This window comes from Streptomyces sp. CNH189 (genome assembly GCF_000527195.1).
Genome location: NZ_AZUS01000035.1, coordinates 1 through 44,475, shown reverse-complemented (window position 1 = coordinate 44,475; position 44,475 = coordinate 1). Strand labels below are relative to the sequence as shown.

Annotated in this window: 38 protein-coding genes and 2 pseudogenes; 24 read left to right on the top strand and 16 right to left on the bottom strand. The window is 72.5% G+C overall.

What is annotated here, in order from left to right:
* The 4 genes and pseudogenes from B100_RS34635 to B100_RS0132480 all read left to right on the top strand — a co-directional run.
* Positions 1-345: pseudogene (locus tag B100_RS34635) on the top strand (flavodoxin-dependent (E)-4-hydroxy-3-methylbut-2-enyl-diphosphate synthase); the annotation flags it as partial.
* Between the two features lie 100 nt (positions 346-445).
* On the top strand, positions 446-1,294 hold the full coding sequence (locus B100_RS0132490; RefSeq protein ID WP_024888517.1) for a GNAT family N-acetyltransferase: 849 nt from the start codon (positions 446-448) through the stop codon (positions 1,292-1,294).
* 27 nt (positions 1,295-1,321) lie between these two features.
* Positions 1,322-1,888 carry a GNAT family N-acetyltransferase gene (locus B100_RS0132485; RefSeq protein WP_024888516.1) on the top strand — a complete coding sequence of 189 codons (567 nt, stop codon included), beginning with the start codon at positions 1,322-1,324 and terminating at the stop codon, positions 1,886-1,888.
* A gap of 73 nt (positions 1,889-1,961) precedes the next feature.
* A complete protein-coding gene (locus B100_RS0132480; RefSeq protein ID WP_024888515.1) occupies positions 1,962-3,668 on the top strand; it encodes a proline--tRNA ligase in 1,707 nt (568 codons plus the stop codon).
* Positions 3,669-3,731: 63 nt separating this feature from the next.
* Here the strand turns inward: B100_RS0132480 and B100_RS0132475 are convergent, their stop codons facing one another.
* Together B100_RS0132475 and B100_RS0132470 are read right to left on the bottom strand one after the other, a co-directional pair.
* Complete coding sequence (locus tag B100_RS0132475; RefSeq protein WP_024888514.1) at positions 3,732-3,977, bottom strand: hypothetical protein; 246 nt, start codon at positions 3,975-3,977, stop codon at positions 3,732-3,734.
* 144 nt (positions 3,978-4,121) lie between these two features.
* A complete protein-coding gene (locus B100_RS0132470) occupies positions 4,122-4,547 on the bottom strand; it encodes a helix-turn-helix domain-containing protein (RefSeq protein WP_024888513.1) in 426 nt (141 codons plus the stop codon).
* Between the two features lie 459 nt (positions 4,548-5,006).
* Here B100_RS0132470 and B100_RS0132465 point away from each other — a divergent pair, with 459 nt between their 5' ends.
* Genes B100_RS0132465 through B100_RS34630 form a run of 3 tightly spaced genes read left to right on the top strand, consistent with a single transcriptional unit; the run spans position 5,007 to position 7,602 of the window.
* Entirely contained in the window at positions 5,007-5,597 is a 591-nt protein-coding gene (locus B100_RS0132465; RefSeq protein WP_024888512.1) for a sigma-70 family RNA polymerase sigma factor, read from the top strand.
* Positions 5,594-7,045 carry a BN159_2729 family protein gene (locus tag B100_RS37400; RefSeq protein WP_199785313.1) on the top strand — a complete coding sequence of 484 codons (1,452 nt, stop codon included), beginning with the start codon at positions 5,594-5,596 and terminating at the stop codon, positions 7,043-7,045. Before B100_RS0132465 ends, B100_RS37400 begins: the two co-directional genes overlap by 4 nt.
* Positions 7,042-7,602, top strand: coding sequence for a hypothetical protein (locus B100_RS34630; protein ID WP_024888510.1), 561 nt, complete (start codon positions 7,042-7,044; stop codon positions 7,600-7,602). The genes B100_RS37400 and B100_RS34630 overlap by 4 nt, the downstream gene beginning before the upstream one ends.
* A gap of 148 nt (positions 7,603-7,750) precedes the next feature.
* Here the strand turns inward: B100_RS34630 and B100_RS0132450 are convergent, their stop codons facing one another.
* From B100_RS0132450 to B100_RS0132440, 3 genes are read right to left on the bottom strand one after another with little or no spacing between them, the layout of a single operon-like run.
* Positions 7,751-8,656, bottom strand: a complete 906-nt coding sequence (locus B100_RS0132450; protein WP_024888509.1) for an aminoglycoside phosphotransferase family protein — start codon at positions 8,654-8,656, stop codon at positions 7,751-7,753.
* Positions 8,657-8,706: 50 nt separating this feature from the next.
* Complete coding sequence (locus B100_RS0132445; RefSeq protein ID WP_024888508.1) at positions 8,707-9,171, bottom strand: ferritin-like domain-containing protein; 465 nt, start codon at positions 9,169-9,171, stop codon at positions 8,707-8,709.
* A complete protein-coding gene (locus tag B100_RS0132440; RefSeq protein ID WP_024888507.1) occupies positions 9,168-9,722 on the bottom strand; it encodes a hypothetical protein in 555 nt (184 codons plus the stop codon). The genes B100_RS0132445 and B100_RS0132440 overlap by 4 nt, the downstream gene beginning before the upstream one ends.
* A 207-nt stretch (positions 9,723-9,929) precedes the next feature.
* Here B100_RS0132440 and rimP point away from each other — a divergent pair, with 207 nt between their 5' ends.
* The 9 genes from rimP (at position 9,930) to B100_RS0132400 (ending at position 22,272) form a co-directional block, all read left to right on the top strand.
* Positions 9,930-10,448 carry a ribosome maturation factor RimP gene (rimP, locus tag B100_RS0132435; protein ID WP_024888506.1) on the top strand — a complete coding sequence of 173 codons (519 nt, stop codon included), beginning with the start codon at positions 9,930-9,932 and terminating at the stop codon, positions 10,446-10,448.
* Between the two features lie 2 nt (positions 10,449-10,450).
* Positions 10,451-11,437 (top strand): transcription termination factor NusA, encoded by a 987-nt coding sequence (gene nusA / locus B100_RS0132430; protein ID WP_024888505.1) that lies wholly within the window; start codon positions 10,451-10,453, stop codon positions 11,435-11,437.
* Positions 11,438-11,538: 101 nt separating this feature from the next.
* Positions 11,539-11,820 carry a YlxR family protein gene (locus B100_RS36170; protein WP_078541316.1) on the top strand — a complete coding sequence of 94 codons (282 nt, stop codon included), beginning with the start codon at positions 11,539-11,541 and terminating at the stop codon, positions 11,818-11,820.
* Positions 11,821-12,004: 184 nt separating this feature from the next.
* The gene (gene infB, locus B100_RS36165) at positions 12,005-15,046 is read left to right on the top strand and encodes a translation initiation factor IF-2 (protein WP_078541315.1); all 3,042 of its coding nucleotides are present in this window, start codon (positions 12,005-12,007) and stop codon (positions 15,044-15,046) included.
* A 178-nt stretch (positions 15,047-15,224) separates the two neighbouring features.
* Positions 15,225-15,518 carry a DUF503 domain-containing protein gene (locus tag B100_RS0132420; RefSeq protein ID WP_024888503.1) on the top strand — a complete coding sequence of 98 codons (294 nt, stop codon included), beginning with the start codon at positions 15,225-15,227 and terminating at the stop codon, positions 15,516-15,518.
* Positions 15,519-15,551: 33 nt separating this feature from the next.
* Positions 15,552-16,001 carry a 30S ribosome-binding factor RbfA gene (rbfA, locus tag B100_RS0132415; RefSeq protein WP_024888502.1) on the top strand — a complete coding sequence of 150 codons (450 nt, stop codon included), beginning with the start codon at positions 15,552-15,554 and terminating at the stop codon, positions 15,999-16,001.
* The gene (gene truB / locus B100_RS0132410; protein WP_024888501.1) at positions 15,998-16,906 is read left to right on the top strand and encodes a tRNA pseudouridine(55) synthase TruB; all 909 of its coding nucleotides are present in this window, start codon (positions 15,998-16,000) and stop codon (positions 16,904-16,906) included. The genes rbfA and truB overlap by 4 nt, the downstream gene beginning before the upstream one ends.
* Positions 16,907-17,349: 443 nt before the next feature.
* Positions 17,350-21,177: a serine protease gene (locus B100_RS0132405; protein WP_024888500.1), complete on the top strand. Its 3,828-nt coding sequence runs from the start codon at positions 17,350-17,352 to the stop codon at positions 21,175-21,177.
* A gap of 141 nt (positions 21,178-21,318) precedes the next feature.
* Positions 21,319-22,272, top strand: coding sequence for a bifunctional riboflavin kinase/FAD synthetase (locus B100_RS0132400; RefSeq protein ID WP_024888499.1), 954 nt, complete (start codon positions 21,319-21,321; stop codon positions 22,270-22,272).
* A 45-nt stretch (positions 22,273-22,317) separates the two neighbouring features.
* Here the strand turns inward: B100_RS0132400 and B100_RS0132395 are convergent, their stop codons facing one another.
* The 9 genes and pseudogenes from B100_RS0132395 to B100_RS0132360 all read right to left on the bottom strand — a co-directional run bounded on the left by B100_RS0132395 (position 22,318) and on the right by B100_RS0132360 (position 33,372).
* Positions 22,318-22,791: a hypothetical protein gene (locus B100_RS0132395; protein WP_024888498.1), complete on the bottom strand. Its 474-nt coding sequence runs from the start codon at positions 22,789-22,791 to the stop codon at positions 22,318-22,320.
* An 87-nt stretch (positions 22,792-22,878) separates the two neighbouring features.
* Positions 22,879-23,880 carry an ABC transporter ATP-binding protein gene (locus B100_RS0132390; protein WP_024888497.1) on the bottom strand — a complete coding sequence of 334 codons (1,002 nt, stop codon included), beginning with the start codon at positions 23,878-23,880 and terminating at the stop codon, positions 22,879-22,881.
* Positions 23,877-24,887: an ABC transporter ATP-binding protein gene (locus tag B100_RS0132385; RefSeq protein ID WP_024888496.1), complete on the bottom strand. Its 1,011-nt coding sequence runs from the start codon at positions 24,885-24,887 to the stop codon at positions 23,877-23,879. Before B100_RS0132385 ends, B100_RS0132390 begins: the two co-directional genes overlap by 4 nt.
* Complete coding sequence (locus B100_RS0132380) at positions 24,884-25,807, bottom strand: ABC transporter permease (RefSeq protein WP_024888495.1); 924 nt, start codon at positions 25,805-25,807, stop codon at positions 24,884-24,886. The genes B100_RS0132385 and B100_RS0132380 overlap by 4 nt, the downstream gene beginning before the upstream one ends.
* Positions 25,804-26,889 carry an ABC transporter permease gene (locus B100_RS0132375; protein ID WP_024888494.1) on the bottom strand — a complete coding sequence of 362 codons (1,086 nt, stop codon included), beginning with the start codon at positions 26,887-26,889 and terminating at the stop codon, positions 25,804-25,806. The genes B100_RS0132380 and B100_RS0132375 overlap by 4 nt, the downstream gene beginning before the upstream one ends.
* 16 nt (positions 26,890-26,905) lie before the next feature.
* Positions 26,906-28,768, bottom strand: coding sequence for an ABC transporter substrate-binding protein (locus tag B100_RS0132370; RefSeq protein ID WP_024888493.1), 1,863 nt, complete (start codon positions 28,766-28,768; stop codon positions 26,906-26,908).
* Between the two features lie 277 nt (positions 28,769-29,045).
* Positions 29,046-32,132: a MinD/ParA family ATP-binding protein gene (locus B100_RS0132365; RefSeq protein ID WP_486585755.1), complete on the bottom strand. Its 3,087-nt coding sequence runs from the start codon at positions 32,130-32,132 to the stop codon at positions 29,046-29,048.
* Positions 32,133-32,645: 513 nt separating this feature from the next.
* A pseudogene (locus tag B100_RS37915) lies at positions 32,646-32,774 on the bottom strand (SCO5717 family growth-regulating ATPase); the annotation flags it as partial.
* Positions 32,775-33,072: 298 nt separating this feature from the next.
* Positions 33,073-33,372: a DUF397 domain-containing protein gene (locus B100_RS0132360; protein WP_024888491.1), complete on the bottom strand. Its 300-nt coding sequence runs from the start codon at positions 33,370-33,372 to the stop codon at positions 33,073-33,075.
* 269 nt (positions 33,373-33,641) lie between these two features.
* Here B100_RS0132360 and rpsO point away from each other — a divergent pair, with 269 nt between their 5' ends.
* From rpsO to B100_RS0132335, 5 genes are all read left to right on the top strand, one after another.
* Positions 33,642-33,929: a 30S ribosomal protein S15 gene (rpsO, locus tag B100_RS0132355; RefSeq protein WP_006130415.1), complete on the top strand. Its 288-nt coding sequence runs from the start codon at positions 33,642-33,644 to the stop codon at positions 33,927-33,929.
* Positions 33,930-34,286: 357 nt separating this feature from the next.
* A complete protein-coding gene (locus tag B100_RS0132350; RefSeq protein WP_024888490.1) occupies positions 34,287-36,506 on the top strand; it encodes a polyribonucleotide nucleotidyltransferase in 2,220 nt (739 codons plus the stop codon).
* Complete coding sequence (locus tag B100_RS0132345; RefSeq protein ID WP_024888489.1) at positions 36,503-37,882, top strand: M16 family metallopeptidase; 1,380 nt, start codon at positions 36,503-36,505, stop codon at positions 37,880-37,882. Before B100_RS0132350 ends, B100_RS0132345 begins: the two co-directional genes overlap by 4 nt.
* A gap of 35 nt (positions 37,883-37,917) precedes the next feature.
* Positions 37,918-38,670 (top strand): 4-hydroxy-tetrahydrodipicolinate reductase, encoded by a 753-nt coding sequence (gene dapB, locus B100_RS0132340; RefSeq protein WP_024888488.1) that lies wholly within the window; start codon positions 37,918-37,920, stop codon positions 38,668-38,670.
* 14 nt (positions 38,671-38,684) lie between these two features.
* A complete protein-coding gene (locus B100_RS0132335; protein WP_024888487.1) occupies positions 38,685-39,128 on the top strand; it encodes a hypothetical protein in 444 nt (147 codons plus the stop codon).
* Positions 39,129-39,150: 22 nt separating this feature from the next.
* Here B100_RS0132335 and B100_RS0132330 read toward each other — a convergent pair whose 3' ends face one another.
* Positions 39,151-39,708, bottom strand: a complete 558-nt coding sequence (locus B100_RS0132330) for a hypothetical protein (RefSeq protein ID WP_024888486.1) — start codon at positions 39,706-39,708, stop codon at positions 39,151-39,153.
* A 113-nt stretch (positions 39,709-39,821) separates the two neighbouring features.
* Entirely contained in the window at positions 39,822-40,061 is a 240-nt protein-coding gene (locus B100_RS0132325) for a hypothetical protein (RefSeq protein ID WP_024888485.1), read from the bottom strand.
* 211 nt (positions 40,062-40,272) lie between these two features.
* Between B100_RS0132325 and thyX the strand changes: the two genes are divergently transcribed.
* The 3 genes from thyX (at position 40,273) to B100_RS0132310 (ending at position 43,976) form a co-directional block, all read left to right on the top strand.
* On the top strand, positions 40,273-41,013 hold the full coding sequence (gene thyX, locus B100_RS0132320; RefSeq protein WP_024888484.1) for an FAD-dependent thymidylate synthase: 741 nt from the start codon (positions 40,273-40,275) through the stop codon (positions 41,011-41,013).
* Positions 41,014-41,233: 220 nt separating this feature from the next.
* Positions 41,234-42,136, top strand: coding sequence for a 4-hydroxy-tetrahydrodipicolinate synthase (gene dapA / locus B100_RS0132315; protein WP_024888483.1), 903 nt, complete (start codon positions 41,234-41,236; stop codon positions 42,134-42,136).
* 154 nt (positions 42,137-42,290) lie between these two features.
* Entirely contained in the window at positions 42,291-43,976 is a 1,686-nt protein-coding gene (locus tag B100_RS0132310; protein WP_024888482.1) for a ribonuclease J, read from the top strand.
* Positions 43,977-44,475: the final 499 nt, after the last annotated feature.

Sequence of the window (44,475 nt, the reverse complement as noted above, 5' to 3'; positions counted from 1 at the left end):
CGGCGGGGTCTGGAGATCGTCTCCTGCCCGTCGTGCGGGCGCGCGCAGGTGGACGTGTACAAGCTGGCAGAGGAGGTCACCGCGGGTCTGACCGGCATGGAGGTGCCGCTGCGGGTCGCGGTGATGGGCTGCGTGGTGAACGGTCCGGGTGAGGCGCGTGAGGCGGACCTGGGTGTGGCGTCGGGCAACGGCAAGGGGCAGATCTTCGTGAAGGGCGAGGTCATCAAGACCGTGCCGGAGTCGAAGATCGTGGAGACGCTGATCGAGGAGGCGATGAAGATCGCCGAGCAGATGGAGAAGGACGGTGTGGCCTCCGGCGAGCCGCAGATCGCGGTGGCCGGCTGACGCCGTCCGTCCAGGACCGCGGGATCCGGGGGCGGCGGCCCCCGGCATCCGCGGGTACAGTGCGGAAATCAGGCAGACCCCTTTGTGTGAGGCCCCGCACGTGTTGACGCAGACCACTTCCCGGGTCCTCGAGCCGAGCGACCTGGACGCCGCACTCGCCGTACTCGACCGCGACCCGGTGGCGAACGCCTTCGTGACCGCCCGCGTGCAGATCGCGGGCCTCGACCCGTGGCGGCTCGGCGGCGAGATGTGGGGCTGGTACGAGGACGGCATCCTGACCTCCCTGTGCTACGCCGGTGCCAACCTCGTCCCCATCTGCGCCACCCCCCGTGCCGTCCGGGCCTTCGCCGACCGCGCCCGTCGCGCCGGCCGCCGCTGCTCCTCCGTCGTCGGCCCGGCCGAGGCCACCGCGGAACTCTGGCGGCTGCTCGAACCCCAGTGGGGCCCGGCCCGCGACGTCCGCGCCCACCAGCCGCTGCTGGTCACCGACCGCATGCCCGAGGCGATAGCCCCCGACCCGTACGTCCGCCGCGTCCGCAAGGACGAACTGGAGACGATCATGCCGGCGTGCGTGGCGATGTTCACCGAGGAGGTCGGCGTCTCCCCGCTCGCCGGCGACGGCGGACTGCTCTACCAGGCCCGGGTCGCCGAACTGGTCGGCTCGGGCCGCTCCTTCGCCCGCTTCGACGCCGACGGCAACGTCGTCTTCAAGGCCGAGATCGGCGCCGCCACCGACCGCGCCTGCCAGATCCAGGGCGTCTGGGTGGCCCCCGAGCACCGCGGCCGGGGCGTCGCCGCCCCCGGCATGGCCGCCGTCCTGCGCTACGCCCTCGCCGACGTCGCCCCCCTGGTGAGCCTCTACGTCAACGACTTCAACACCGCCGCCCGCCGGACGTACGACAGGGTGGGCTTCCGCCAGGTCGGTGCCTTCATGAGCGTGCTGTTCTGACCGGCCCGCCCCTGTAGTCTCGCCGGCATGCTGCGCTTTCCCGGTCACGGCCGCCCCGAGCCCGACGACATCGTGATCGGCCCCCTCGACCTGCCCGGCAACGTCGACGAGGCGCTGGCGGTGCAGGCGGTGGCCTTCGGACTCGGCCCCGACGAGGTCGCCGTCCGCCGGCAGATCGTGCTGCGCCACATGACGTTCCCCGGGGCCCGGGCCTTCGGCGCGACCGTCCGGGGCCGGCTGGCCGGCTTCGTCTACGGCATGCCGAACGACCGCGCGCACTGGTGGTCCACCGTCGTCGAGCCGTACCTGCGCGCCCAGGGCCACGAGGACTGGCTCGACGACTCCTTCGTCATCACCGAGCTGCACGTCCACCCGCGCCACCAGAAGCACGGCATCGGCCGCGCCCTGATCACCACCATCACCGCCGGCGCGGCCCAGCCCCGGTCGATCCTCTCCGCCCTCGACATCGAGAGCCCCGCCCGCCGCCTCTACCGCTCGCTGGGCTACCAGGACCTCGCCCGCCAGGTCCACTTCCCGAGCGCGTCCACCCCGTACGCCGTGATGGGCGCCCCTCTGCCACTCCGGCGCGCATAACCGATTTCCGCCGCCCCGTGCCGCCCGGCTAACCTCGCCTTCATCACCTAGACGCAGCAGGAGTACGAGAACCATGGCGAACGCACCGGTCCAGCGCATGTCCCAGTTGATGGCGAAGACGCTGCGCGACGACCCGGCGGACGCCGAGGTCCTCAGCCACAAGCTGCTGGTCCGCGCGGGCTACGTCCGCCGCACCGCGGCCGGTATCTGGACGTGGCTGCCCCTCGGCAAGAAGGTGCTCGCCAACGTGGAGCGGATCGTCCGCGAGGAGATGGACGCCATCGGCGCCCAGGAGGTGCTGCTCCCCGCCCTGCTGCCGCGCGAGCCCTACGAGGCCACCGGCCGCTGGGACGAGTACGGTGCCGAGCTCTTCCGCCTCCAGGACCGCAAGGGCGGCGACTACCTCCTCGGGCCCACCCACGAGGAGATCTTCACGCTGATGGTGAAGGACCAGGCGTCCTCCTACAAGGACCTGCCGGTGATCCTCTACCAGATCCAGACCAAGTTCCGGGACGAGGCCCGCCCCCGCGCCGGCATCCTGCGCGGCCGCGAGTTCCTGATGAAGGACTCCTACTCCTTCGACCTGGAGGACGAGGGCCTGGCCCGGTCGTACGCCCTGCACCGTGCCGCCTACCAGAAGATCTTCGAGCGCCTGGGCCTCGACTACCGCATCTGCGCGGCCACCGCCGGTGCCATGGGCGGCTCGAAGTCCGAGGAGTTCCTCGCGCCCGCCGAGGCCGGCGAGGACACCTTCGCCGACTGCCCCAACTGCGACTTCGCCGCCAACACCGAGGCCGTCGCGTACGAGCTGAAGCCCGTGGACGGCTCCGCCGTCCTGGCCGCCGAGGAGATCCCCACCCCCGACACCCCCACCATCGAGACGCTCGCCGCCCAGCTCGGTGTCCCGGCCTCGGCCACGCTGAAGAACCTGCTGGTCAAGGTGGACGGCGAGATCGTCGCCGTGGGCGTGCCCGGTGACCGCGAGGTCGACATGGACAAGGTCGAGGCGCACTTCGCCCCGGCCGCGGTCGAGATGGTCACCGAGGCCGACTTCATCGCCCGCCCCGACCTGGTGCGCGGCTACGTCGGCCCGCAGGGCCTGGACAAGGTGACGTACATCGCCGACCCGCGCGTCGCGCCCGGCACCGCCTGGATCACCGGCGCCAACAAGGCCGACACCCACGCGAAGGACGTCGTCGCCGGACGTGACTTCGAGGTCGACGCGTACGTGGACGTCGTGGTCGTGGAGGAGGGCGACCCCTGCCCCCGCTGCGGCACCGGCCTCAAGCTCGACCGCGCCATCGAGATCGGTCACATCTTCCAGCTGGGCCGCAAGTACGCCGACGCGCTCAAGCTCGACGTCCTCGGCCAGAACGGCAAGCCGGTCCGCGTCACCATGGGCTCCTACGGCGTCGGCGTCTCCCGCGCGGTGGCGGCCCTCGCCGAGCAGACCGCCGACGACAAGGGTCTGTGCTGGCCCGCCGAGGTGGCCCCGGCCGACGTGCACGTGGTCGCCGCCGGCAAGGCGCTCCAGACCGAGCTGGCCCTCGACGTCTCCGAGAAGCTGTCCGCCGCGGGCGTCCGCGTCCTGGTCGACGACCGGGCCGGTGTCTCCCCGGGCGTGAAGTTCACCGACTCCGAGCTGATCGGTGTGCCGCAGATCCTGGTGGCCGGCCGCCGCGCCGCCGACGGCGTCGTGGAGCTGAAGGACCGCCGGACCGGCGAGCGCGAGGAGCTGACCGTCGACGAGGCGGTCGCCCGGCTCACCGGCCGTCGGTAACGGCAGTCCCGGGGCCGCCCGGCCGCGAACGGAAACCGTTCGCGGCCGGGCGGCCCTGTGCCGTCAGCAGGCCTCCGCCGCGAGCGCGCGGCCGAGCAGACCGGCGGGCAGGTCAAGCCGTTCGCCGCAGAAGCACAGGAGGACGGTGCCGGGCCCCTCCGGCGCGCCCAGGTCGACGATCAGGAGCGCCCGCAGTTCCCGGACCACGTCGAACAGGTGGGCGCCGCGTGCCACCAGCACGCTCACCTCGTCCGGATCCCAGACCACGATGTCCGGCAGATCGTCCGCCGTGTGAACGCGAATGCACATGACTGCCTCCCCAGGGATGCACAAGGGCACGGTGTTCCGCTTCGGGAGGCCAGCGGCTTCCGATCGTAGCGATGCCGATGAGCACCTGTGGGGCTTTCGGGGTATTCGTGGGCCGACGGGACGATCCGGCCGGCCGGGGACGGATCAGGTGATCCGGCTGACCTGGAGCATCGCCTCCGCGTCCTTGATCAGCGCGCGCTGCCTGGCCTCCGGCAGCTGCCGGTACAGCTTCAGCAGCCTGGCCTCGCGTTCGTCGCGGCTGGGCCCCGGGACGGGACGTCCGACCGCCTCGAAGAACTCCTTGGGCGTCGTCCGTACGCCCCAGCGGCGGAACACCTCGACCATCGCCCGCAGCTTCTCCGGAGCGATCCGGGACGTGCCCCGGGTGCGGTTCATCCAGGCGTTGAGCGTCGGGTAGGAGATGCCCGCCTCCGTGGCGAGGTCCTTCTGGGTGCCGCTCTGGGGCAGTGCAAGGAGGCGCTCGAGAAGCGCCGCCAGATCCTCACCCGGGGACTGCGGACCGCTGTCGGCGGTCCGCGGCGGAGAAAGCGGTGTCTGTCGGCTCGTCACACGTCAGAGGATCGGACATGGCCATCTACAAGCGCAAGTAGATTGCAGATCGGGGCCGGACCGCGGGGTGTACGCCGGAGCGTACGGGTGCATGCGCGCTACCCTGCCCCGCCCCCAACTCCGCCTCCCTGCGCCTTCCCTGCTTCTTCACGCCGTCTGTGCTCCGTCTTCACTCTTCGGCCGGAATATGCCTTGTCTGCCTTGACCCGATCTTCATCTACATGAAGACTGTAGACGCTTTCGGGAGCCGGAATCCCTGGCGTCGGCGGTCGGCTGCGCCGGTCCCACCCGCTCCGGCGTGCGCACACCCCTGGCCGTCGGCCCTTGTCGGCCGTCCGCGCGAAATCTACATCTACATGAAGATCGAAGACGTCGCTCCGTCGTGGGGCCCCGTCCGGCGGCAGCACCGGCCGGTCAGCCGGGCCGGCCTTCACACCCACCCCTCCAAGGAGTACGAACGTGTCCTTACCGTCCACCGCGAGAACCACCCCGAACGCCTCGGAACCGGCGTGGCTCACCCGGGCCCGTACCGGCGACCGGGAGGCGTTCGCCTTTCTCTACCGCGAGTACCACGGCCTGGTGTTCGGCTATCTGCTGGCCCGCACCCGCGACCGGCACCTGGCCGAGGACCTGACCCAGGAGGTCTTCGCCCGCGCCCTGCGGAACATCTCCGGCTTCGCCTGGCGGGGTACGGATCCGGCCGCCTGGCTCACCACGATCGCCCGGAACATCCACCTCGACGAGCTGGGCCGCAGCCGCCACCGGCGCGAGACCCTGGTCGCCGACTTCGGCGACCCGCGCCAGCCCGGCCCCGGAACCGAATCCCTCGTCCTGCGTGACCTGGACGCCGTCGTCGCCCGTGAGACCGTGCACCGCGCGCTGAGCGCCCTCGGCCCGTCCCAACGGGCCTGTGTGGAGCTGCGGTTCATCGGCGGGCTGTCGATCGAGCAGACGGCGCACACCATGGGGCGCACCGTCGGCGCGGTCAAGGCGCTGACGCACCGTGCCATGTGCAGGCTGCGCTGGGCGGCGGGGGCGGTGCCCGCGTGAACGAATACCCGTCGGACGCCGTCCCCGTCGTCCGTGTCACCGTGGCGGTGCCCCGCCACGACTTCTTCCTCACCGCCGCCCCGCCGACCGAGGTGTACGCCGTCCCGTACGTCCCCGTGCCCCACCCCGGCGCCCTGGCCCCGCACGGAACCGCGGACGGCGGCCACCCGTCCGCCTCGCCCGCGCCGACCGAACTGGAACAGCAGGCGCTCGCCTGGGACGCCGCCCGGGAACGCGCCAGGACGGTGGCCCGGACCATCGAGCGGGAGGTGGGCGGCCACCCGGACGTACGGACCGTGTGGGCGGACGGGGACACGGTGCACGTGCTGCTCCGTCTCGAGCCCCCGTTCACGCGCTGGCCCGGGTGGTGCGCGTACTTCGGCATCACCGCGTCCGCGGAGTGCACGGCGCCGCACATCCTGGCCGGCGAGGGCAGCCGGGACGGCGTACGCGTCACCGCCGCCGTCCAGCCCGCCGGTCCGGCCGCGGGGCGCCAGCCGGCGGACGCCGGGGGACCGCGTCCCGGGGCGGAGGGGGCCCTGGGAGCCGCGCACCCCGTGGTGGCAGGAGACGCGGGACCGCCGGACCCCGGTGCGCCTGGAAGCTTCGGGGGGTACGAACACCGCTCCGCGGGGCCGGGGGGCCTCGGTGTCCACGAACACGTCGCCGGGCGGGGCGGGCCCGGCGGACACGAGCACCCGGCTGAGCGTGAGGAGTTCGGCGGACACGAGCACCCGGCCGGCCGGGGAGAGTATGGAGATCACCAACGCCTCGCCGGGCGGGAGGACTTCGGTGGACGCGAGCATCCAGCCCCGCAGGGGGGTCACGGCGGGAGCGAGGACCCCGACGACAGCGGAACCGGGCCGGGCGCACAGGGAGATCCCGACGACCCGGAAGTGCGGGGGCGGGAGCACCCGGACGCGGACGACCCGGGACTCAGGGACCAGGAACACCTGGACGGAACCGCGCACGCCGACGAGGCGGACCCGGACGGAACCGGTGCCGGGGGGCGGCCGGAGCGGGGCGGGACCGGAATCGGCCTGTGGACGGAACTGGCCGCATCCGGTGTCCTGCCGCTGGCGCACCTGGCCGGAACCGGCCACGACGAGCCGGACGACACCGGCGCCGGGACCTGGCCGGACCTCGGCCCCTGGGCCGGCCCGGAGGGACAGGCGCGCCCCGACGGCCCCGCATCACCCCGGCCGGCCGGGGTGATGCGGCCCTTCCTGCTCGGCGGCACGGCGTACGACCTGGCGCTGCCGTACCGCGACGTGCACGGCGAGACCTGGTACTTCCAGGGTCAGCGGTCCTTCGACGGGATGCCCCTGATGTCGCTCGACGGCCGCCCGGAGCGCTGCTCCCTCGCGCATGTGGCCGAGTACGCGGGCCCGCTCACCCCCGTGTCCGAGCCCGCGCCCGAGCCGGCCCCGGACGAAGGGGACCGATGACCGTGACGGAACCGCAGACCGGCACCGGCACGTCCGGGCGCGACCGGGAGGGGCTGCTGCGCCGGCTGGTTTGGCCCCGCCGCTCCGGACCGGCGGGCCGGCCGGCCGAGCCTGTCGACCGGCTGCGCCTGGAGCACGAACTGGCGGTGAGCCGGCTGAGGCTGGCGCGCTGGCAGCAGCACGCCGACGCCTACGAACGCCGGCTCGGCGACGCCGAGCGGGAGCGGGCCCACCTGCTGGCCTGGCTCGCCGCCCTGCACCCGGCCAGCGCGGTCCTCACCCCGCTCACCGGACCGGACCAGGAGGGAGCCCACGCCCTCTGCCTGGTGGCCGGCGGCTGGCACCTGTCGTGGCGCATACCGCCCGGCGACCTCGCCCTCTTCGCCCACGTCCCCTTCCGCGCGGAGTCCGCCGCCGCGCACCCCGTGCCCGACCTCCACGACCAGGGTGCGCTGATCCGCCGTCACGTCCGGCTGCTGGCGATGGAGGGGGTCGTGCAGGCCGGACCCGCCGGGACGGCAGGGGGGTCACCGCCGGCGCCTCCGGGCGGCCCCTGACCCCGGCCCGGTGACGGCCCCGAGAGACTCCGGTCAGCAAGCTCGGGAGGCTACGCCGACCGGACCCCGAGCGCCCCCCTGCCCGTGCAGGGGGGCGCGCCCCTTGCGACCTCGGGGCCGTCGTGCCCCACAGGAGGGCAGACGTGCCCTACAGCCAGCTGGCGAACTCCAGCAGCAGCTCCGCGTCCTGCTCGCGCCCCACGCGCCGGGCCCGTACGCCCGACTCCACCGCGCGGAACAGCGTCCAGCCGTGCAGCCGCTCCCGGTCGACCTCCAGCGACTCCGCGAGCCGCCGTACCCGCCGGCGCGTCGTCGTCGCGCCCGACGGCTGCGCGATCAGGTCCTCCACGCGGTCGCGCACCAGCCGTGCCAGATCGAACGCGTGCTCCCCGACCACCGGGTCGGGGCCCACCGCGAGCCACGGCATCCGGTCCCCCGAGAGCACCTTGCTCTGCCGGAACGTGCCGTGCAGCAGTCGGTGTTCCGGCGGTGCGGCCAGCAGCTCCTCGCGCGCCGTGAGCGCCGCGTCCACCAGCGGGGCCACCTCCGGAGCGGAGTCCGCGGTCGCCCGCATCGCCCGTGCCTGCCGCCCGGTGCGCTCGGCCACCGTCTCGAAGCCGTGGTCCTCCGGCGGGTCGACCCACAGCCTGCGCAGGGTCCCCGCCGCCTCGAGCAGCGCCTTCGCCTCAGGGAGCGTACGCACCGAGACCTCCGGGTGCAGCCGCTCCAGCAGCAGCTCGCCCTCCGCGCCGGCGGCCGGGGACTCCAGCAGCTGGACCGCGCCCAGGCCGCCCCAGTGGGCCAGCGCGGCCCGCTCGCTCTCCGGACGCGCCCGGCGCGGCGCCAGCTTCAGCACCGAGGGCGTGCCGTCGGGCGTGCGCACGAGCACCACCAGACTGCTGCGCCCGCCCGGCAACTGCACCCGCTCCACCGTCAACTCGCGCCGCTCCACGGCCTCGCGTGCCAGGTCGGGCAGCTTCTCCAGCCAGTCGTCGCCCTCGGGCGCCGTCTCACCGAGCGCTCTCACCAGACGCTTCGGCGGTGCGAAAACCATGCGCGAGTCGTTCCTTCCTGCTGTACGCGGTGCCGGCCGCCCCCGTCATGTCACGGCGTCGGCGCCGGGTCCCCCGACGCCGTACCGCCCCGCTCGGCGAGCCCAGGGAAGGCTACGCTCTCACCGCTCCAGCGGACCGACCGCACCGCCGCCTCGCGCATCGCCTCGGCGGCCGACCTGCGGAGTTCACCGGTGGTCGCGCGCACCAGGTCCGCGTAGACGCCGGCCACCCGGTTCTCCAGCTCGGCCGCCAGCCGCGCCGCGGCGGCCGCGTTCGGCACCGGGAACGGCAGCGCGTAGCCCGCCGCGGCGGCGACGGGAGCACCACCGGCGCCCTTCACCGCGCGCACCAGCGTGTCCCTGCGCGCCCGGTGCGCGTCGTACGCGGTGCGTGCCTCGGTGCGCCGCTTCTCGCCGATCCGCCCGCCGACCACCCCGTAGCCGTACACCGCCGCGTGTTCGGCGGCCAGCGCCGCCTGCAGCGCCCGCAGTTCCTCGTCCCGTGCCTCGCTCACCGTCCGGCCTCCGTCAGCAGGTACACGTGGGCCGCACCGGCCGCGGACACCGAGGCCAGCAGCCGGGCCAGCTCGGCCGGCGCGGTCAGCAGCTCCTCGGCCCGCAGGTCGGCGATCCGCCGTTCCTCGGCGACCAGTTGGGCGACGGCGTCCTTCTTCCTCACGGGCACCGCGGCCGACGGCGAGGACGACGGCGCCGTCACCGCGGACGCCGAGGCCGACGGGCTGGGGGAGGCCGACGGCGAGGGCGAGCGGGTCGCGCGCGCCTCGAACGCCTCCGCGTGCCGCACCACGTCCGCCCGCAGCGGACGCAGTTGGGCCGCGAGCTGCGGATGCGCGGCGAGGACCGCGTCGTACCACTCGGCCAGCGCCCGGCTGTCCCGGGCGGCACGCGCGCGTGCCCGGTCCTCGGCCGAGGGACGCGGGGCGGCGGTGCCGGGGCCGTCGGACCCGGCGGAACAGCCCGCCACCAGCAGGGCCGCCGGGGCGGCGGCGAGCAGACTCCTTCTGCGCGGCCCCGAACGGGCGCGCGGAGACAGGGGGAACGACACGGCAGGCGTCCTCGGGGGGCTCGTGACGAACGGGGCTGGACGGAAGATCGGGCGGGGCCCGCGATCACCGTACCCGGGAGCTTGCCCGGCGGCGCCCAGTGGCACCTCGCCGACCGGGTGGACGGCAACACCCCCTGCGACCGGATACCCTTTGTGCAGACACGCGCACCGACCCACAACAGCACACGCGGCCGAGGAGTCACCCGGATGAGCACCACCCAGAGCGAGAGGCTTCGAGAACTTCTGGAACCGCTCGTCAGCTCCCAGGGCCTGGATCTCGAAGAGATCGCCGTGGACGCGGTCGGCCGCAAGCGGGTGCTGCGCGTCGTCGTCGACTCCGACACCGGCGCCGACCTCGACCGGATCGCCGATGTGAGCCGCGCGCTCTCGGCGAAGCTCGACGAGACCGACGCGATGGGCAGCGCGGAGTACACCCTCGAGGTCGGCACCCCCGGCGCGGAGCGCCTGCTGACCGAGCGCCGCCACTACGTGCGCGCCACCGGCCGCCTGGTGCGGTTCCAGCTCGCCGAGGGCGGCGAACTGGTCGCCAGGATCCTCGCGGCCGACGAGGAGGGCCTCGACCTCGAGGTCCCCGGGGTCAAGGGCCGCAAGCCCACCGCGCGTCGGCTCGCCGTCGACGACATCACCCGGGCGCGCGTCCAGGTCGAGTTCAACCGCAAGGACGACGCGTCCGACAAGAACGACAAGAAGGAAGAGGAGGCGTAGCCGTGGACATCGACATGAGCGCCCTGCGGGGCTTGGTACGGGAGAAGGAGATCTCCTTCGACCTGCTGGTCGAGGCGATCGAGTCGGCCCTCCTCATCGCCTACCACCGCACCGAGGGAAGCCGCCGGCACGCGCGCGTGGAGCTCAACCGGGAGACCGGACATGTGACCGTGTGGGCGAAGGAGGACCCCGACGACCTCGAGGACGGCCAGGAGCCCCGCGAGTTCGACGACACCCCGTCCGATTTCGGCCGCATCGCCGCGACCACGGCCAAGCAGGTCATCCTGCAGCGCCTGCGCGACGCCGAGGACGACGCGACGCTCGGCGAGTACGCCGGGCGTGAGGGCGACATCGTCACCGGAGTGGTGCAGCAGGGCCGCGACCCGAAGAACGTCCTGGTCGACATCGGCAAGCTGGAGGCCATCCTGCCCGTGCAGGAGCAGGTCCCCGGCGAGACCTACACCCACGGCCTGCGCCTGCGGTCGTACGTCGTCCGGGTGGCCAAGGGCGTCCGCGGCCCGTCCGTCACCCTTTCGCGCACGCACCCCCACCTGGTGAAGAAGCTGTTCGCCCTGGAGGTGCCGGAGATCGCCGACGGCTCGGTGGAGATCGCCGCGATCGCCCGCGAGGCCGGACACCGCACCAAGATCGCCGTCCGCTCCACCCGCTCGGGCCTGAACGCCAAGGGCGCCTGCATCGGCCCCATGGGCGGCCGGGTGCGCAACGTCATGGGCGAGCTCAACGGTGAGAAGATCGACATCGTCGACTGGTCCGACGACCCGGCCGAGATGGTGGCGAACGCCTTGTCGCCGGCCCGGGTCTCCAAGGTGGAGGTCGTCGACCTCGCCGCCCGGTCCGCCCGGGTCACCGTGCCGGACTACCAGCTGTCCCTGGCCATCGGCAAGGAGGGGCAGAACGCCCGTCTGGCCGCCCGGCTGACCGGCTGGAGGATCGACATCCGGCCGGACACCGAACAGACCGGGGAATAGATCCAGGCCGCGGTTGGCTGAGATCACGACAGCTTTGCTCGTTGCGGTGTTCGATTCTTGCCCCGGAGGGGTGAGGTCGGTCCGGGGAGGTAGACTGAGGAGTGTCTGGCCGGACACAGGCTGGCGTGTGCCCCGAACGCACTTGCGTGGGGTGCCGCGAGCGAGCGGTCAAGGGCGAGCTGCTGCGGATCGTGGTGATCGAGGACGCGTGCGTCCCGGATCCACGCGGTACGCTGCCCGGCCGGGGTGCGTACGTACACCCCGTACCGGTCTGTCTCGACCAGGCGGTGCGCCGAAGGGCGTTCCCGCGGGCGTTCCGCGTCCCGGGACCGCTCGACGTAAAGGCGTTGCGCCACTACGTCGAGCAGGCACAAGGTTGCTGAGCAGTGGCTCCGTGCCGACTGACAGGCAACACGTAAGAACTTGCCGTACGGAAACCCCCGTACGGCCTGGTACCTCGCGAGTCGAAAGCAGGTCGAGATTGCGATGAGCACTCGATGAGTACGCGATGAGTACGCCCATGAACTAGCGACGGTCCGGACGCAACCCGGACCTCAAAGGAGCGAAGTGGCTAAGGTCCGGGTCTACGAACTCGCCAAGGAGTTCGGTGTAGAGAGCAAGGTCGTCATGGCCAAGCTCCAGGAACTCGGTGAGTTCGTCCGTTCGGCGTCTTCGACGATCGAAGCGCCCGTAGTACGCAAGCTGACTGACGCCTTCCAGCAGGGCGGGGGCAACGGCAAGTCCGCCGCGAAGCCCGGCGCGCCCAAGAAGGCTGCCCCCAGGCCCGCGGCGCCCTCTCCGGCGCAGGCGGCCCGTCCGGCTGCTCCCAAGCCGCCGGCCGCACCCAAGCCCGCCGCGGCCCAGCCGCCGGCGGCTCCGTCGGCGCCCGCGCCGGCCCCCGCGGGTCAGCGTCCGACGCCGGGCCCGCGCCCCGCGCCGCGTCCGGCCCCGGCCGCTCCGGAGTTCCAGGCCCCGCCCGCCGCGGCCCAGGCTCCGTCCGGCCCGAAGCCCGGCGGCGCCCGTCCCGGTGCGCCCAAGCCCGGGGGTCGTCCCGCCGGTCAGGGCCAGGGTCAGGGTCAGGGCGGCCAGGGCCGTCCGGCAGGCCAGGGTCAGCGTCCCGGTGGCGGCGCTCCGCGTCCGGGTGCCCGCCCGGCCGGTCCGCGTCCCGGTAACAACCCGTTCACGTCCGGTGGCTCCACCGGCATGGCCCGTCCGCAGGCCCCGCGCCCGCAGGGCCAGCGTCCCGGCGGTCCTGGTGCCCCCGGCGCCGGTCCCCGTCCCCAGGCCCCCGGCCAGGGCGGCGGTCCCCGTCCGCAGGCTCCGGGCGGTGCGCGTCCCACTCCGGGCGGCATGCCCCGTCCGCAGGGCGGTCCCCGTCCCGGCGGCGGCCCCGGCGGTCCGCGTCCCAACCCCGGCATGATGCCGCAGCGTCCCGCTGCCGGCCCGCGTCCCGGCGGTGGCCCCGGCGGCCGCGGTCCGGGCGGTGCGGGTCGTCCCGGCGGTGGCGGCGGTCGTCCCGGTGGCGGCGGCGGCTTCGCCGGCCGTCCGGGTGGCGGTGGCGGCGGCGGCTTCGCCGGTCGTCCCGGTGGCGGCGGCGGTGCCGGTCGTCCTGGTGGTGGCGGCGGCTTCGCCGGCCGTCCCGGCTTCGGTGGCCGTCCCGGCGGTCCCGGTGGCCGCGGTGGCACGCAGGGCGCCTTCGGCCGTCCCGGCGGTCCCGCGCGTCGCGGTCGCAAGTCGAAGCGGCAGAGGCGCCAGGAGTACGAGGCCATGCAGGCCCCGTCGGTCGGCGGCGTGATGCTGCCTCGCGGCAACGGCGAGACCATTCGCCTGTCGCGCGGTGCGTCGCTCACCGACTTCGCGGAGAAGATCAACGCCAACCCGGCGTCGCTCGTCGCGGTCATGATGAACCTCGGCGAGATGGTCACCGCGACCCAGTCCGTCTCCGACGAGACGCTCCAGCTCCTCGCGGACGAGATGAACTACACGGTTCAGGTCGTCAGCCCGGAGGAGGAGGACCGCGAGCTGCTCGAGTCCTTCGACCTGGAGTTCGGCGAGGACGAGGGCGACGAGGAGGACCTGGTGGTCCGTCCGCCGGTCGTCACCGTCATGGGTCACGTCGACCACGGCAAGACCCGCCTCCTCGACGCCATCCGCAAGACGAACGTCATCGCGGGCGAGGCCGGCGGCATCACCCAGCACATCGGTGCCTATCAGGTCACGACCGAGGTCAACGAAGAGGATCGCAAGATCACCTTCATCGACACCCCGGGTCACGAGGCGTTCACCGCCATGCGTGCCCGCGGTGCCAAGTCGACCGACATCGCGATCCTGGTCGTCGCGGCCAACGACGGCGTCATGCCGCAGACGGTCGAGGCGCTCAACCACGCCAAGGCGGCCGAGGTCCCGATCGTCGTCGCGGTCAACAAGATCGACGTCGAGGGCGCCGACCCGACCAAGGTGCGCGGTCAGCTGACCGAGTACGGCCTCGTGGCCGAGGAGTACGGCGGCGACACCATGTTCGTCGACATCTCCGCCAAGCAGGGTCTGCACATCGACAGCCTTCTCGAGGCCGTCATCCTCACCGCGGACGCCTCGCTCGACCTGCGTGCCAACCCCACGCAGGACGCGCAGGGCATCTCGATCGAGTCCCGGCTCGACCGCGGCCGCGGTGCCGTGGCGACCGTCCTCGTCCAGCGAGGCACCCTGCGGGTCGGCGACACGATGGTGGTGGGCGACGCCTACGGCCGCGTGCGCGCCATGCTCGACGACAACGGCAACAACGTCGCCGAGGCCGGACCCTCGACGCCGGTCCAGGTCCTCGGCCTGACCAACGTCCCGGGTGCGGGCGACAACTTCATCGTCGTGGACGAGGACCGTACGGCCCGTCAGATCGCCGAGAAGCGCGCCGCCCGTGAGCGCAACGCCGCGTTCGCCAAGCGCACGCGCCGCGTGTCGCTGGAGGACCTGGACAAGGTGCTCAAGGCCGGCGAGATCCAGCAGCTGAACCTGATCATCAAGGGTGACGCCTCCGGTTCGGTCGAGGCCCTCGAGTCCTCGCTGCTCCAGCTGGACGTCGGCGAAGAGGTCGACATCCGCGTCCTGCACCGCGGCGTCGGTGCGGTCACGGAGTCCGACATCGACCTGGCGATGGGCTCCGACGCCATCGTGATCGGCTTCAACGTGCGCGCCGCCGGGCGTGCGCAGCAGATGGCCGAGCGCGAGGGTGTGGACGTCCGGTACTACTCGGTCATCTACCAGGCGATCGAGGAGATCGAGGCGGCCCTCAAGGGCATGCTCAAGCCGGAGTACGAGGAGGTCGAGCTCGGTACGGCGGAGATCCGCGAGGTCTTCAAGTCGTCCAAGCTGGGCAACATCGCGGGTGTTCTCATCCGCTCCGGCGAGGTCAAGCGGAACACCAAGGCGCGTCTCGTCCGAGACGGCAAGGTCATCGCGGAGAACCTCAACATCGAGGGTCTGCGTCGCTTCAAGGACGACGTCACCGAGATCCGCGAAGGCTTCGAGGGCGGTATCAACCTCGGAAACTTCAACGACATCAAGGTCGACGACGTCATCGCGACGTACGAGATGCGCGAGAAGCCGCGCGTCTGACCGCAGCAGCACGCGATCGGGGCCGGTCGGCGGAAGCGAATTTCCGTCGATCGGCCCCGGCCGTTGCGTGTACGGTTCCCGTATCGGTGCCGCAGCGGCGGTGCCCTTCCCCACGGGGCGGCTCCGCCCGGACCGGGGAGATGCCTATCCCGAGCCGGCGGGACATCCGGATGCACACATGTATGTGGGGACTCTGTCCTTCGACCTGCTCCTCGGCGACGTCCACTCGCTCAAGGAGAAGCGCTCCGTCGTCCGTCCGATCGTCGCCGAACTGCAGCGGAAGTACGCGGTCAGCGTGGCGGAGACCGGGAACCAGAACCTGCACCGCAGGGCCGAGATCGGCCTGGCGGTGGTCTCCGGGGAATGGGACCACCTCACCGACGTCTTGGACCGCTGCGAGCGGCTGGTCGCCGGGCGGCCCGAGGTGGAACTGCTCTCGGTTCGACGCAGGCTCCACAGCGACGAAGACTGAAGCAAGACGTTAAGCACTTAAGGAGACGGACCAGTGGCCGACAACGCGCGCGCCAAGAGGCTGGCGGACCTCATCCGAGAGGTGGTGGCCCAGAAGCTGCAGCGCGGGATCAAGGACCCGCGGCTCGGCTCGCACGTCACCATCACGGACACCCGGGTCACCGGTGACCTCAGGGAGGCGACCGTCTTCTACACGGTGTACGGGGACGACGAGGAGCGGCAGGCGGCCGCGGCCGGCCTGGAGAGCGCCAAGGGTGTCCTGCGCTCCGAGGTGGGCCGGGCGGCGGGCGTGAAGTTCACGCCGACCCTCACCTTCGTCATGGACGCCCTGCCGGACACGGCCCGCGCCATCGAGGACCTCCTCGACAAGGCGCGCCAGTCCGACGCCGCGGTGCGCGAGGCGTCCGCGGGCGCCGCGTACGCCGGCGGGGCCGACCCGTACCGCAAGCCGGAAGACGACGAGACGGACGACACCGCCGAATGACCCAGAAGCCCACCACGCCCGACGGCCTTGTCATCGTGGACAAGCCGTCGGGCTTCACTTCGCACGACGTGGTCGCCAAGATGCGCGGCATCGCCCGCACCCGGCGGGTCGGCCACGCCGGCACCCTCGACCCGATGGCGACGGGCGTTCTCGTCCTCGGCGTCGAGCGGGCGACCAAGCTCCTCGGCCACCTGGCGCTGACCGAGAAGGAGTACCTCGGCACGATCCGGCTCGGCCAGAGCACGGTCACCGACGACGCCGAGGGTGAGATCACCGCCTCCACCGACGCCTCCGGGGTGACCCGCGAGGCCGTCGGCGCCGGGATCGCCGAGCTGACCGGCGACATCATGCAGGTGCCGTCCAAGGTCAGCGCCATCAAGATCGACGGCGTGCGCTCCTACAAGCGCGCCCGGGAGGGCGAGGAGTTCGACATCCCCGCCCGGCCGGTCACCGTGTCGTCCTTCTCCGTTTACGACGTGCGGGAGGCCGTCGCCGCGGACGGCACGCCGGTGCTCGACCTCGTGGTCTCCGTCGTCTGCTCCTCCGGCACCTACATCCGCGCCCTCGCCCGTGACCTGGGCGCCGGCCTGGGTGTGGGCGGCCATCTGACCGCGCTGCGCCGGACCCGCGTCGGCCCGTACCGGCTGGACGCGGCGAAGACGCTGGACGAGCTCCAGGAGAAGCTGACGGTCATGCCGATCGCCGAGGCCGCCGCGGCCGCGTTCCCGCGCTGGGACGTGGAGGAGCGCCGGGCGAAGCTGCTGACGAACGGCGTCCGCCTGGAGATGCCGGAGGAGTACGCGGGACGGGGCGCCGTGGCGGTCTTCGGACCGGGGGAGCGGTTCCTGGCGCTGGTGGAGGAGCACCGGGGGAAGGCCAAGAGCCTGGCGGTCTTCGCGACGTGAGCCCCTTCCCGGGGCTCCGCCGCTGATCACAGCCCGTCCGGCGTTTGAGGACGAGGCCCGCCAGGGCCGACAAGGGGGGCCGGGGGGCGCAGCCCCCAGGGTCGGGACGGGAAGGGGCGGCGGGGGCGACTCCTCGTCTGAGGCGCGCCACGGGCCGCCGCAGCCGCGAAGGGCCAGGGACCCTGCGTTCGCGAAGGCGCGCGGATTCCGCCCGTGGAGCGGCGTCACGGGGATGGACATGCCGCCGCTCCACGGTCCCCCTCGGTTCCCCCACCCCTAGGGTCTGTCCACCGACCCCCCTCCGTTCACCCGCATGCACGGGCGCTCGGAGTGAAGCGGGGGAGCGCAAGGGGGCGCGTTCGCCGACCGATCTGTGCCGCTGATCAACTGGCGCCTAATGTCGCGGGCAAGGCACCAGGTACGGCACGGCAGGAGGCTCCAGGATGCCGTCGCTCGACCGCTTCCGAGGGGAGCCGGCACTCCAGGGCGGGCACGCCCTCGAGCGGGTCCGGGACGCGGACCCCGGCCTTGTCGCGCTCCACGACCTGGCCGGCCGCCCGCGCGGCACCGGCTTCGTGGCCGACCGCCGCGGCACGGTGATCACCAGCCACGAGACCGTCGACGGGCTGCCCCGGCTCGTCCTGCACGGCGCGGACGGCCGCCACAGCATCGTGACCGCCGACGCCGTGACGCCGCTGCCCGACCTCGGTCTGGCCCTGGTGCGCGGTGGGGACCTCGGCATCGCCCCCCTGCCGGTCACCTCCCGGGGTGCCGTCCGCACCGGCGCCTACGTACGGATCCCGGCAGGCGGCTGGCGCGAGGCACGGGTACTGGGCACGGCCTCGGTGACGTACACCGCCACCGACCGCACCCACCGTGTCCACGGCGCCCTGGAGCTGGCGGTCGGCACCGCCGGACGGGACGCGCTGCGGCTCGGCGGGGGAGCCGCGGGCGGCCCGGTGCTCGACCCCGCCACCGGCACCGTCGTCGGCGTCCTCGGCACCGCTCTGCGCACCGCCGTCTCCGACGTCGGCTTCGCCGTCCCCCTGCGCCCCACGGCGCCGGCCCTGGCCGCGCTGCTCGTGGCGAACGCGGCCACCGTCCCCGCCTACGGCACCGACCTCAACCTCGCCGGACTGGTCGGGCTGACCGCCGCCTCGGTGGCACTCCACGCGCCGTCCACGCCCGTCGAGCCGGTCGAACGGCACGCCGTACGCGCGCGGTTGCACGCCGTCGAGCGGGGTACGGCCGCCGTCGTGGGCCTCGTCGGGCCGCCCGGCAGCGGCCGCAGCACCGAACTCGCCGCTCTCGCCGACCGACGCCACCGCGAGGGGCTGCCGACGCTCTGGCTGCGCGGAGCCGACCTGCGCGCGGACGACACCTCGGTCGCCGACGCCGCCCGGCGCGCCCTGGAGCGGGCCGCCGCCGAGGTCGTCGCCCGGATGCCGTTCCCCCCGCAGGACGTCGGCGACCTCGCGCCGGAGCGCCTCGCCGGGCTCGCGCACAGCGCCGGGCGCCCCCTGTTGCTGCTCCTCGACGACGCCGAGCACATGCCGTCCGGCCTGTTCCGGCGGCGCGCCGCGTGGACCGAGGGCACCATGCGCTGGCTGTCGGAGACGGGCGCCCGCCTGCTGGTGTCCTGCGGCGCCGAGTACGCGGAGGAGGCGGGCCTGCCGGCCGTCCCGCCGCACCACGGCGGAGCGGGCCCCGAGGGACTCCCGCCGCGCGTGCACCTCGGCGAGCTCACGGCGGACGAGGCGCGCGAGGCACGCGCCCGGCTCGGTATCCCGGAGGGCGCCCTGACCGACGCCGACGCGGCCCACCCGCTGACCCTGCGCATGCTCGCCGAGGTACGGTCCGACCTCGCCGGAGCGGCGCCCGAGGGGCCCGTCGACCGCGACGGCGTCCTCACCGCGCACCTTGACCTGACGTGCCTGCGCATCGCCCGGCGCCTCGCCGGTGGCACCGGTGCCCGGGGCACCGCGGTGCGCCGCCTGGCCGCCCGGGCCGCCGGGAAGGCGCACGAGGCGGCTCGCCACTGCCTCGGCACGGAGGACGGCGCGCTGGACCGGGAGACGTTCGAGGCACTGTTCCCGGAGCCCGGGTACGCCGCTGGCCCCGGCACCGGCCCGGACCGGCACGGTGAGCCGGCCGGATGGGCTGACGCCGGCTCGCCACGCCGGCCCGACACCGGCCAGCACCGGCACCCCGGTCGCAGCGAACCGGCGGGGCGGGCCGCGGTCGGGTACGCCGCCGGGTCCGGAACTGGCCCGCACCGGCACGGTGAGCCGGCTGGAGGGGCCGGCGCCGGGTACGCCGACGGTCCCGGCGGCGACCCGCACCGGCACGGCGAGCTGGTGGGGTGGTCCGAGGCCGTCCTCGCCGCGGGTTCCGGAACTGGCCCGGACCGGCGCGGTGATCAGGCCGGAGGGGCCGGTGCCCGGTACGCCGCCGGCACCGGTACGGACCGGTATGGCGAGTGGGCCGGAGGGGCCGAGGCCGTCCTCGCCGCCGGGTCCGGCACCGGAACGGACCGGGACGGCGAGCCGGTCGGATGGGCCGAGGCCGTCCTCGTCGAGGGGCTCCTCGTCCCCGCCGGGGACGGCTACCGCTTCGCCCACCAGGAGCTCGCCGACTGGCTCCAGGGGGGCCACCTCGACCTGGACGGCGCCCTGCACACCCTCGTGCACGCCCCCGACGCCGACACCGGCCCCGTGCCCCGCCACCGCATCGGTCCCGTCGTCCAGGCCCTGCTGTCCCTCGCCCGCCGGCACGGCGGGCCCAGGCTCGCCTCCCGGCTGGCGGACCTGACGCACGCCCTGGACGCCGACCCCGGCTCCTGGTGGGCCGCCCGCCTGCTCACCGGCACCCTCGCCCGCGTACCCGACGCCGGCCCGTACACGGACGTACTGCGACTGCTCGCCGACCGCGTCGTGGCCTGGCGGGAGCAGCGGCGCACGGTCCCGGACGAACTGGGGCCCGCCTTCTGGACCGCGCTGCGGCTGCCGGTGGAGACGCGGTGCGCCTTGCTGCGCCGCCTGGTCCTGGCCGACGGACCCCCGTGCGAGAGCGGCCCCCGTTTCCTGGACGCCGCCGCCGCCCTCCTCACCGCCGACCCCGTGACCGTACTGCCGTACCTGGTCCGCTGGTTCGACGACGAGCGGCCGCTGCCCGCCACCCCGCACGCCACCGTGGCGACCGCCGCGCAGGCGCTGCTGCACACCCACCGCCACGCCGCCACGGACGCGCTGACCGAGGCGCTCGTCGACAGTACGCACCGGCGGGCCGACGAACTGCTCACCGTGCTGGCCGAGGAGGAGCCCGGCGCGATGTGCCGGGCCGTGGACCGCTGGGCGGAGGACCCGCGCCCCGCCCGCCGGGCCGCGGCCGTCACCCACGGCCTGCGGGTCGCGCCGTACGCCCGCGACCTGGGCGACCGCACCCTGCTGCGGTACGCCGCGCTCGCGGTCCTCGTCCGCACCGCCGACCGCGCGCTGCACGGCGGTGCCCTGGCCCTCCTGGTCCGCGACCCCAACAGCAGGGACCGGCACCTCGCGCGCGCCCTGGACCGCTTCGCGGCCGGCGACCCGCACTTCCCGCCGAGCGCCCTCACCGACGCCCTGACGACCCACCCGGAGCCCGTGCTCGACGCGTTCCGCACCAGGCTGGCGCAGGGGGCGGACGCGGACGAGACCGTCCGCGCCCTCGGCGACGCCGCCACCCCCGCCCTGGCCCGGCCGGTCGCGGCCGTCGTCCGGGAAGCGGTCGTACGGCGGCCCGAGCTGACCGGCTGTGTGGCCGGGTACGCCGACCGGCGCCTCGACCTCGGGCCCGCCGCGCGCGCGGTGCTCCGGCTGCTGCTCACCGAGCTGCTCGACGACGGCCCCCAGCCGCTGCGGCTGGCCCTCGCCGACGTTCTCGCCGCGCCCGGCACCTCCGCCTCCCGCCCGCTGCGCCGAGCCTTGCTCGACACGCTGCTCGCCCAGGAGACCGACGCCGGTGTCCTGGACGCGGTCCTGCGCGCCGCCGCCCGGAACACCGGCCCCGAGCTGCGGGTGCTCGTCCACCGCACGGCACTGCTCCTGGTCCGCACGCCCGAGGGCGCCGCCCGCTTCGACCTGGCCCTCGCCGACCTGGCCCGGCACGTGCCGGGACTCGCGGCGGCCGTGGCCGGCTGGCTGACCGACGCCCCCCACGTGTGGGGACCGCTGGTCGGGGCCGGCACCCGGGAGGTGATCGACGAGCTCACCGGCGTGGTCGTGCCCGTCTGACGCCACCCGGCGCGTGCGCGTCGTCACACAGCACCCATGCCGATGCGAGCCGACGGCACCCGGCATGGCACCCTTAGAGCTGCGCAGAGAAGTCCACGGACTCGGGTTCGTCCGACAAGGTTTCGACAAGGAGCAGTCACAGTGCAGCGCTGGCGTGGCTTGGAGGACATCCCCCAGGACTGGGGGCGCAGCGTCGTCACCATCGGCTCCTACGACGGAGTGCACCGCGGTCACCAGCTGATCATCCGGCACGCCGTGGAGCGGGCCCGCGCCCTGGGCGTCCCCGCGGTCGTCGTCACCTTCGACCCGCACCCCAGCGAGGTCGTCCGACCCGGCAGCCACCCCCCGCTGCTCGCCCCGCACCACCGGCGCGCCGAGCTGATGGCCGACCTCGGCGTGGACGCCGTCCTGGTCCTGCCCTTCACCACCGAGTTCTCGAAACTGTCCCCGGCCGACTTCGTGGTCAAGGTGCTGGTGGACAAGCTGCACGCCAAGGCCGTCGTCGAGGGCCCCAACTTCCGCTTCGGCCACAAGGCCGCGGGCACCGTGCGGTTCCTCGCCGAGCAGGGCAAGGTGTACGACTTCGAGGTCGAGGTCGTCGACCTGTACGTGAGCGGCGAGGCGGGCGGCGGCGAGCCGTTCTCCTCCACCCTCACCCGCCGGCTGGTCACCGAGGGCCAGGTCGAGGGCGCCGCCGAGATCCTGGGCCGCCCGCACCGGGTCGAGGGCGTCGTCGTCCGGGGCGCCCAGCGCGGCCGTGACCTCGGCTTCCCCACCGCCAACGTCGAGACGCTCCCGCACACCGCGATCCCCGCCGACGGGGTGTACGCCGGCTGGCTCCACGCGCAGGGCGAGGCCATGCCGGCCGCGATCTCCGTGGGCACCAACCCCCAGTTCGACGGCACCGAGCGGACCGTCGAGGCGTACGCCATCGACCGCGTCGGCCTCGACCTGTACGGCCTGCACGTCGCGGTCGACTTCCTCGCCTTCGTACGCGGCCAGGCGAAGTTCGACACCCTCGACGCGCTCCTCGAGCAGATGGCCGAGGACGTCGCCCGCTGCAAGACCCTCGTGGCGGCGGCCGAGAAGGCCTGAGCGAACGCCCCCGCCTCCGCACCCCGGGAGCGGGTCCAAGCCGTCCTAGCGCACCGGCCCGCACTCGTCGACGACCACGGTCGGTTCCGACAGGAAGACGTCGCGGTCGGCGGGACCGTAGGCGACGTTGAACGTGTCCAGCCAGTACGACCAGCCGCGGACGCCCGCGGCGCTGGAGAACCGGTAGTTCAACTGCCAGCGCACCCACTGCCCGGGAAGCAGCCGGACCGCCGGCGGTCTGCGCGGCCGGGGCGGCAGCCCGAAGAGCGGTTCCACACGGGCGTGCACGCGCAGCCGGTCACCTTCGTTCCGCAGGCTGACCCCGACCTCGCGAAGGCGTACGTGGCTCGATCGGGGCTCGAAGCCGTCGTCCTCGACCATCCGAACGGTGTGGGCGAAGTCGGAAGGCACCCGCACCAGCGGGAACCCGGCCGGTGCCGCGTTCCTGCGGGCAGCGGCGTCCCCGCCCCGTGACTGCTTCGTCCAGGACGTCTTGACCCACTGCACCGTGATGTCCACCGCACCTGCCCTCCCGCCGAGAACTTAGGGCATCGTGCGCCCGACGTCACCTCAGTCACCGCGCGAGGCGGACCACGCAGCCGCACGTCACCCCTGCCGGACCCCTTCGCCCTCCGTCGCGTGGGCCCAATGGCAGGCCACCTGGGGTGTGTCGGTGCCGTCGAGGACGCCTGGGTCCGTGGAGCGGCAGGCGTGGGCCACGCCCGCCCGTTCCGCCTCGCCGCTCGCCAGCACCTGGCAGCGCGCGTGGAAGCGGCAGCCGGAGGGGATCCGGGCCGGGTCGGGCGGCTCGCCGGTGAGCACCACCGGCTCCCCGGGGGCTTCGGGAAGCACGGACAGCAGCGCCCGCGTGTACGGGTGCCGGGGCGCCGTGAGCACCTGCTCCACCGCGCCGGTCTCCACGATCCGCCCCAGGTACATCACCGCCACCCGGTCGGCGATGTTCCAGGCCAGTCCCAGGTCGTGCGTGACCACCAGGGCGGACAGGCCGAGTTCGTCGCGCAGCCGCAGCAGCAGCGCCAGGATCTCCCCGCGCACCGACGCGTCCAGCGAGGCCACCGGCTCGTCGGCGACGAGGAGTTCAGGCTCCAGCACCAGCGCGCCCGCGATCACCACGCGCTGCCGCTGACCGCCGGACAGTTCGTGCGGATAGCGCAGGAAGAACCGCTCCGGAGGCCGCAGTCCGGCCCGGGACAGGGCGTCCGCGACCACGGCCCGCTCGTCCCCCCGGTGGCCGTGGATGCGCAGGCCCTCGGCCACCGCGTCGTACACGGTGTGGCGCGGGTTGAGCGAGCCGCTCGGGTCCTGCAGCACCAGCTGGACCCGCCGCCGGTACGCCTTCAGGGAGCGGCCGGAGTACTCCAGCGGCCGCCCGTCGAAGGTCACCCGGCCCGCCGTGGGCTCGACCAGCCCCAGCAGGGCGCGGGCCAGCGTGGTCTTGCCGCAGCCGGACTCGCCGACCAGGGCGACGATCTCACCGGGACGGATGTCCAGGTCGACACCGTCCACGGCGCGGGCGTCCGGGGCGCCGTGCCGGCCCGGGAAGGTGATGTGCACGTCCCGGGTGCTGAGCAGGGGGGAGCCGGTCATGGGGTGCTGGGCCTCGCTTCCTCCAGGGGGTCCGGGCCGCCGGCCGTGCCGTCGTCCCGGTCGGTCACCCGCACGCACGCGGCCCGCCGGCCCGCACCCGCGTCCCGCAGCGGCTGGTCGTCGGTCGCGCAGGAGTCCAGCGCCACCGGGCACCGCGGGTGGAAGGCGCAGCCGGACGGCCGTGCCGTCGGGTCCGGCGGGTCACCCGGCAGACCGCGCGGTGCGAAGCGCGACGCCGGGTCACCGATGCGCGGGAACGCCGCCGACAGCGCCTGGGCGTAGGGGTGGCGGGCGGCCTCGTACACCTGGCCCGCCGGGCCCTCCTCGATCACCCGGCCCGCGTACATCACCGCCAGCCGGTCGCAGGTGCCGGCGAGGACCGCCAGATCGTGGCTGATCATGATCAGGCCGACGTCCTGGTCCGCGACCAGCTGCTCGATCAGCCGCAGGATCTGCGCCTGGATCATCACGTCCAGCGCGGTCGTCGGCTCGTCGGCGATGATCAGCCGCGGGTCGCAGGCCAGCGCCATCGCGATCATCACGCGCTGCCGCTGACCGCCGGACAGTTCGTGCGGGTACGCCGACGCGCGGGCGGCCGGCAGACCGACGTGTTCGAGAAGCTCCCCGGTCCGCTTCCGGGCCCCGGCCGCTGTGGCCCTGCGGTGCAGCAGGATCGGCTCGGCGATCTGGTCGCCGATGCGGCGCACCGGGTTCAGGCTGTGCATCGCGCCCTGGAACACGATGGACGCCCCGGCCCAGCGGACCGCCCTGACCCGGCCCCACTTCATGGCCAGTACGTCCTCGCCGTCCAGCAGGATCTCGCCGCCGACCCGGGTCCCCGCGGGCAGCAGGCGCAGCAGCGCCAGCGCGAGGGTGGACTTGCCGCAGCCCGACTCCCCGGCGATGCCCAGCTTGCGGCCCGCCTCCAGGCGCAGGTCCACCCCGCGCACCGCGGCCGCGCCGCCCGGGTAGGTGACCGTCAGCCCCCTGACGTCCAGCAGACTCAACGGGCCACCCCCAGCCTGGGGTTGAGGACGGACTCCACGGCCCGCCCGCAGAGCGTGAACGCCAGCGCCACCACGGCGATGGCGATGCCCGGCGGCACCAGGTACCACCAGTGCCCGGCACTGATCGCCCCCGCCTCCCGGGCGTCCTGGAGCAGCCCGCCCCATGACACCACCGTCGGATCGCCGAGCCCCAGGAACGCCAGGGTCGCCTCCGCCAGGATGGCCGAGGAGATGATCAGCGTCGTCTGCGCGAGCACCAGCGGCATCACGTTGGGCAGCACGTGCCGGCTCATGACGTGCCAGTGTCCGCCGCCGAGCGCCCGCGCCCGCTCGATGTACGGCCGTGTCTCCACGGCCAGCGTCTGCGCCCGCACCAGGCGGGCCGTCGTCGGCCAGGTCGTCACCCCGATCGCCACGACGATCGTCAGCAGCGAGCGGGACATCACGGTGGCCAGGGCGATCGCCAGCACCAGGGTCGGCATGACCAGGAACCAGTCGGTGATCCGCATGATCACCGTGGCGAACCATCCCCCGAAGTGCCCCGACGTCACCCCGATCACCGTGCCGATCAGTACCGACAGCACCGCCGCGAGCAGCCCCACCAGCAGCGACACCCGTGCGCCCCAGATCACCAGGCCGAACAGATCCCGCCCGAACCGGTCCGCCCCGAGGGGCAGTTCGGCGCTCGGGTCCTCCAGCGGGGCGCCCGGTGCGTCGGTCACGTCGGCGACGTCCGAACCGACCAGCAACGGCGCGGTCAGCGCCAGCAGCACGAACAGCGTGAGGACGCCCAGGCCGAACAGCCCGGCCCGGTGCGTGCGGTACTGCCGCCAGAACCGCGCGGCCGAGGCCCGGCGCCGCTGCCACGCCATGGCCCGCGGCCCCGCGCCCCGCACAGGCGGGGTCTTCTCCGTCGTCATCGGCCCACCCGGGGATCGAACAGCGGATAGATCAGGTCGGCCAGCGTGTTCATCACGATCACCGCGGCGGCGAACACGAAGAACAGCCCCTGCACCAGCGGCAGATCGGGCACGCTGAGCGCCTGGTAGAACAGCCCGCCCAGCCCCGGCCAGGAGAACACCGTCTCCACGAGGATGACACCGGCCACCGTCCGGCCGAGGTTGATGAAGATCAGGGTGACGGTCGGCAGCAGCGCGTTGGGCACCGCGTGACGTCGCCGCACGAGGTCGTCGCGCAGGCCCTTGGCCCGTGCCGTGGTCAGGTAGTCGCTGCCCATCTCGTCCAGCAGCGCCGACCGCGTCACCAGCAGCGTCTGCCCGTACTCCACGGCCACCAGCGTCAGCACCGGCAGCACCAGGTGGTGCGCCACGTCGAGTACGTACGCGAAGCCCTCCTCGCCGCCCGACTCCATGCCCCCGGTCGGGAACAGACCGGGCACCGGTCCGATCCCCACCGACAGCGTGATGATCAGCAGCAGCCCCAGCCAGAACGAGGGCAGCGAGTACAAAGTCAGCGCCAGGCCGGTGTTCACCCGGTCGCCGAGCCGCCCGTGCCGCCACGCCGAGCGGGTACCGAGGACGATGCCGAGCACCGTGTAGATCACGAAGGCGGTGCCGGTGAGCAGCAGGGTGTTGGGCAGCGCCTCCGTGATCTTGTCCAGCACGGGCGCGTTGAACTGGTACGAGGTGCCCAGGTCACCGGTGAGCGCCTTGCCGCAGTAGTCGGTGAACTGCTGCCACAACGGCAGGTCCAGCCCGAACTGCTCCCGGTAGGCGGCCAGTTGCTCGGCCGAGACCTGACGGCCACCGGTCATGAACTTCACCGGGTCGCCGGGGATCAGCCGGAACAGGAAGAAGCTGGTGACGAGGACGGCGAACAGGGACACGGCCGCCCCGGTCAGCTTGCCCGCGAGGTACCGCGGATAGGCGCCGGTGAGACCGCCCCGGCGGGGCCCACGGGAGGCGGCCGGCCCGTCCTTCACCGGACCGGCGGCCGCTCCCGTGGTCCCGCCGACGGATGCGGAGGGTGCGTCGGAGGTCATGGGTGCCGTTCGCCGCCTACTCGCGGTCCTCGGCCGTGGCCCGTCGCCGCAACGCGACGAACACGCCCAGTCCGGCGAGCACCACGACCCCCGCGACGATGCCGATCACCACGCCGGTCGACGACGAGTCGCCGCCGCCGTCGGCGGAGTCCGCGGGCACCGCGGACCACCAGCTCCAGTAGCCGTCCTGGCCGTAGATGTTGCCGGCCGCCGCGGGCATCGTGGTGATCGACTCGATCTGGTCCGTGCGGTACGCCTCGACGGCGTTCGGGTACGCCATGACGTTCATGTACCCGAGGTCGTACAGCCGCGACTGCATCTGCTGGACGAGGGCGGCCCGCTTGTCCGGGTCGTACTCGGCGAGCTGCCGGTCGTACAGCTCGTCGTAGGTCCTGTCGCAGATGAAGTTGTCGGTCGCGCCGGTCTCCTCCGGTGTCGCGGGCAGCGCCGCGCAGGTGTGGATGGAGAGCACGAAATCGGGGTCGGGGTTGACCGACCAGCCGTCGAAGGCAAGGTCGTACTCACCGGCGAGCCAGGGATCGGTCACGTTGTCCAGGCAGTTGAGCGTGACTCCGATGCCGAGGTCACCCCACCACTCCTGGAGGTACTGCCCGATCGCCTTGTCGTTCGGGTCGGTCGCGTGGCACAGCACCCGGTAGACGATCGGTTTGCCGTCCTTGCCGACGCGCTTGCCCGCGCTGTTGAGCTTCAGACCGGCCTGGTCGAGCAGCCGCGCCGCCTCCTTCGGGTCGTACGCCAGCTCCTGCCCGGCCTCCGGCTCCCAGAAGTACTGCGCGTAGCGCGGCGGGATGTAGCCGGCGCCCTCCACGGCGTGCCCCTGGAACACCTTGTCGATGACGGTCTTGCGGTCCACCGCCCGGAACAGCGCGTTGCGCACCCGCTGGTCGAGCAGCGAGGGGTGACCGTCACCCATCTTCTCGCCGCTCCTCGTCCGCGCGCCCGGGTTGGTGGCCAGCGCGTAGAAGCGGCGTCCCGGCGCGTCGTTGACCTTGATGTTCTTCTCGCCCTTGAGCGAGTCCGCCTGGGCGGGCGTGAGGGAGGGCGAGCCCGCGACGAACGACACCTCGCCCTTGCGCAGCGCCGACACGGCCGCGTCCTGGTCCTTGTAGTAGCGGAAGACCAACTCGTCGAACTTGGGCGACCCGCGCCAGAAGTCCTTGTTCGCCTTCAGGCGCACATAGCTGTCCGGCTTGTAGTCGGTGAGCACGAACGGCCCGTTGCCGACCAGTGGGAAGTCCTTGTCGTTGTTGAACTTCGAGAAGTCGTCGACCTTCTCCCACACGTGCTTGGGCAGGATCGGCACGTCCAGCGCCGTCATGGTGGCCTGCGGCTTCTTCAGCTTGATGACCAGCTGGGTGGGGCTGGGCGCGGTCACCTTCTCGAAGTTGGCCACGAAGCTGCCGTTCGCGGTGGCCGCGCCGGAGTCCGTCATCATCGTGTTGAACGTCCAGGCCGCGTCCTCGGCGGTGGCCTTCTTCCCGTCCGACCATGTGGAGTTGGGACGGATGGTGTACGTCCAGGTCAGCTTGTCGGGCGACGACTCCCACTTGGTGGCCAGACCCGGGATGACGTGGTTGTCCTTCGGGTCGTAGTTGGTGAGGTACTCGTAGGTGAGCCGGTGGATGCTCGTGCTGAGCAGCCGCACCGCGAGGAAAGGGCTGAGCGAATCGACGCTCTGCGCCACCGCCACGGTCAGCGTGCTGCCGCCGTCGTCGGCCGCGCGGGCCTGCTGCGGGGCGGGGTTGAGCGGAGTGGCGAGCCCGGCGCTGAGCGCCAGCGCCGCGGCACCGGCCGCCACGACGAGCCGGGCCCGGCCGGCTGTGCGGTGGTGACCGCCGTACTGATCGTTCGTGTCCATGGGTCGCAGACCTCGCGTCATCACTCGCACGGGAAGGACGGGGTTGATCAGATGAGTGATGAGTGTGTCTATCAGCGGCACCTGTGGGCGTCAACGGCGCGGGCACCCCATGTGGCCTGCGGAAACGACGAGTTGACGCAATGTTTGCACCCATTGGTCGAGACCACTGACGCGTTGCTGGCCAGCGGCTGACGGCGTTTTTCGGCCGCGCATGCGAAAGCGGCCCCTCGAAGGGGGCCGCTGTCACGTGCGGGCGCGGTCGTCCGGGGCGCCGGCCCTACTGCTGCGGACCGGAATGCCCAGGGTGCCCCGGCTGCGGGGGATACGGCTGACCAGGCGCCTGCGGGTAGGGCTGCGCCGGCTGAGCCTGGGGGTGTCCCTGCGGGGCGGGTGGCTGCCCGGGCTGGGCCGGGGGCTGTCCGGGCTGGGCGGGGGGCTGACCCGGGTTACCCGGCTGTCCAGGGTGACCCTGCTGTCCGGGGTGGGCGTACGGCTGGCCCTGGTACGGCTGCTGGGGCTGCTGCGGGTACGGCCCCGGGGCGGACCGGCCGGGGACGGCCTGATCCGGCACGTACGGGCCCGGGGCGCCCTGGCCGGGGATCGGCTGCCCGGGGACCGCCTGGCCCGGCAGGGGCGGCGCGGCGACCGGCGGCGGGTTGCCGTCGGACGTCCACAGGCCGTGCGACTGCTGGTGCCGCACGAAGTCCTCCGCCACCAGCGCCGCGAGGTTGAAGTACGCCTCCCGCACCTTGGGCCGCATCATGTCGAGGTCCACCTCGGCACCGGCGGCAAGGTGCTCGTCGAACGGGACGACGAGCACACCCCGGCAGCGCGTCTCGAAGTGCGCCACGATGTCGTCGACTTTGATCATCTTGCCGGTCTCGCGCACGCCGGAGATGACGGTGAGGGACCGGGACACGAGGTCCGCGTACCCGTGCGCCGACAGCCAGTCCAGCGTGGTGCTGGCGCTGCTCGCACCGTCCACGGACGGCGTGGAGATGATGATCAGCTGGTCGGCCAGGTCCAGCACCCCGCGCATGGCGGAGTACAGCAGACCGGTGCCGGAGTCGGTGAGGATGATCGGGTACTGCTTGCCGAGCACGTCGATCGCGCGCCGGTAGTCCTCGTCGTTGAACGTCGTGGACACGGCCGGGTCGACGTCGTTGGCGATGATCTCCAGACCGGAGGGCGCCTGCGACGTGAACCGCCGGATGTCCATGTACGAGTTGAGGTACGGGATCGCCTGCACCAGGTCACGGATGGTGGCCCCGGTCTCGCGCCGGACGCGGCGGCCGAGCGTGCCGGCGTCCGGGTTGGCGTCGATCGCGAGGATCTTGTCCTGCCGCTCGGTGGCGAGCGTGGAGCCGAGAGCGGTGGTGGTGGTCGTCTTGCCGACGCCGCCCTTGAGGCTGATGACCGCGATGCGGTAGCAGGACAGCACCGGCGTGCGGATCAGCTCCAGCTTCCGCTGCCGCTCGGCCTCCTCCTTCTTGCCGCCCAGCTTGAACCGCGACCCGCCGGACGCGGGACGGCTGCTTTTCGCCTTCTGCTTCTTGCTGTTGAGCAGCCGGTCCGACGACAGTTCGACGGCGGCCGTGTAACCGAGCGGCGCGGCACCGGGGTTGGTGGGCTGCCGCTGGTCGTGCTGGACGGGCTGCGGCCACGCCGTCCCGGTCCGCGGATCGACGGGCTGCTGCGGGGGCTGCGCCTGAGGCGGCTGCGCCTGCGGCGGGACACCGGGGTGCGGCTGCTGAGACGCCTGTGGCTGTCCGGGCGCGGCGGGCTGCTGGTACTGCGGCTGCTGGGGGAAGCCGTAACCGCTCGGCTGCGCCGGGGGAGTGGGGGCCCCTGGAGCGGCCGCCGCCCCACCGTGCGGGAAGCCGTAACCGGCGGGCGGAGCGGGCGGGTTCGGTGCCTGCGGCTGCTCCGGAGCGGCCGGGGTCTGTGGCTGCGGCTGCTCAGACGCGGGCGCGGAGGGAGTGGACGGCTGGACCTGCTGCGGCCCAGGGCCTGCGGGCGGGAACCCGTACCCGGCCTGGGGTGCGGGCGCACCCGGCTGCGGCTGCGGCTGTGCGGGGGGCTGGGCTGCGGGGGCGCCCGGCTGGGGGAAGCCGTAACCGGCCTGAGGCGCGGGCTGCTGGGCGGGCGGGAAGCCGTAACCGGCGGGCGGCGCGGGCGGGTTGGGTGCCTGCGGCTGGTCCAGGGCGGGTGTGGAGGGAGTGGCGGGCCCGCCCTGCTGCGGTTCCGGAGCGGCGGGCGGGAACCCGTATCCGGCCTGGGCAGCGGGCACGCCCGGCTGCGGCTGCGCCGAGGGCTGGACCGGCGCGCCCGGCGGCGGGAACCCGTACCCGGCCTGGGGTGCGGGCGCATCCGGCTGAGGCTGCGGCTGTGCGGGGGGCTGGGCCGTGGGGGCGCCCGGCTGGGGGAACCCGTACCCGGCCGGCGGTGCGGGTGGAGTCGGCTGGGCCGGGGGGACCGGCGGGGGGTTCCAGGCGGCGGGCGCGGGCTGCGGCGCCTGCGGCTGGAACGGAGGCTGCTGTGCGGGCACGCCGCCCTGCGGTGCCGGCTGCTGCGGCGGCTGCACGGACCAGTCACCGGCCGACGGCGGGGCGGCGGGGTACGCGGGCGGGGCCGAGGGCATCTGCGGCACGGCGGCGGGCCCGGCGGGCGGAACCGCGTCGACCGGCCCCGGAACGGCGTCCTCGGGTTCGTCGGCCTGGTCGTCCGCCCCGGCGGGAGCCTCGTCCTCCGGCTCGGTGTCGACCTGCGCCTCGTCGTCCTGCTCCGCCTCGGCGCTCACCGGTGCGGCGTCGGCGGGCTCGTCCGCCGCCGCTGCCTGGTCCGCCGCCGGCATGTCCTCGTCCACGGGACCGTCGCGGTCCACGGGACCGTTGCCGTCCGCCAGCACGTCGTCGGACGGCACGGTGTCCGCGGGCGCGGCCTCCGGCTGCGCCTCCGCGGTGTCGTCCCGCACGTCGGCCACCGGGGACTCGTCGTCCTCCTCGGCCACCGCGTCGTCCTTGACGGCCTCGGCATCCGCCGGACCGAAGGAGTCCGCGTCGAGGCCGGCTTCGGCACCGGTGCCCGAAGCCTCTTCGCCGACATCCGTCGCCGCGACGCCTTCTGACGCCCCCTCGGCCTCCACGCCCTCCGTCTCGGAGTCCGCCGCTGCCGTCTCCTCGGCCTCGCGCTCGGCGATCTCCCGCTTCAACGCGGCGGCGGAGAAGCGAATGGTGGCCCCGCTCTCCAAGTCGCCGTTGTCGAGGCCGAGGCCGTCCGACGGTTCGGCCGGCTCAGCGGGTTCCGCGGGCGCCGGGCCGGCCTGCGGCTCGGGCGACGGCGACGGGACCTGACCGACCGGCATGCTCGGTACGGCCGTCGGGGAAGCGGACGCACCGGACGGAGCGGAGTCCCGCTCCTCGTCCTTCTCCGCCTCCGGCCGCTGCGGCTCGAACCCGCTGCCCACCGGAAGTCGGGGCACGCCCGCCGGCCCGGCGGACGGCGGCGGGGGAGGCGTGAACGGCGTACCGGGCGCGGGCGCGGGGGGCGTGAAAGGGGCGCCCGGAGCGGGCGCAGGCGCGGGCGGAGTGAACGGTGCTCCCGGAGCCGGTGCAGCCGGTGCCGGAGGCGTCGGCAGGGCGGACGGTCCTGAGGCTCCCACGGCGTGCGGCGGCGGAGTCAGTCCCGGCAGCGGAGGAACGGGCCTGCCGGAAGGAGCCGACGGCGCCGACGACGTACCAGGCACGCCGGCGTAACCGGAAGAACCGGAGGAACCAGAAGAGGGCGTCCCCGCAGCCTCCGACGCTTCCGACGACGAACCGGACGACGAACCGGCGGACGACGACGCTCCCGAAGCGCCGCCCTCCGAGGCGTTCTGCGTGTACCAGGCCGGCGGCGCGTAGTCGATGGTGAACTCGCCCGTCGTCTCGATGGCGGACTCCGCGTCGGGCTGGTCATCGCCGGGGGTCGCCCAGCTCCCGTGCGTACCGTCCCGATCGCTGCTCACAGTTCCTCCTGATTGGTCGAGCACCCTCGTGCCGTGCTGGGGGCGACCATCTGCCCTCCCCGTAGGACGCCTACGCCCGTTGAACGGGTTCTGACGTCGCACCGGGCACCAGCCTAATCACCAGGTACCCCGCACCGTCAGCCCCGTTCCCCCCGCCCCGGCGGGCGCCCGAAGCGCGGCGACACGGTCAACAGCCGTACGGAATCGCTACGTACAGGGCAAACTCACTCAGCTCGTCGGCAGACACGGCAAACGGGCGGCACGCACGCGTACCGCCCGTTTCCATATCTCCACATGACTACCCGGCGGCGGCAGTGGTCCCCTCGTCACCCTCCGCCGGCTCCAGGTCGAACTCGCCGTCCCGCGCGCCCAGCACGAATGCTTCCCACTCGGCCTGCGTGTACCGCAGCACCGTCCCGGGGTCGAGGGATGACCGCATGGCCACGGCACCGCCGGGCAGGTACGCGATCTCCACCCGCTCCTCGTGCTCCTCCGTACCCGGAGCGCCGTGCCACTCGACGCCGGAGATGTCGAGGGCGTAGAGCTCGTTCTTCTCCCGCTCCTTGCGTGCCTTGATCTCCTCAGCCGTCTCCGCCATGCCCCAGCGACCCCTTCCCGACGTACGATCGATCCGAGCGCTCACCCTAGTGGCCTGCCTCTTCCCTCCTGGCGCGTTCGCCGGACGGGGGAAAAGAGGCCCGTCACCACCTGGTAGTCTGGTCGACGGCCGTTTGTGTACGCACCCCCGGAGCCGTTCGCGCTCTGGAGGCCGCGCCCAGCGGATCCCCGCCTTCCGAGTCATGGAAGACCCCCCGAGACGCAGACCGGGGGCACTCGGTGGCCACCACAGAATCACGAGGAGTACGCGTGTCGCTCGACGCCGCAGTGAAGAAGCAGATCATCTCCGAGTTCGGCACCAAGGAGGGTGACACCGGCTCCCCCGAGGTCCAGGTCGCTCTGCTGTCCCGTCGGATCTCCGACCTGACGGAGCACCTGAAGACCCACAAGCACGACCACCACTCCCGCCGTGGTCTGCTGATCCTCGTCGGTCAGCGCCGCCGGCTGCTGCAGTACCTCGCCAAGAAGGACATCCAGCGCTTCCGTGCGCTGGTCGAGCGCCTCGGCATCCGCCGCGGTGCGGCGGGCGCCAAGTAAGACGCCGTGAAGGGAGCGGTTCCCTGGGACAAGGGGGCCGCTCCCTTTGCTGTACGTGCGGACTGTCACCACGGCTTTGTAGTGTGGTAGCACAACGCAGTAACTACGACTCAGCGTGATGAGCCGCGTCGCATCGGGTAGGCGATCTGCGGACATCACACGGGGACGTCACCCGACGTCCCCCGTACGAGGGGAAGCGCACCTCGCCGCCGCCGGTCCTCGGTAGTGGCCCCCGGGAGAGTGAACCCCGGGTGCTTCGATCGAAGACCGGCCCGCACCAGTGGAGCGCTTCTCCGCCCGTCCCCTCGCCACACGGGCGAACGGGACAAAAGACGACAAGTAACGGAGAAAATGCTAGTGGAGAACGAGACCCACTACGCCGAGGCCGTCATCGACAACGGCTCCTTCGGCACCCGCACCATCCGCTTCGAGACGGGCCGCCTGGCCAAGCAGGCCGCCGGCTCCGCCGTGGCGTACCTGGACGACGACACCATGGTGCTGTCGGCCACCACCGCATCCAAGAACCCCAAGGACCAGCTCGACTTCTTCCCCCTCACGGTGGACGTCGAGGAGCGGATGTACGCGGCCGGCAAGATCCCCGGCTCGTTCTTCCGCCGTGAGGGCCGCCCCTCCGAGGACGCCATCCTCACCTGCCGCCTGATCGACCGCCCGCTGCGCCCGTCCTTCAAGAAGGGCCTGCGCAACGAGATCCAGGTCGTCGCCACGATCATGGCGCTCAACCCCGACCACCTGTACGACGTCGTGGCGATCAACGCCGCCTCCGCGTCCACGCAGCTGGCCGGCCTGCCCTTCTCCGGCCCGATCGGCGGCGTCCGCGTCGCGCTGATCCGCGGCCAGTGGGTCGCGTTCCCGACGCACACCGAGCTCGAGGACGCCGTCTTCGACATGGTCGTCGCGGGCCGCGTCCTGGAGGACGGCGACGTCGCGATCATGATGGTCGAGGCCGAGGCCACCGACAAGACCATCACGCTGGTCGAGGGCGGCGCCGAGGCGCCCACCGAGGAGGTCGTCGCCGCCGGTCTGGACGCCGCGAAGCCCTTCATCAAGGTGCTCTGCAAGGCCCAGGCCGACCTCGCCGCCAAGGCCGCCAAGCCGACCGGTGAGTTCCCGATCTTCCTGGACTACCAGGACGACGTCCTCGAGGCGCTGACCGCCGCCGTCAAGCCCGAGCTGGCCCAGGCGCTCACCATCGCCGGCAAGCAGGACCGCGAGGCCGAGCTGGACCGCGTCAAGGGTCTCGCCGCCGAGAAGCTCCTGCCGGAGTTCGAGGGCCGCGAGAAGGAGATCTCCGCCGCGTACCGCTCGCTGACCAAGTCCCTGGTCCGCGAGCGCGTCATCAAGGAGAAGAAGCGCATCGACGGCCGCGGTGTCACCGACATCCGCACCCTGGCCGCCGAGGTCGAGGCCATCCCGCGGGTGCACGGCTCCGCGCTGTTCGAGCGTGGCGAGACCCAGATCCTGGGCGTCACCACCCTCAACATGCTCCGCATGGAGCAGCAGCTGGACACCCTGTCCCCGGTGACCCGCAAGCGCTACATGCACAACTACAACTTCCCGCCCTACTCCGTCGGTGAGACCGGCCGCGTCGGCTCCCCCAAGCGCCGCGAGATCGGCCACGGCGCCCTCGCCGAGCGCGCCATCGTGCCGGTGCTGCCGACGCGCGAGGAGTTCCCCTACGCGATCCGTCAGGTGTCCGAGGCCCTCGGCTCCAACGGCTCGACGTCCATGGGCTCGGTCTGCGCCTCCACCATGTCGCTGCTGAACGCCGGTGTGCCGCTGAAGGCCCCCGTCGCCGGTATCGCCATGGGCCTGATCTCCCAGGAGATCAACGGCGAGACGCACTACGTCGCTCTCACCGACATCCTCGGTGCGGAGGACGCCTTCGGTGACATGGACTTCAAGGTCGCCGGCACCAAGGACTTCGTGACCGCCCTCCAGCTCGACACCAAGCTGGACGGCATCCCGGCCTCCGTCCTGGCCGCCGCGCTCAAGCAGGCCCGTGACGCCCGCCTCCACATCCTCGACGTGATGATGGAAGCGATCGACACGCCGGACGAGATGTCCCCCAACGCGCCGCGGATCATCACCGTGAAGATCCCGGTCGACAAGATCGGTGAGGTCATCGGCCCCAAGGGCAAGATGATCAACCAGATCCAGGAGGACACGGGCGCCGACATCACGATCGAGGACGACGGCACGATCTACATCGGTGCCGCCCAGGGCTCGCAGGCCGAGGCCGCCCGCGCCACGATCAACGGCATCGCCAACCCGACGATGCCCGAGGTCGGCGAGCGCTACCTGGGCACGGTCGTCAAGACGACCACCTTCGGTGCGTTCGTCTCCCTGCTGCCCGGCAAGGACGGTCTGCTGCACATCTCGCAGATTCGCAAGCTGGCCGGCGGAAAGCGCGTGGAGAACGTCGAGGACGTCCTCGGTGTGGGCCAGAAGGTCCAGGTCGAGATCGCCGAGATCGACTCCCGCGGCAAGCTCTCCCTGATCCCCGTGATCGAGGGCGAGGAAGGCTCCGACGACAAGAAGGACGACGCCGACAAGTGACGTCCCTGAGCTCCAAGGCGACGGCCCGCACCTCCTCGGAGGCGCGGGCCGTCGCCCGTACCCAAACCCTCGTCAAGGGCGAGAACGGCATCGGCACGGTCCGCAGGACCACCCTCCCCGGAGGCCTGCGCATCGTCACCGAGACCCTGCCCTCGGTCCGCTCGGCGACCTTCGGCATCTGGGCGCACGTCGGCTCCCGCGACGAGACCCCCGCCCTCAATGGCGCCACCCACTACCTGGAGCACCTGCTCTTCAAGGGCACGGCCACCCGCTCCGCGCTGGACATCTCCTCCGCCATCGACGCCGTCGGCGGCGAGATGAACGCGTTCACGGCCAAGGAGTACACGTGCTACTACGCGCGCGTGCTCGACACCGACCTGCCGCTCGCCATCGACGTGGTGTGCGACATGCTGACCGGCTCGGTGATCCGTGAGGAGGACGTCGACGTCGAGCGCGGCGCCATCCTCGAAGAGATCGCGATGACCGAGGACGACCCGGGCGACTGCGTGCACGACCTGTTCGCGCACACCATGTTCGGCGACAACCCGCTCGGCCGTCCGGTCCTCGGCACGGTCGACACCGTCAACGCCCTCACCGCCGACCGCATCCGCCGCTTCTACCGCAAGCACTACGACCCCACGCACCTCGTGGTCGCCTGCGCCGGAAACGTCGACCACGACAAGGTCGTCCGGCAGGTCCGCGCCGCCTTCGAGAAGGCCGGTGCCTTCAAGGACCCCGCGGCCGAGCCGATCGCCCCGCGAGGCGGCCGGCGCGCGCTGCGCACCGCCGGCCGCGTCGAGCTGATCGGCCGCAGGACGGAGCAGGCCCACGTCGTGCTCGGCATGCCGGGCCTGGCCCGCACCGACGAGCGGCGCTGGGCGCTCGGCGTGCTCAACACCGCCCTCGGCGGCGGCATGTCCTCCCGGCTGTTCCAGGAGGTCCGCGAGAAGCGCGGCCTGGCCTACAGCGTGTACTCGTACACCTCCGGCTTCGCCGACTGCGGCCTGTTCGGCGTCTACGCGGGCTGCAGGCCCCCGCAGGTGCACGACGTGCTGAAGATCTGCCGCGACGAGCTCGACCAGGTCGCCGAGCACGGACTGCCCGACGACGAGATCGAGCGCGCCATCGGCCAGCTCAGGGGTTCCACCGTCCTCGGCCTCGAGGACACCGGCGCGTTGATGAACCGTATCGGCAAGAGCGAGCTGTGCTGGGGCGAGCAGATGTCGGTCGACGACATGCTGGCCCGGATAGCCTCGGTCACCCCGGACGACGTCCGCTCGGTCGCCCGGGACATCCTGGGACGGCGGCCCTCGTTGTCGGTCATCGGCCCGCTGAAGGACAAGCAGGCGTCCCGGCTGCACGACGCCGTCGCCTGACCCACCCGGAACACACCCGGTAAGGAACAACGAACATGAGCAAGCTGCGCGTGGCGGTCCTCGGTGCCAAGGGCCGCATCGGCTCCGAGGCGGTACGGGCGGTCGAGGCCGCCGAGGACATGGAACTGGTCGCCGCCCTCGGCCGGGGCGACAAGCTGGAGACCCTCGCCGAGACCGGCGCCCAGGTCGCCGTGGAGCTGACCACCCCCGCCTCGGTCATGGGCAACCTCGACTTCTGCGTGCGCCACGGCATCCACGCGGTGGTCGGCACCACCGGCTGGACCGACGACCGCCTCGCGCAGCTGGGGGTCTGGCTCGACCAGTCCCCGGAGACGGGCGTGCTCATCGCCCCGAACTTCTCCATCGGCGCCGTGCTGACCATGAAGTTCGCCCAGATCGCCGCCCCGTACTTCGAGTCCGTCGAGGTCGTGGAGCTGCACCACCCCAACAAGGTGGACGCCCCCAGCGGCACCGCCACGCGCACCGCCCAGCTGATCGCCGAGGCCCGCCGTCAGGCCGGCAGCGCCCCCGCGCCCGACGCCACGGCCACCGCCCTCGACGGCGCCCGCGGCGCCGACGTCGACGGGGTCCCGGTGCACGCCGTCCGGCTGCGCGGTCTCCTCGCCCACCAGGAGGTCCTGCTCGGCGCCGAGGGCGAGACCCTCACCGTCCGCCACGACTCCCTGCACCACAGCAGCTTCATGCCGGGCATCCTGCTCGGCGTCCGCCGCGTGGTGACCACTCCCGGCCTGACCTTCGGCCTGGAACACTTCCTCGACCTGAACTGAGCCGGTCCCACCCCATGCGCGCGAAGATCTCCTACGCCCTCACGGCCGCCGTCCTGGTCGTCTACTTCGTCCTGGTCGGCAGCCGTGGTGTGCTGCTCATCAAGGCCGGCACCCTGCTCACGGTCACCTTCGGGGTGGCCGTGCTGATCCTGCCGGTCATCGGGGTGTGGTTCCTCTGGAAGAACACCCAGTTCGTCCGGGACGCCAACCGGCTCGCCGCCGAGCTGGACGCCGAGGGCGGCCTGCCGGTGGACAACCTGAGGCGGCTGCCCAGCGGCCGGATCGACCGGGAGTCGGCCGACGAGGTCTTCGCGCTCCGCAGGGCCGAGACGGAGGACGCCCCCGACGACTGGCGCAGCTGGTTCCGGCTCGCCGTGGCCTACCACGACGCCCGGGACACCCCGCGCGCCCGCCAGGCGATGCAGCGGGCGATCGCCCTGCACAAGACCGCCTCCTGAGCGCGCGAGGGGACGGGAGGGGTCAGGCGCGCCCGTACTCGTCGGCCCACGCCTCGACGGTGTCGGCGGCCCGGTCGAAGGCCAGCTGGTCACGCCCCAGGAAGTCGGCGTTGTGTGAGGTCAGCAGCGGCGGCAGGGCACCGGCGGAGCGCCCGCGCCGGGCGAGTACCAGCGCCTGTCCCTGCACGGTCCGGGGCAGCCCCAGCCAGCGCACCGGCTGCTGCACCGTACGCACCCCGACGACCTGATCCCAGGCGGTCGTCCGGGTGCTGACGAAGGCCACGTGACGCAGCCCGCGGGCGCTCACCCACACGCCCATGCGCAGCAGCCGCAGCGCCGCCGCCACCCCGACCAGCGCCACGGCGAACACGGTGGCGGCCGACGCCGGTGTCGCCGTCGCCGCGATGATCACGGCGGCGAACAGCACGAACGAGGCGAGCAGCAGCAGGAGCGCGGCGGCTCCCACGCGCCAGGGACCGGGACGGTAGGGGCGCCGCCAGCGGTCCCGGTCGTCGTACGGCAACGCGACATCGTCCGCCGTGTCGAAAGCGCGATCGGCCGTCAGGAAGGGCAGGGGCACGGCTGGTCCTCACTCGATCCATACGTGGGCAGTGCCCGGTGAGGCTATCGATCTGTGTCACCGGTCACCACCCTCGGGGGTCCGGACGGCTGCGGTGCCCCCAGCCCGGTGGATCAGCGCCCCTCGCCGGCCTGCGACTGCTGCCGCCCGGCTCCCGAGGGCCCGGTGGACAGTGAGTGCATCCCGATTATGAGGGCGCCTACCAGCCCGGCGACCAGGGTGAGCCCGAGCAGCCAGCGCCCGGCCAGCTGCCCGACGGAGACACGCTCCCGGGGCAGCAGGGCGACATGGCTGCGGAACCTCTCGGCATCCGCGACGAAGGCGAACGGTACGGGTTCACGCGGACCGGACATCGGGGAGGCCCTCCCTCCGGGCATCGAACGGATCAGTGTCACCGGGACGGACGAGCGACGGCCCGGAAAGGTGCCCATTTTCACCGAGTTCGCAGAAGTTCGTCGTCGTTCACCTCCGTATGTCGCGTCACGGGAGCGAAGGTCCCCGTGTCGGTGCCGCGCCGTAGAGTGGGCGCCGCCCGAGAGAAGTGATGGAAGGACCCCCCGCGCCGTGACCGACACCCCTGCCGACGACCTCAAGCCCAGCTTCCGCAGCGACGTGACCGTCGAGCTGGTCAAGCACACCGCCTCCGACGCCGACGTGCTGTTCGCCGCCCGCGTCTCGACGGTCGGCGAGCAGTCCCTGGACGAGCTGAACAAGGACCCGGAGCGGTCCAAGGGCCTGATCAACTACCTGATGCGGGACCGTCACGGCAGCCCCTTCGAGCACAACTCGATGACCTTCTTCATCAGCGCCCCGATCTTCGTCTTCCGCGAGTTCATGCGGCACCGGGTGGGCTGGTCGTACAACGAGGAGTCGGGCCGCTACCGGGAGCTCCAGCCCGTCTTCTACGTCCCGGACGCCTCCCGCAAGCTGGTCCAGGAGGGCCGCCCCGGCAAGTACCGCTTCGTCGAGGGCACCGCGGCCCAGCAGGAACTGACCGGCCGCGCGATGGAGGACTCCTACCGGCAGGCCTACGAGGCGTACCAGGAGATGCTGGCCGCCGGCGTCGCCCGCGAGGTCGCCCGCTCGGTGCTCCCCGTCGGCCTGTACTCGTCCATGTACGCCACCTGCAACGCCCGCTCGTTGATGCACTTCCTCGGCCTGCGCACGCAGCACGAACTGGCCAAGGTCCCGTCCTTCCCGCAGCGGGAGATCGAGATGGTCGGCGAGAAGATGGAGGCCGAGTGGGCCCGACTGATGCCGCTGACCTACGCCGCCTTCAACACCAACGGACGCGTCGCCCCGTAGGCGCCCCTCCTCGGCCCGGCACGGCCGTCAAGTACAGATGTACGGATCAGCCGCACGAAGTGTCCGTATTGCGGCATTTCGAGAAGTTCATCTAGCCTGATCGAACGGGCCCGGCACTGCCTGAACCCCCGAGCAGGCAGTGCCGGGCTCCCCGCTCGTCCCCGTTGGTCGCCTCCCCCTAGGGAAGACCCCGACCTGAGCAACGAGTAGCGTGTAACCCATGGCTCCGACCTCCACTCCGCAGACCCCCTTCGGGCGGGTCCTCACCGCCATGGTCACGCCCTTCACGGCGGACGGCGCACTCGACCTCGACGGCGCTCAGCGGCTCGCCACCCACCTGGTGGACGCAGGCAACGACGGCCTGATCATCAACGGCACCACCGGCGAGTCCCCCACCACCAGCGACGCGGAGAAAGCGGATCTCGTACGGGCCATCGTGGAGGCGGTCGGCGACCGTGCCCACGTCGTGGCCGGTGTCGGCACCAACGACACCCACCACAGCATGGAACTGGCCCGCGCCGCGGAGCGCGCCGGCGCCCACGGCCTGCTGGTCGTCACGCCCTACTACAACAAGCCCCCGCAGGAGGGCCTGTACCGGCACTTCACGGCCGTGGCCGACGCCGCCGAGCTGCCCGTCATGCTCTACGACATCCCCGGCCGCAGCGGCGTCCCGATCAGCACGGAGACGCTCGTCCGCCTCGCCGAGCACCCGCGCATCGTCGCCAACAAGGACGCCAAGGGCGACCTCGGCCGGGCCGGCTGGGCCATCGCCCGCACCGGCCTCGCCTGGTACTCCGGCGACGACATGCTCAACCTGCCTCTGCTGTCCATCGGAGCGGTCGGCTTCGTCTCCGTCGTCGGCCACGTCGTCACCCCTGAGCTGCGCGCCCTGGTCGAGGCGTACACCTCCGGCGACGTGCAGAAGGCCACCGAGATCCACCAGCAGCTGCTCCCCGTCTACACGGGCATGTTCCGCACCCAGGGCGTGATGACCACCAAGGCGGCGCTCGCGCTCAAGGGCCTCCCCGCTGGCCCCCTGCGCGCCCCCATGGTGGAGTGCACGCCCGAAGAGATCGAGCAGCTCAAGATCGATCTTGCCGCCGGCGGGGTACAACTCCAGTAATCAGACTTCGCGCGCCCAGGGCGCGCAGACAGACCTCACAACTGAATACGCGGGCCACCGGTGCCCGCACCACCGAACGACAACTGCTTCTGCACGAACGTCATGCGCGCCACGTGCCCCACCGGTACGTGGCGCGTGTGGTGAGGAGAGTCTTTTGAGTCATCCGCATCCTGAACTCGGCGCGCCCCCGCCGCTGCCCGAAGGCGGCCTGCGGGTCACCCCGCTCGGTGGCCTCGGCGAGATCGGCCGCAACATGACGGTCTTCGAGTACGGAGGCCGCCTCCTGATCGTCGACTGCGGAGTGCTCTTCCCGGAGGAGGAGCAGCCCGGAATCGACCTGATCCTGCCCGACTTCTCGTCGATCAGGGACCGCCTCGACGACATCGAGGGCATCGTCCTCACCCACGGCCACGAGGACCACATCGGCGGCGTCCCCTTCCTCCTGCGGGAGAAGCCGGACATTCCGCTGATCGGCTCCAAGCTCACCCTCGCCCTCATCGAGGCGAAGCTCCAGGAGCACCGCATCCGCCCGTACACGCTCCAGGTGGCGGAGGGACAGCGTGAGCGCATCGGTCCCTTCGACTGCGAGTTCGTGGCGGTCAACCACTCCATCCCCGACGCGCTCGCCGTGGCGATCCGCACGCCCGCCGGCATGGCCGTGCACACCGGCGACTTCAAGATGGACCAGCTCCCGCTGGACAACCGCCTCACGGACCTGCACGCGTTCGCCCGGCTCAGCGAGGAGGGCATCGACCTCCTGCTCGCCGACTCCACGAACGCCGAGGTCCCCGGCTTCGTCCCGCCCGAGCGTGACATCTCGGGCGTCCTGCGCCAGGTCTTCGCGGGCGCCGGCAAGCGGATCATCGTGGCCAGCTTCGCCAGCCACGTCCACCGCATCCAGCAGATCCTGGACGCCGCCCACGAGTACGGCCGCCGGGTCGCCTTCGTCGGCCGCTCCATGGTGCGCAACATGGGCATCGCCCGTGACCTCGGCTACCTCAAGGTCCCGCCGGGTCTGGTCGTGGACGTCAAGACGCTCGACGACCTCCCCGACAGAGAGGTGGTCCTGGTCTGCACAGGGTCCCAGGGCGAGCCGATGGCCGCGCTGTCCCGCATGGCCAACCGCGACCACCAGATCCGGATCGTCGACGGCGACACCGTGATCCTGGCGTCGTCGCTCATCCCCGGCAACGAGAACGCGGTCTACCGCGTGATCAACGGACTGACCCGGTGGGGCGCCAACGTCGTCCACAAGGGCAACGCCAAGGTGCACGTCTCCGGACACGCCTCGGCCGGTGAGCTGCTGTACTTCTACAACATCTGCCGCCCGAAGAACCTGATGCCGGTCCATGGCGAATGGCGCCACCTGCGCGCCAACGCCGAACTGGGCGCCCTCACCGGCGTCCCGCACGACCGCATCGTGATCGCCGAGGACGGCGTGGTCGTCGACCTGATCGAGGGCAAGGCGAAGATCTCCGGCAAGGTCCAGGCGGGCTACGTCTACGTGGACGGCCTCTCCGTCGGCGACGTCGGCGAACCGGCGCTCAAGGACCGCAGGATCCTCGGCGACGAGGGCATCATCTCGGTCTTCGTCGTCATGGACTCGTCCACCGGCAAGATCACGGGCGGGCCGCACATCCAGGCGCGGGGTTCCGGCATCGAGGACTCGGCCTTCAGTGACGTGATCCCGAGGATCACGGAGTCGCTGGAGCGCTCGGCCCAGGACGGGGTCGTCGAACCCCACCAACTGCAGCAGCTCGTCCGCCGCACGCTGGGGAAGTGGGTCTCCGACACCTACCGGCGCCGGCCGATGATCCTGCCCGTGGTGGTCGAGGTCTGACGGTCCGTCGGACACCACGCGCGAGCGAACCAGGAGCGGGGCGCCTCGATTTGCATCGGGGCGCCCCGCTCCAGTACGTTTACATCTCCTCCCGATCGGGCACCCGACCGCTTCATGCGGCGGAACCAGTCCCGGTGGGGGTGGGAAAACCGACTCAGAATCTCTGATAAAGTCGGAACCGCCGGAAAGGGAAAGCGCGAAAGCGTCGGCCTGGAAAGCACCGAGGAAATCGGATCGGAAGGATCTGATAGAGTCGGAAACGCAAGACCGAAGGGAAGCGCCCGGAGGAAAGCCCGAGAGGGTGAGTACAAAGGAAGCGTCCGTTCCTTGAGAACTCAACAGCGTGCCAAAAGTCAACGCCAGATATGTTGATGCCCCGTCCATCCGGTTTCGGATGGTCGAGGTTCCTTTGAAGAAAAACACAGCGAGGACGCTGTGAACGTCGGGACTATTCCTCCCGATGTTCCGCTCTCGTGATGTGTGCACCCGATTACGGGTA

Coding starts and splice junctions, on each gene's coding strand:
- rimP (WP_024888506.1), top strand. CDS start 9,930: ATGAGCACCACCCAGAGCGAGAGGCTTCGAGAACTTCTGGAACCGCTC.
- B100_RS34630 (WP_024888510.1), top strand. CDS start 7,042: ATGACCGTGACGGAACCGCAGACCGGCACCGGCACGTCCGGGCGCGAC.
- B100_RS0132375 (WP_024888494.1), bottom strand. CDS start 26,889: ATGACCTCCGACGCACCCTCCGCATCCGTCGGCGGGACCACGGGAGCG.
- B100_RS0132390 (WP_024888497.1), bottom strand. CDS start 23,880: ATGACCGGCTCCCCCCTGCTCAGCACCCGGGACGTGCACATCACCTTC.
- B100_RS0132325 (WP_024888485.1), bottom strand. CDS start 40,061: ATGTCCGGTCCGCGTGAACCCGTACCGTTCGCCTTCGTCGCGGATGCC.
- B100_RS0132475 (WP_024888514.1), bottom strand. CDS start 3,977: ATGTGCATTCGCGTTCACACGGCGGACGATCTGCCGGACATCGTGGTC.
- B100_RS0132480 (WP_024888515.1), top strand. CDS start 1,962: ATGGCGAACGCACCGGTCCAGCGCATGTCCCAGTTGATGGCGAAGACG.
- B100_RS0132450 (WP_024888509.1), bottom strand. CDS start 8,656: ATGGTTTTCGCACCGCCGAAGCGTCTGGTGAGAGCGCTCGGTGAGACG.
- dapA (WP_024888483.1), top strand. CDS start 41,234: ATGGCTCCGACCTCCACTCCGCAGACCCCCTTCGGGCGGGTCCTCACC.
- B100_RS0132360 (WP_024888491.1), bottom strand. CDS start 33,372: ATGGCGGAGACGGCTGAGGAGATCAAGGCACGCAAGGAGCGGGAGAAG.
- B100_RS0132380 (WP_024888495.1), bottom strand. CDS start 25,807: ATGACGACGGAGAAGACCCCGCCTGTGCGGGGCGCGGGGCCGCGGGCC.
- truB (WP_024888501.1), top strand. CDS start 15,998: ATGACCCAGAAGCCCACCACGCCCGACGGCCTTGTCATCGTGGACAAG.
- dapB (WP_024888488.1), top strand. CDS start 37,918: ATGAGCAAGCTGCGCGTGGCGGTCCTCGGTGCCAAGGGCCGCATCGGC.
- B100_RS0132370 (WP_024888493.1), bottom strand. CDS start 28,768: ATGGACACGAACGATCAGTACGGCGGTCACCACCGCACAGCCGGCCGG.
- B100_RS0132405 (WP_024888500.1), top strand. CDS start 17,350: ATGCCGTCGCTCGACCGCTTCCGAGGGGAGCCGGCACTCCAGGGCGGG.
- B100_RS0132365 (WP_486585755.1), bottom strand. CDS start 32,132: ATGCCGGTCGGTCAGGTCCCGTCGCCGTCGCCCGAGCCGCAGGCCGGC.
- B100_RS0132335 (WP_024888487.1), top strand. CDS start 38,685: ATGCGCGCGAAGATCTCCTACGCCCTCACGGCCGCCGTCCTGGTCGTC.
- B100_RS0132420 (WP_024888503.1), top strand. CDS start 15,225: ATGTATGTGGGGACTCTGTCCTTCGACCTGCTCCTCGGCGACGTCCAC.
- B100_RS0132485 (WP_024888516.1), top strand. CDS start 1,322: ATGCTGCGCTTTCCCGGTCACGGCCGCCCCGAGCCCGACGACATCGTG.